Origin of the sequence: Allobosea sp. UNC402CLCol (assembly GCF_000745475.1) — a bacterium.
GTDB lineage: Bacteria > Pseudomonadota > Alphaproteobacteria > Rhizobiales > Beijerinckiaceae > Allobosea > Allobosea spartocytisi.
Window position 1 is genome coordinate 1 of sequence record NZ_JQJJ01000017.1, and the last position, 56,907, is coordinate 56,907.

Annotated in this window: 51 protein-coding genes, 1 tRNA gene and 1 pseudogene (1 of these 53 only partly in view); 23 read left to right on the forward strand and 30 right to left on the reverse strand. The window is 63.9% G+C overall.

Annotation, left to right across the window (positions count from 1 at the left end; translation table 11 throughout):
- The first annotated feature begins 149 nt into the window (after positions 1–149).
- Positions 150–226, forward strand: a tRNA-Met gene (locus tag GY40_RS21860).
- Positions 227–521: 295 nt separating this feature from the next.
- On the opposite strand, the gene GY40_RS21865 is transcribed toward GY40_RS21860, so the two are convergent.
- Complete coding sequence (locus tag GY40_RS21865) at positions 522–1,163, reverse strand: TetR/AcrR family transcriptional regulator (RefSeq protein ID WP_038367004.1); 642 nt, start codon at positions 1,161–1,163, stop codon at positions 522–524.
- A 110-nt stretch (positions 1,164–1,273) separates the two neighbouring features.
- Here GY40_RS21865 and GY40_RS21870 point away from each other — a divergent pair, with 110 nt between their 5' ends.
- A complete protein-coding gene (locus tag GY40_RS21870) occupies positions 1,274–2,464 on the forward strand; it encodes an HlyD family secretion protein (protein WP_051988407.1) in 1,191 nt (396 codons plus the stop codon).
- A gap of 31 nt (positions 2,465–2,495) precedes the next feature.
- The gene (locus GY40_RS21875; RefSeq protein WP_038367007.1) at positions 2,496–4,085 is read left to right on the forward strand and encodes an MDR family MFS transporter; all 1,590 of its coding nucleotides are present in this window, start codon (positions 2,496–2,498) and stop codon (positions 4,083–4,085) included.
- A 281-nt stretch (positions 4,086–4,366) separates the two neighbouring features.
- On the opposite strand, the gene GY40_RS21880 is transcribed toward GY40_RS21875, so the two are convergent.
- A complete protein-coding gene (locus tag GY40_RS21880; RefSeq protein ID WP_038367010.1) occupies positions 4,367–4,777 on the reverse strand; it encodes a winged helix-turn-helix transcriptional regulator in 411 nt (136 codons plus the stop codon).
- 102 nt (positions 4,778–4,879) lie between these two features.
- Here GY40_RS21880 and GY40_RS21885 point away from each other — a divergent pair, with 102 nt between their 5' ends.
- Positions 4,880–6,001, forward strand: coding sequence for an NADH:flavin oxidoreductase (locus GY40_RS21885; RefSeq protein ID WP_038367013.1), 1,122 nt, complete (start codon positions 4,880–4,882; stop codon positions 5,999–6,001).
- A 203-nt stretch (positions 6,002–6,204) separates the two neighbouring features.
- Here the strand turns inward: GY40_RS21885 and GY40_RS21890 are convergent, their stop codons facing one another.
- The 10 genes from GY40_RS21890 to GY40_RS21930 all read right to left on the reverse strand — a co-directional run bounded on the left by GY40_RS21890 (position 6,205) and on the right by GY40_RS21930 (position 15,423).
- On the reverse strand, positions 6,205–7,257 hold the full coding sequence (locus GY40_RS21890) for a Gfo/Idh/MocA family protein (RefSeq protein ID WP_038367016.1): 1,053 nt from the start codon (positions 7,255–7,257) through the stop codon (positions 6,205–6,207).
- A 1-nt stretch (position 7,258) separates the two neighbouring features.
- On the reverse strand, positions 7,259–7,633 hold the full coding sequence (locus GY40_RS21895; protein ID WP_051988408.1) for an SDR family oxidoreductase: 375 nt from the start codon (positions 7,631–7,633) through the stop codon (positions 7,259–7,261).
- An 84-nt stretch (positions 7,634–7,717) separates the two neighbouring features.
- Positions 7,718–9,031: an extracellular solute-binding protein gene (locus tag GY40_RS21900; RefSeq protein WP_038367019.1), complete on the reverse strand. Its 1,314-nt coding sequence runs from the start codon at positions 9,029–9,031 to the stop codon at positions 7,718–7,720.
- 54 nt (positions 9,032–9,085) lie between these two features.
- Positions 9,086–9,253: a hypothetical protein gene (locus GY40_RS27755; RefSeq protein WP_156116041.1), complete on the reverse strand. Its 168-nt coding sequence runs from the start codon at positions 9,251–9,253 to the stop codon at positions 9,086–9,088.
- Between the two features lie 72 nt (positions 9,254–9,325).
- Complete coding sequence (locus GY40_RS21905; RefSeq protein WP_038367022.1) at positions 9,326–10,147, reverse strand: sugar phosphate isomerase/epimerase family protein; 822 nt, start codon at positions 10,145–10,147, stop codon at positions 9,326–9,328.
- A 124-nt stretch (positions 10,148–10,271) separates the two neighbouring features.
- Complete coding sequence (locus GY40_RS21910; RefSeq protein WP_038367025.1) at positions 10,272–11,072, reverse strand: SDR family NAD(P)-dependent oxidoreductase; 801 nt, start codon at positions 11,070–11,072, stop codon at positions 10,272–10,274.
- A gap of 129 nt (positions 11,073–11,201) precedes the next feature.
- On the reverse strand, positions 11,202–12,719 hold the full coding sequence (locus GY40_RS21915) for a UxaA family hydrolase (protein ID WP_038367027.1): 1,518 nt from the start codon (positions 12,717–12,719) through the stop codon (positions 11,202–11,204).
- 117 nt (positions 12,720–12,836) lie between these two features.
- Positions 12,837–13,514 carry a DUF4286 family protein gene (locus GY40_RS21920; protein ID WP_038367029.1) on the reverse strand — a complete coding sequence of 226 codons (678 nt, stop codon included), beginning with the start codon at positions 13,512–13,514 and terminating at the stop codon, positions 12,837–12,839.
- A gap of 105 nt (positions 13,515–13,619) precedes the next feature.
- Complete coding sequence (locus tag GY40_RS21925) at positions 13,620–14,627, reverse strand: Gfo/Idh/MocA family protein (protein ID WP_038367259.1); 1,008 nt, start codon at positions 14,625–14,627, stop codon at positions 13,620–13,622.
- 34 nt (positions 14,628–14,661) lie between these two features.
- Entirely contained in the window at positions 14,662–15,423 is a 762-nt protein-coding gene (locus GY40_RS21930) for an SDR family NAD(P)-dependent oxidoreductase (protein ID WP_038367031.1), read from the reverse strand.
- Between the two features lie 108 nt (positions 15,424–15,531).
- Here GY40_RS21930 and GY40_RS21935 point away from each other — a divergent pair, with 108 nt between their 5' ends.
- The 8 genes and pseudogenes from GY40_RS21935 to GY40_RS27280 form a co-directional block, all read left to right on the forward strand.
- A complete protein-coding gene (locus GY40_RS21935) occupies positions 15,532–16,332 on the forward strand; it encodes an IclR family transcriptional regulator (protein ID WP_038367033.1) in 801 nt (266 codons plus the stop codon).
- Between the two features lie 169 nt (positions 16,333–16,501).
- Positions 16,502–17,554 (forward strand): ABC transporter ATP-binding protein, encoded by a 1,053-nt coding sequence (gene ugpC, locus GY40_RS21940; RefSeq protein ID WP_038367036.1) that lies wholly within the window; start codon positions 16,502–16,504, stop codon positions 17,552–17,554.
- 71 nt (positions 17,555–17,625) lie between these two features.
- Positions 17,626–18,564, forward strand: a complete 939-nt coding sequence (locus GY40_RS21945; RefSeq protein ID WP_038367038.1) for a carbohydrate ABC transporter permease — start codon at positions 17,626–17,628, stop codon at positions 18,562–18,564.
- A 10-nt stretch (positions 18,565–18,574) separates the two neighbouring features.
- Positions 18,575–19,423, forward strand: a complete 849-nt coding sequence (locus tag GY40_RS21950; protein WP_038367040.1) for a carbohydrate ABC transporter permease — start codon at positions 18,575–18,577, stop codon at positions 19,421–19,423.
- 58 nt (positions 19,424–19,481) lie between these two features.
- A complete protein-coding gene (locus GY40_RS21955; protein WP_081925599.1) occupies positions 19,482–20,780 on the forward strand; it encodes an ABC transporter substrate-binding protein in 1,299 nt (432 codons plus the stop codon).
- A gap of 67 nt (positions 20,781–20,847) precedes the next feature.
- On the forward strand, positions 20,848–21,696 hold the full coding sequence (locus GY40_RS21960) for a fumarylacetoacetate hydrolase family protein (RefSeq protein ID WP_038367046.1): 849 nt from the start codon (positions 20,848–20,850) through the stop codon (positions 21,694–21,696).
- 131 nt (positions 21,697–21,827) lie between these two features.
- Positions 21,828–22,592, forward strand: a complete 765-nt coding sequence (locus GY40_RS21965; protein WP_156116042.1) for a fumarylacetoacetate hydrolase family protein — start codon at positions 21,828–21,830, stop codon at positions 22,590–22,592.
- Positions 22,593–22,768: 176 nt separating this feature from the next.
- Positions 22,769–22,897, forward strand: a pseudogene (locus tag GY40_RS27280) (aldehyde dehydrogenase family protein); the annotation flags it as partial.
- 336 nt (positions 22,898–23,233) lie between these two features.
- Here GY40_RS27280 and GY40_RS26740 read toward each other — a convergent pair.
- Positions 23,234–24,043 carry a GntR family transcriptional regulator gene (locus GY40_RS26740; RefSeq protein ID WP_156116043.1) on the reverse strand — a complete coding sequence of 270 codons (810 nt, stop codon included), beginning with the start codon at positions 24,041–24,043 and terminating at the stop codon, positions 23,234–23,236.
- A gap of 646 nt (positions 24,044–24,689) precedes the next feature.
- Here GY40_RS26740 and GY40_RS21980 point away from each other — a divergent pair.
- Positions 24,690–26,114, forward strand: coding sequence for a porin (locus GY40_RS21980; protein WP_248311255.1), 1,425 nt, complete (start codon positions 24,690–24,692; stop codon positions 26,112–26,114).
- A 1,120-nt stretch (positions 26,115–27,234) separates the two neighbouring features.
- On the opposite strand, the gene GY40_RS21985 is transcribed toward GY40_RS21980, so the two are convergent.
- From GY40_RS21985 to GY40_RS22040, 12 genes are all read right to left on the reverse strand, one after another.
- Positions 27,235–27,708, reverse strand: a complete 474-nt coding sequence (locus GY40_RS21985) for a DUF4189 domain-containing protein (RefSeq protein ID WP_038367053.1) — start codon at positions 27,706–27,708, stop codon at positions 27,235–27,237.
- Positions 27,709–27,717: 9 nt separating this feature from the next.
- Positions 27,718–28,389, reverse strand: a complete 672-nt coding sequence (locus tag GY40_RS21990) for a hypothetical protein (protein ID WP_038367056.1) — start codon at positions 28,387–28,389, stop codon at positions 27,718–27,720.
- 13 nt (positions 28,390–28,402) lie between these two features.
- On the reverse strand, positions 28,403–28,981 hold the full coding sequence (locus tag GY40_RS21995; protein WP_038367058.1) for an invasion associated locus B family protein: 579 nt from the start codon (positions 28,979–28,981) through the stop codon (positions 28,403–28,405).
- A gap of 8 nt (positions 28,982–28,989) precedes the next feature.
- The gene (locus tag GY40_RS22000; protein WP_038367060.1) at positions 28,990–32,886 is read right to left on the reverse strand and encodes a YadA-like family protein; all 3,897 of its coding nucleotides are present in this window, start codon (positions 32,884–32,886) and stop codon (positions 28,990–28,992) included.
- Positions 32,886–33,305 carry a hypothetical protein gene (locus GY40_RS27285; RefSeq protein ID WP_081925601.1) on the reverse strand — a complete coding sequence of 140 codons (420 nt, stop codon included), beginning with the start codon at positions 33,303–33,305 and terminating at the stop codon, positions 32,886–32,888. Before GY40_RS27285 ends, GY40_RS22000 begins: the two co-directional genes overlap by 1 nt.
- Before the next feature lie 313 nt (positions 33,306–33,618).
- Positions 33,619–34,671 carry a LysR family transcriptional regulator gene (locus GY40_RS22010; protein WP_081925602.1) on the reverse strand — a complete coding sequence of 351 codons (1,053 nt, stop codon included), beginning with the start codon at positions 34,669–34,671 and terminating at the stop codon, positions 33,619–33,621.
- A gap of 236 nt (positions 34,672–34,907) precedes the next feature.
- Positions 34,908–35,636: an amino acid ABC transporter ATP-binding protein gene (locus GY40_RS22015; RefSeq protein WP_051988412.1), complete on the reverse strand. Its 729-nt coding sequence runs from the start codon at positions 35,634–35,636 to the stop codon at positions 34,908–34,910.
- 7 nt (positions 35,637–35,643) lie between these two features.
- Positions 35,644–36,354, reverse strand: coding sequence for an amino acid ABC transporter permease (locus GY40_RS22020; protein ID WP_038367065.1), 711 nt, complete (start codon positions 36,352–36,354; stop codon positions 35,644–35,646).
- Positions 36,354–37,052, reverse strand: coding sequence for an amino acid ABC transporter permease (locus GY40_RS22025; RefSeq protein WP_038367067.1), 699 nt, complete (start codon positions 37,050–37,052; stop codon positions 36,354–36,356). The genes GY40_RS22020 and GY40_RS22025 overlap by 1 nt, the downstream gene beginning before the upstream one ends.
- A gap of 33 nt (positions 37,053–37,085) precedes the next feature.
- Positions 37,086–37,898 carry an ABC transporter substrate-binding protein gene (locus tag GY40_RS22030; protein WP_038367270.1) on the reverse strand — a complete coding sequence of 271 codons (813 nt, stop codon included), beginning with the start codon at positions 37,896–37,898 and terminating at the stop codon, positions 37,086–37,088.
- 15 nt (positions 37,899–37,913) lie between these two features.
- Positions 37,914–39,134, reverse strand: coding sequence for an aspartate transaminase (locus tag GY40_RS22035; RefSeq protein ID WP_038367070.1), 1,221 nt, complete (start codon positions 39,132–39,134; stop codon positions 37,914–37,916).
- Positions 39,131–39,790, reverse strand: a complete 660-nt coding sequence (locus tag GY40_RS22040) for an RraA family protein (RefSeq protein ID WP_038367073.1) — start codon at positions 39,788–39,790, stop codon at positions 39,131–39,133. Before GY40_RS22040 ends, GY40_RS22035 begins: the two co-directional genes overlap by 4 nt.
- A 133-nt stretch (positions 39,791–39,923) precedes the next feature.
- Here GY40_RS22040 and GY40_RS22045 point away from each other — a divergent pair, with 133 nt between their 5' ends.
- Positions 39,924–40,832, forward strand: coding sequence for a LysR family transcriptional regulator (locus GY40_RS22045; RefSeq protein ID WP_038367076.1), 909 nt, complete (start codon positions 39,924–39,926; stop codon positions 40,830–40,832).
- 415 nt (positions 40,833–41,247) lie between these two features.
- Here GY40_RS22045 and GY40_RS22050 read toward each other — a convergent pair whose 3' ends face one another.
- On the reverse strand, positions 41,248–41,853 hold the full coding sequence (locus GY40_RS22050; protein WP_038367079.1) for an amino acid synthesis family protein: 606 nt from the start codon (positions 41,851–41,853) through the stop codon (positions 41,248–41,250).
- A 132-nt stretch (positions 41,854–41,985) separates the two neighbouring features.
- On the opposite strand from GY40_RS22050, the gene GY40_RS22055 reads away from it, so the two are divergent.
- The 9 genes from GY40_RS22055 to proX all read left to right on the forward strand — a co-directional run bounded on the left by GY40_RS22055 (position 41,986) and on the right by proX (position 51,987).
- The gene (locus GY40_RS22055; RefSeq protein WP_349236414.1) at positions 41,986–43,788 is read left to right on the forward strand and encodes a helix-turn-helix domain-containing protein; all 1,803 of its coding nucleotides are present in this window, start codon (positions 41,986–41,988) and stop codon (positions 43,786–43,788) included.
- Positions 43,789–43,894: 106 nt separating this feature from the next.
- A complete protein-coding gene (locus GY40_RS22060) occupies positions 43,895–44,896 on the forward strand; it encodes a flavin reductase (RefSeq protein ID WP_038367085.1) in 1,002 nt (333 codons plus the stop codon).
- Positions 44,893–46,404, forward strand: a complete 1,512-nt coding sequence (locus GY40_RS22065; protein WP_038367087.1) for an aldehyde dehydrogenase — start codon at positions 44,893–44,895, stop codon at positions 46,402–46,404. The genes GY40_RS22060 and GY40_RS22065 overlap by 4 nt, the downstream gene beginning before the upstream one ends.
- A 34-nt stretch (positions 46,405–46,438) precedes the next feature.
- Positions 46,439–47,524, forward strand: a complete 1,086-nt coding sequence (locus tag GY40_RS22070; protein WP_038367089.1) for an LLM class flavin-dependent oxidoreductase — start codon at positions 46,439–46,441, stop codon at positions 47,522–47,524.
- Between the two features lie 41 nt (positions 47,525–47,565).
- Positions 47,566–48,375, forward strand: a complete 810-nt coding sequence (locus GY40_RS22075; RefSeq protein ID WP_248311256.1) for an alpha/beta fold hydrolase — start codon at positions 47,566–47,568, stop codon at positions 48,373–48,375.
- Positions 48,372–48,686, forward strand: a complete 315-nt coding sequence (locus tag GY40_RS22080; RefSeq protein ID WP_038367094.1) for an NIPSNAP family protein — start codon at positions 48,372–48,374, stop codon at positions 48,684–48,686. The genes GY40_RS22075 and GY40_RS22080 overlap by 4 nt, the downstream gene beginning before the upstream one ends.
- A gap of 67 nt (positions 48,687–48,753) precedes the next feature.
- Positions 48,754–49,923: a quaternary amine ABC transporter ATP-binding protein gene (locus GY40_RS22085; RefSeq protein ID WP_038367095.1), complete on the forward strand. Its 1,170-nt coding sequence runs from the start codon at positions 48,754–48,756 to the stop codon at positions 49,921–49,923.
- The gene (locus GY40_RS22090) at positions 49,920–50,867 is read left to right on the forward strand and encodes an ABC transporter permease (RefSeq protein WP_038367098.1); all 948 of its coding nucleotides are present in this window, start codon (positions 49,920–49,922) and stop codon (positions 50,865–50,867) included. Before GY40_RS22085 ends, GY40_RS22090 begins: the two co-directional genes overlap by 4 nt.
- A gap of 79 nt (positions 50,868–50,946) precedes the next feature.
- The gene (proX, locus tag GY40_RS22095) at positions 50,947–51,987 is read left to right on the forward strand and encodes a glycine betaine/L-proline ABC transporter substrate-binding protein ProX (protein WP_038367101.1); all 1,041 of its coding nucleotides are present in this window, start codon (positions 50,947–50,949) and stop codon (positions 51,985–51,987) included.
- 193 nt (positions 51,988–52,180) lie between these two features.
- On the opposite strand, the gene GY40_RS22100 is transcribed toward proX, so the two are convergent.
- The 4 genes from GY40_RS22100 to GY40_RS22115 form a co-directional block, all read right to left on the reverse strand.
- A complete protein-coding gene (locus GY40_RS22100; protein WP_038367104.1) occupies positions 52,181–53,770 on the reverse strand; it encodes an ABC transporter substrate-binding protein in 1,590 nt (529 codons plus the stop codon).
- A 152-nt stretch (positions 53,771–53,922) separates the two neighbouring features.
- A complete protein-coding gene (locus GY40_RS22105; protein ID WP_038367107.1) occupies positions 53,923–54,744 on the reverse strand; it encodes an IclR family transcriptional regulator in 822 nt (273 codons plus the stop codon).
- A gap of 68 nt (positions 54,745–54,812) precedes the next feature.
- The gene (locus GY40_RS22110; RefSeq protein ID WP_051988413.1) at positions 54,813–56,339 is read right to left on the reverse strand and encodes an AMP-binding protein; all 1,527 of its coding nucleotides are present in this window, start codon (positions 56,337–56,339) and stop codon (positions 54,813–54,815) included.
- Between the two features lie 26 nt (positions 56,340–56,365).
- A protein-coding gene (locus GY40_RS22115; protein ID WP_038367273.1) for an enoyl-CoA hydratase/isomerase family protein crosses the window boundary here: on the reverse strand, positions 56,366–56,907 show its 3' portion. Its footprint extends 235 nt past the window's final position; 542 of the gene's 777 nt are visible here — the last part of the coding sequence; its start codon lies off the right edge, out of view; it ends in the stop codon at positions 56,366–56,368.

The window sequence follows — 56,907 nt, forward strand, 5'->3', positions numbered from 1 at the left end:
CGGGCCTGTCAAGGATATCCCTCATCACAATCGATAAATCGCATAACGCGGCGGTCGACACTTGTCGCCGCCGCGTTACCGTTTAAAGCCCAAACCGTCCCAGGACAGGCCGCATCGCCCATCCAGGACGCCAAAGGCCAAATCATTGACGCGGGGTGGAGCAGCCCGGTAGCTCGTCAGGCTCATAACCTGAAGGTCGTCAGTTCAAATCTGGCCCCCGCAACCAACGATACTGACAAACCCGTCGCTCCAGCGGCGGGTTTTGTCGTTCTAGCAGCCTGCCAACCGCTTGCTGCCAGGTCCAAGCGAGGATCGTGCCGAGCTCCCCGTGCAGCGTCGCAAACATCTCGCCCCGCTCCCGCCCCCGGCGTCAGCACGATCGCCGCGATCAGCACCCACACCGCTCCCGCCCGCCTCAGGCCGCGCGGCGGGCATGGTTCATCAACGCCGGGCGCAACAGGTTGCGGGACAGCGTTCATCAGCTTGGCCAGGAGATGACACGCTTAGCGTCGCGGCCGGCATTACGCCTTGCAGCCATTGTAGAAGACATCCGCACATTGTCTCGCCCGTAGTGCAATCTCATCGCGATGCGGAGCGCTTCGCTGCCCCATCATCGCAGTGCGCTGCGGCTCCATGATCATCATGCCGCGCAGCAGGCCCGAGGTGATATGGACATCGTCAAAGCGCAGGAGACCTTTGTCCTTCTGCCTCGTCAGCCAGGCTTCGATGATGCCGTTCACGGGCATGATGGCTGACTGGTAGAAAGCCCGTGCGACCTCGGGAAACCGCTCGCACTCGCTGATGACGAGCCGCGTGATCGCGATGGTCTCCGGGCTCAGCGTCAGGACGCCGAATGCAAACAGGATGTGCTCAAGCGCGGCCCGCGGATCGTCACTGACGTCGTCGACCACGTCGAGCAGGAAGCGGCCAATGCGGTCTTGGATCGTGCGCTCGAACAATTCCGCCTTTGTGGCGACGAGCTTGTAGAGCGTCTTGGTCGAGACGCCGGCGCGCTGCGCCACCGTCATGATGCTCGTGCCGGCATAGCCCTTCGACTGAAATTCGCGATCGGCCGCTTCGACGATGAGATGGAGCGTGTCAGCATCGCACCGCTTCTGGGGGCGTCCGCGGGACCGCTTCACCGTCTCGTGATTTTGGCGCATGACTATTTTCCAAAATTTCGTTGACACACGCAGTGTAAGGATTATTTGGAAAATAGCAATTTTCTAAATGACGAAGCGCCCGATCGCGACGCCCAATAGGAGCTGGATCGATGAGCACACATGAAGATCGCGTCAAGGCCGAGCGGGCCGTGCCTGGCGAGCGGGTTGTCCCGGCGACCACGGTTGAAAAGCCGGCCGATTCTGCTTTGTCGCCGCCGCCAGGGGAAAAAACTCACAGCAAGCACGGCCTGCGCCGCCTGGCGCTGGGAGGTGTCGCACTGATCGCGCTCGTGGGCATCGGCTATTGGGGGCACGGGTATTGGACCGTCGGTCGCTTCCAGATCTCGACGGACGATGCCTATGTGAAGGCCGACAGCACCACGATTGCTCCAAAGGTCTCCGGCTATATCGCCGAGGTGCTGGTTCGCGACAACGAGCCGGTCAAGGCCGGCCAGGCCCTTGCCCGGATCGACGATCGAGACTTCCGCGTCGCGCTTGATCAGGCAAAGGCCGACGTCGAAGCGGCCCGAGCCGCCGTTGTCAGCAAACTGGCCCAGCTCGAGGCCCAGCAGTCAGCGATCGATACAGCCAAGGCGACGGTCGAAGTCGACAAGGCCAACGCGAACTTTGCCGAACAGGACAACGAGCGCTACGCGAACCTCGCCAAAACGGGCTATGGCTCCGTGCAGAACGCCCAGGCGGCGGTCGCCAAGATTTCGGCGGCACGCGCCGCGATCGACCGCGATGTCGCTTCGCTCGCCCAGGCCCAAAAGCAGGTTGATCTGATCAAGGCCGACCTGGCCCAGGCGAGGGCCACGGTCTCCCATGACGAAGCCGTTCAGCGCCAAGCCGAACTCAACTTGTCCTATACCGCCGTTCTGGCCCCTGTGGACGGCATTGTCGGAAACCGGACGCTTCGGGTCGGCCAGTATGTCCAGGCAGGCACGCAGTTGATGGCCGTTGTCCCGGTCGCGAACGCCTATGTCGTTGCGAATTTCAAGGAAACACAGCTGACCAATGTGAAGCCCGGTCAGAAAGTCGAGATCGAGGTCGACATGTTCCCGGGCGTCACGGTGGAGGGGCATGTCGACAGCATCGCTCCGGCCAGCGGCCAGGAATTCGCCCTGCTTCCGCCCGACAATGCGACCGGCAACTTCACCAAGGTCGTCCAGCGCGTTCCGGTCAAGATCGTCCTCGATCCCGACCACAGCCTTGCCGGCAGCCTGCGACCTGGCATGTCGGTCGTTCCGACGATCGACACCAAGGTTTCCAAGAACAATTCAGTGGCGGACGCGCGGTAATCCGCGCGCCCGGCTTGCGAGGAGCTGGGCCATGTCTACGCAAACGCCGGCCGTTGCCCCATCGACCCCGTCAACCGGGGACAAGGCGAGCTTGTCGACCTGGATCGCGATCACGGCCGGCGCCATCGGCGCCTTCATGGCGATCCTGAACATTCAGATCACCAATGCCTCGCTGCTCGATATCGAGGGCGGCATCGGCACCGGCATCGACAACGGCGCCTGGATTTCGACCTCCTACCTGATCGGCGAGATCATCGTCATTCCGCTGACGAGTTTTCTCAGCCGCGTCTTCTCGTTCAAGCTCTACATGATCTGGAGCACGATCGCGTTCGCCCTGTTCTCGATGGCCTGCGCCTTCGCCAGCAATCTCGGCGAGATGATCGCCATGCGCGGCCTTCAGGGCTTTGCCGGCGGCGTGCTCATCCCGATGGCCTTCACCATGGTCGCGACCCGCCTGCCGAAATCGCAGCAGCCGATGGGCCTGGCCATGTTCGCGCTGGCGGTGACATTCGCTCCGGCGATCGGGCCGACGATTGGTGGTTACCTCACCGAGAACTATGGCTGGCAGACGATCTTCTTCATCAACACGCTGCCCAGCGTCGCGATGGTGGTTGCGCTCTCGCTGACGCTCGAAAAGCAGCCGTTACAGCTGGGCCTTCTCAAGGAGGGCGACTGGGCTGGCATCGCGACGATGGCGATCGGCCTCTCGGCGCTGCAGACACTGCTCGAGGAAGGCAACAAGGAGGACTGGTTCCAGTCGACCTTCATCGTCCGTCTCGCCGCGATCGCCGCCGCGTTTTTGGCGGCCTTCGTCTGGATCGAGTTGACGGTCAAGAAGCCGCTTGTCGATCTCTCGCTGCTGAAGAACCGCAACTTTACGGTCGGCACGCTGTCGAACGTCCTGGTCGGGTTCGGCCTGTTCGGCTCGGTCTATGTCCTGCCGCAATATCTCGGCCAGGTGCAGGGTTATAACGCCGAGCAGATCGGCATGGTCCTGGCGTGGACCGGGCTTCCGCAGCTTCTCCTCATTCCGCTCGTCCCGATGCTGATGAAGCGCTTCGACATCCGCTACATCACCTTCGTCGGCATAGCCCTGTTCGCCGGCTCATGTTTCATGAACACGCATATGTCGCTGAATTATTCCGGTGACCAGCTGTTCTGGCCCAATGTCGTCCGTGCCGTCGGCCAGTCGATGGTGATCACGCCGTTGACGGCGATCGCGATGATGAGCATCCAGCCCAGGGACGCGGCAAATGCATCGGGCCTGTTCAACATGCTCCGCAATCTTGGCGGCGCGGTCGGCACGGCCGTGCTTGGGACGATCATCACCAAGCGGGAGCAGTTCCATTCAAACATCATCGGACAGGCCGTTACGCCCTTCCGCGACGAGGTCCGGGGCCGCCTCGACCAGATGACGGGCTACTTCATGTCGCACGGCGTTTCCGATCATGCGGCGGCCCAGCGTCAGGCGGTCATCGCGCTGGGCAAAACGGTGAAGCGGCAGGCGTTGGTCATGGGCTTCAGCGACACCTTCGCGATCATCGGCGTCATCCTGGTCATCGCGGCGGTTGCGATCCTGTTCGCCCGAAAAGGGCAGGGCAGCTCGGCTGCGGCGCACTGATCACCACAACCAACGCCAGCCACCGCGCACCGGCAAGCTGTCTCCACAGTTGGCGCGAGTGTCGCGCAGGCCAAAAGCACCCGCGCGATGTGGCGCTCGATATACGAGCGCGACATTGGCGTCGGTGCTTGCCGAGACGACGGCGACGTTTCGAGACCTGACGGGCAAGGCGCCACGATCGGTCGGCGCGTGGCTGCGCGAGAACATCGCGGCTTTTCGAAAGCCCTGATTGCCATGCCGCCGGTCCAGCGGCCGGGGGTATAAATGCCGAGGTTGGAAGATCAGACAGATCGGGAAGCCGACGATGCTTCGTGCGGCGCCGGTCGGCCGTTCATGGCATCGAACGCCTGTCGCGCGGCATCGACCTCCGGCAGCTTTTCGAGCGTCCATTCGTGCAGCGCCCGGAACGGCTGCTGCAATGTGCGACCAAGCGGCGTGATCTGATACTGCACCGCCACTGGGGACAGCGAGATGACCTCCCGCGAGATCAAGCCGTTGCGCTCCATCCGGCGAAGGCACTGGGTAAGCGCCTTCTGGGTGACGCCTTGCAGCCGGCGACGGATGGCGTTGAACCGCTGCGGTCCATCGTCGAGCACAACCAACACCATCATCGACCACTTGTCCGCGATCTGATCGAACAAGGCCCGGCTAGGACATGCCGACGAGAAGCAGAGGGGTTCCAATTCGAGCATCCAGGTTTCCTTCGATATACCAGGGCGACTTCAAGTGCCTAATTGACGCTAGGTATACGAGTTATACTTAGGCGCTTCATAGTTGGAAATGGAGTCCCTGACATGCCTCATCGTGATACCAGCAGCTTGTTCCGTCCTTTCAGCGTCCGGTCGCTCGAACTGAAGAACCGCATCGTCATGGCGCCGATGACACGGCTTTTTTCCCCTGAAGGCATTCCGGGGCCGGCGAGCGCTGCCTATTATCGCCGGCGCGCGGAAGGCAATGTCGGGTTGATCTTGTCCGAAGGAACGGTGGTCGACCGCCCGGCATCGCGTAACGATGCCGGAATTCCTTTCTTTCACGGCGACAAGGCGCTGGCGGGGTGGAAGAATGTGATCGATGCTGTCCACGATGCGGGTGGTCGCATGGGCCCGCAAATTTGGCACACCGGCGCAACCCGCTACATCAACGGCTGGGAGCCCGATGCGCCGGTGGAGAGCCCTTCCGGTCTTGATTCCCCGGGCGACCCGCGCGGCGTCTCTATGAGCGAGGAGGATATCGCCGACACGGTCGCAGCCTTTGCCAAGGCGGCGGCGGACGCGAAACGGATGGGGTTTGACACGGTCGAGATCCACGGCGCCCATGGATATCTCATCGATCAGTTCTTTTGGGCGGGCACCAATCTGCGCACCGACCGCTATGGCGGGCTCACGATAAAGGACCGCTCGCGCTTCGCGGTGGATATCGTCGGCGCGGTGCGCGAAGCGGTGGGGCCCGATTTCCCGATTATCCTGCGTGTCAGCCAATGGAAGCAGCAGGATCTCAGCGTGCGCCTCGCCGCCTCCCCAACGGAGATGGAAAACTGGCTGCGGCCGCTGGTCGAGGCGGGGGTCGATGTCCTGCACGTTTCGCAGCGCCGCTTCTGGGAGCCGGAATTCCCGGAGATTGACGGCGAGAACGGGCTCAACGGCGCAGGCTGGGCCAAGAAGGTGACCGGCGCTGCGACGATCGGTGTCGGATCGGTCGGCCTCGACAACGATGTTGTGAACAGCGCCTTCGCCGGCAAGGGATCAACTTCGGCCAGCCTGGATCGCCTTGTCGAGCGACTGGAGCGGGACGAGTTCGACTTGATCGCTGTAGGCCGGGCACTGCTGAGCGATCCCCAGTGGGTGGCGAAGGTCGAACGAGGCGATCACGGGGCCTTGAAGGGGTTCGATGCCGCGTCCCTGGCCGAACTGGTATAATGGTTGCCGCGGGCGGAGGCGGGATTCGTCTCCGCCCGTGTGGCTCACCAAACATCGAAGCCGGCGCGGCCACATTCGCCGCGATGCCGTCATTGCGATGACCTATACCTGGAACGATCGCGCCCGCTGCCTCGAGTTCTCGGACCAGGGGGCTGATCCTTACCTGGGGCGTGGTCTCGGAACAGGAGGCTTCCGTAAGTGGCTCAGCCCTGCTCAGGAACGATCGTGCGATTCTCGGACGCGGACAGGAGGATCGCAGAGGCCGCCGCGAGCGTGCGGAGACCGTCTTCGCCCGAGCAGACGGGTGCGGCACCGTCGCGGATCACAGCGCAGAAATGCGTCAATTGGGAATGATAGGCATCCGCCGGCGTGACGAGGCGTTCCTCGGAGATCGATGTGGCATTCCAACTCGGTTCCTCGCCCGTGGCATGGCGCCAGATCCTCAGGTCGGGGAACTCAAGCGCCGCTTGGGTGCCGAGAAACCGCGTCGAGTTGGCTCGGCTCATTCGGATCGCCGGGTTTTCACCGGAGTTTGCGTCCCAAGACCAGGGCGAAGGCGCTGCGTCGCTGGCCGTGACCGTCGCCAGCGCTCCGGTCTCGAAACGGATCAGGACAGCGGTCGTGTCCTCGATCGCCAAGCCGCGACCCATATTCCCAACATGGGCAGTAACAGCCGAAATCTCGCCGCAGAGATGGCGCAGCAGATCGATGTCGTGGATGAGATTGGTCAGCACCGGGCCGGCGCCGGGTTGTGTGCGCCAAGGCACCGTGAAATAGGCGTCCGGCTTCCGCACGGCCCAGAGCATGTTCACGGCGAGCAGACGCCCCAGCTCGCCGCCGCCGATGATTTCGCGGGCCGCCGCCACAATCGGATTGTGCCTTCGGTGGTGGCCGACGAGGAGTGAGACTCCGTTCGCCTCTGCGACGTCGATAATCCTGCGTGCCGACGGGACATCCGCAGAGATTGGCTTTTCGACCAGGAGATGCAGCCCTGCCTCCGCTGCGGCCACGCAGATCGACTCGTGCAGCGGAGTCGGCGTCGCGACGATCACGGCCTCGGGCCGGATTGCGGCAATCATGCTCTCGATGTCGGCAAAGACGGGCACGTCAAGTTCGCCGGCCAGAGCAATCGCTGCAGGCGCAGGATCAACGATCGCACGGAGCGTGGATTCGGGATGGCTGGCGCATAACCGGGCATGGCGCTGGCCGATCGCTCCCGCGCCGATGACCGCGATCTGGACTGGAGGCCGTTCCATCTCAGTGGGTCGCCCGGCCGCCGGCCGCGTCGAAGGTGAAGCCCGAAGTGGTGAGATCGATGCGGATCACATTGTCCCAATGCTCCGGCGGATAGTCCTCGACCCGGTGGATGGGGCCGTTGATCCCGACATTGTTGATCAGAATGTCGACGCGACCGAGCGCAACCAGCGTCTCGCTGAAGGCGGCCGCGGCCGCTGCCGTATCGGCCACGTCGACGACGCGTCGGTCTACCGCCGCTATGTCGAAGCCTTCGAAGGAGCGATCCCAGATCGAGACACGGCAGCCGCGATTCAGCAATTCCTTGACGATGGCGAGACCGATGCCGCGCGCGCCGCCCGTGACGATCGCGGTCTGGCCAGCGAATTCGGTTGTCATGACCTTGAAGCTCCCATTGACCTGGCCTGGGTGGGCTGGCTGCGGGAACCGGAGCGCGAGCACACCGGATCCCGCCTGTGATCGCTACCGCGCCTTCTTCAGAGCCTCGTCGTATTTGGCGACGATTTCGGTGTAGGCGTCCTCGGCTGTGCCATTGCGCAGAATCATTCGCACCGTGGCGTCGCCGATGATCTGGTTGAAGGTCGAGCTGATCACGGAATAGTTGACCATCTTGCCGCGCGCCTTGATCAATTCGGCCCAAGCGAGTTGGTTGGCCGCCTCCGGCTGCTTGAAATAGGGCGCCTGATAGGCAGAGGCGCGCGATACCACCTCGCCACCTTCGGCTGCGATTGCCTGCGCTTCGGGACTGGTCATGAACTTCGTGAAGGCCCACGCCGCCTCACGCCGAGGAGAATTGGCGTTGACGACGATCTGGAAGCCATAGGTCACCATCTTTCCGGCGGGCGCGAAGGCGGGCGGCGGCGCCCAGGCGAGGTCGTTGCCGGCTCCGCCGGACTGGATGGCGCGGAAGCGGAACAGGCCGAAGGTTCCCTGCGCGATCGTGCCGGCTCGCAGGCCGTCATGGGTTTCGCTGTACCCGAACTGCGCGTTTGTCGGCGGCGTCGCCTTGCACTTGCCGTACATGTCTCGAATGGTCTGGAGAGTCCGGATCACGGCCTCGCGCGGCGCCTGGAAGGCGCGGCCGTCATCCGCGAAATAGTCACCGCCTGATTCCGTCACCATCGAGCTGAAAAGGTTCTCGGCCAACGCCTGGGCGCCCCCGACACCGCCGCTCGATCCGAGCGGAATGGCATAGCCTGTGACGCCGTCCTTGTTCAGCTTGCCGCCGGCTACGCACGCCTCGTCCCAAGTCTTCGGCGGCGTGACACCGGCTTTATCGAGCAGGCTCTTGCGATAGAGCAGCACAGGGATACGGTAATCCTGCTGTATTCCATAGATCTTGCCGCCGACTTTGGTCTGGGCGAGCGGAATCAGCCAATCGGTCTCGCTGACGTTGTCGCGCTTCAGCAGGTCGTCAAGCTGCAGCACCGAGCCCGTGGCCACGATTTCCGAAATCGACCAGTTGGCGAAGCGGGCAATATCTGGCGAATCCGACTTGCTGCGAAGCGCCCGCGCCGACGCGCTTTGGGTGGGGTCGATGACAACCTTGACCTTGATGTTCGGATTGGCCTTCTCGAAGGCCTCGATCATCCGCGTCTGTGCCGCGGCGCGCGGATCGGCCCTGTTGTTGGGGTCGAGGAAGGTTGCGTAAGCAATCTCGACCTGTTGGGCATGGGCAGGGGCAAGGGCGCCCAGCGTGAGCACGATCGATGAGGCAAGCAGCGCGAATTGGCGGCGGCTGGCACGCGAATTTTTTGTCTGGATCGATGTCGTCATGGTTCCCCCTCTTTCGGTCTGGTTTCTCGTTGGCGGTGGTCGGCATGGGCATCGCTATCCCTTCACGGGACCGGCGGCAGCCCGCCAGAGAACCCGTGCCGGGCGAAACTGAAGAAGGTGATCACCGGCAGCGAGCACCTCGTTGACCAGTGCGACCTGCAGCTTCCCGCTGGCGTTTCCGGACGCGAATACCGCGACCGCGATGTCGTCGGCGCTGCTCAAGGCAACATGCTGTCAATTCGCAGCGCATGAGGGAGCTTTCGCCGACACGAACGCCGCGATCAGGACTGACTGCTACCGGCCGAGGGATTGCAGATTCCAACCCCGCTTCTTCAGCTCCGCGATGCCCGTGTTGATCGATCCCAAAGGCTCATCCTCGCGAATGATTTCGAGGACCACGTTTTCGACCTTGCAGGTAGCGTCGACGGCTTTTGCCAGCTCCACAAAATCGACCACACCCGTGCCGATCGGATCATGGCCCCATTCCTCGAGGCCCGTGTCGGAGATATGGACGAGCCCGATTGCCGAATGCCCGGACAGCAGGGTCGAGACGGGATCTTCCTTGATGTACGCCGCGTTCGCGACGTCATAGACAATCTTCAGATTTTCACTGTTAACGTCTTTTACGAGCCCGAGCATTTCATCGAATGTCGGCCTGAAGCAATAGGGCGTGTTTTCGAACAAGAGGCGGACGCCAGCCTGCTCGGCCCGCGGCAACAGAACGTCCAAGCTTTCGTACAGCCAGCCAAAAGTCTTCGGAAGCGATGGAGAAATCATCGGGCGCCTTGTGCCCGGCGAGATGACCACTTCGGCTGCGCCCCAATCGTAGGCCAGCTCGATCACAGCCTTGATATGATCCGTGCTCTTGCGTCTCATATTGGCTGCGGGGCTAGCGAGGTTGATATCGAAGCCACCGGCGTTGAGACACCGCACGCTCGCGCCGCAATCCTGCAAACGCTTCTTTCCGTCCGAACGCACCGCCCGCGTCATCTCGTCCGGCCAACAATGCGGCGAACTGATCGGCACCTCGAACACATGGTAGCCGTGCCGGGTAAGCTCGCACATCGCATCCACCGCCGTCGCGGACCAGATGTATGAAAACGTATTGATGATCATTTTATAAGAACTCCCTAGACGCTCGTTGTTTTTTTGAGGACGGACTGGACCGATCCGATCTCAAGAGGCTGACAACAACAGTTGATCTCAGCCTCTTGAGGCGATTGAGCCAATAAATCCTCGGTCAAGCGCCTTGAGGCGTTGAGCTCGGGCGGCCAGGAATGTGGCTGAGAATCGACTTGGTAAAACCACCGTCGACGCAGAGATCCTGACCCGTGATGTAACTCGATAGCGGGCTGATCATGAATTCGATCGCATTGGCGATATCTTTCGGGTCACCGATCCGGGAAAGCGGGATCAGCGCCTCTCTTGCCTTCTTGATCTCGGGGTCGGCGTACATCTTCGCTGACATGGGGGTGTGCGTCATGCCGGGGGAAACGACGTTGACGCGAATTCCGTCTGGCGCCCATTCCAGGGCGAGCGTTTGCGCAAGCATCCTGAGCGCAGCCTTGGTCGGGCTGTAGGCGCCCGATCCCTCGTGCGGTACCTGCCCTGACATCGAAGACGTGAAGCAGGCTGCGCCGCGGCTTGCTTTCAGATGAGGGTAGGAACTCTTGGCGAGCAGCCAGGCGCCGCGAAGGTTGATGTCGAACATCCTGTCCCATTCGGCAACCGACAGGTCACAGATTTTCCCGGGGCTCGCGACGCCGGCATTGCAGACGAGAGCGTCGAGCCCGCCGAAAGCTGCCACCGTCGCTTCCACAAGCTTGGCGGCAGCGTCGACACCGCTGAGATCTCCGGACAAAGCGACGGCCTCGCCCCCCATCTCCCGCACCGCACGGGCAACCTCCTCCTGCGGTTCAGAATCCTCTCGACCACAGACTGCGATCTTCGGACGCTCGCCTCTCGCAAGGGCGGCTTCAGCGATGCGCAGGCAAACCGCCGCTCCGATCCCGCGGCTTCCGCCGCTCACCAAGGCTCTCATCGATCGTTCCTCCTGTTAAAATCGGGTCTCGTCGCCGCGAAGCCCATCCAATCCCGGGGCTTGTGGCGTTTGGTGCAGGGTCCAGATCGCGTCGTGGCGATCTCTCTCGACATCCGTCATGCCCGCTATTCAGACGGTGACGCCGAGCGGCCACGGAGCGAACTCGGCCGATCCGAAATCGAACAGCTCGCTCTTGGTGCGCTCGCCGGAGGCGACCCGCAGAATGAGGTCGAAGATCCGCTGCCCGGATTCCGGTACGGTCTCCTCGCCCTCGAGGATCGTGCCGCAATTGACGTCCATGTCCTCCTCCATGCGCCGGTAGAGAGGAGTGTTGGTGGCGATCTTGATCGACGGCGCCGGCTTGCAGCCAAATACGCTGCCGCGCCCGGTGGTGAAGCACACCACGTTTGCGCCGCCGGCCACCTGACCGGTCGCCGCGACCGGATCGAAGCCCGGCGTGTCCATGAACACGAACCCCTTCGCGGTCACGGCTTCCGCGTATTGGATCACGTCCACGAGGTTGGTGCTGCCGGCTTTGGCCATCGCACCGAGCGATTTTTCGAGAATCGTCGTCAGCCCCCCGGCCTTGTTGCCAGGAGACGGGTTCGCATTGATCTCCGCCCCGTGCTTGCGGGTGTAGTCCTCCCACCAGGACATGAGGCTCACCAGCTTCTCGCCGACCTCCCGGCTGACGGCGCGACGGGTGAAGAGATGCTCGGCGCCGTATGTTTCCGTCGTTTCCGACAGGATCACCGTGCCGCCATTGCGCACGACGAGATCGCTTGCGACGCCAAGGGCAGGATTGGCCGAGACGCCAGAATAACCGTCCGAGCCGCCGCATTGCAGTGCGATCTTGAGCTCGCTTGCGGGAACGGTCTCCCGATGCACATGGTTCGCATCGGCGAGAACCTCCCGCACGAAATCCATGCCAGCCTCCACCGTCTTGCGGGTGCCGCCCATGGCCTGAATGTCCATGTTGCGGATGCGGTCGGTCAGATTGTGCTCCTTCAGCATCCCGCTGATCTGGTTCACCTCGCAGCCGAGCCCGAGCACGACGATGTGAGAGAAATTGGGGTGGCGCGCATAGCCGGCGAGCGTGCGCCGCAGAAGCTGCAGGGGCTCTCCTTCGGCCATGCCACAGCCGGTCTTGTGCGTGAGCGCAACGACGCCATCGACATGCGGATAGTCGGCGAGCGGCTCGATCCCGAGAAGGGGATGCCGCTTGAATGCATCGGCCACGAGCCCTGCGACATGGGCGCTGCAATTCACCGAGGTGAGGATGCCGATGTAGTTGCGGGTCGCGACGCGGCCGTCCGGGCGGCGAATGCCCTCGAAGGTGGCGGGGACTTCGACATAATCCGTGGGCTTTGCGTCTCGGCCGTAGGCATAGTCCTTCGCGAAATCGCCCATTCCCATGTTGTGAACATGGACATGGTCTCCAGGGGCGATAGCGGTGGTCGCAAAGCCGATCACCTGATTGTAGCGGCGAACGGGCTCGCCTTGAGCGATCGGGCGCGCAGCGGTCTTGTGTCCTGCAGGAATGCGAACGGAGGTTCCGACCCCGTCCGCAATGGGCGTATCAGCCAGCAACGCCGTGCGCGCAATGACGACGTTATCGTCGGTGTGAAGGCGTATCACTGGGTGCATCGTCCCGGCTTCCTGTGTGTGAAACCGCGCGTCGACCGTGGCAGGGCGCGCCGTTCTTGCTGGTTGGGCCGTATCGTTGGGAGCCGGCCCTGGCGCCCTAAGGGCGGCGATTTGGCCTCATCGGTTGCCGACGAGGTCGAATTGCAGGCGGTAGACTCCCTGCAGGGCTTCCTGAGCGCCCAGATCAGCCAGCACCGCGGGGCTCAGATGAGTGGACAGGACATGCTCGACCGCCTCCTGCGTGGCTCCTTCCACGATTAGGACCCAACGAGGAACCATGTTTGCGGCGCGCCCGCGCTGCTCGGCTGTCTTGACGTTGCTCGCGCTCTCATCGGCCCGGCAGATATGCGCTGCGGAGATCGCGGCTGTTTTCGCCACCTCGGGCAGGATCGCTTCGGAGACCGTCTTGAGAATTTTCGGATCCTGGCCTGGTTCGCAATCGAAGCGGATCGTCCCGATGAAACCACCCGACCCCGCGCCGAGCGAGACCTCGACATCGCACAGCGAGCGAGCGGTGTTCCTGAAGTGCTGGACCGAACGTGTGGTCCACTCGGTCGGGCTGTTCAATCGCGCCAGATAGTCCGCTCCGGTGAGCACGGACTTGTCTTCAACCTCGTAGAGCGTGAAGTACTCCGGCGTTCCCGACAAGGCGATATAGCGGCGCCCGCGCAGAAAGCCGGGTATGCCGACCCGCTCCGGAATATGCTCGCGGTCGTGCCATTCGTAGAAATTGGCGCGCCCCTCGTCAGTGATATCGTTCCAAATCGCGATGACGCCGGATCCTGACAACGACATGGGTGTTTCCTCTTTCGTCTGTTTCCCGTTCGGCTCGATCGATCTCAGGGGTCGACGAACGCGCTCAGCATCGCAGCGGGTCAAAGCCGCTCGGGGGGAGGGGCCCTATGGGGCATGCTCGACTGTTTGGGGGGCGCCGCCATTGGCTGCGGAACGGTATGCTGCCTCAAGGACAGCCATCGCGTGTTCGGCTTCGCGCAGACCTGCGAAAGGCGGCCGCCCCTCGGCCAGATCTGCCCAGCTGCGCCTCAGGAACACCGGGTAATAAGCGTCGGTGTTGTACTCGACCGTCGTGGACTGTCCCGCCGCCTGATCGTGTGCCTTCAGATAAAGTTGGTCGGCATAACCCCGTATGTAGGAGGTGCTGTGCGAGATGGAGAACGCGAAGTCGCGCTGATCCTCTGCCGTCGACGGATACAGGTAGCCCGTCTCGATCACTCCGATCTGGCCTGCCGCAGTTTGACAGGTGAGCACAGCCTGCTCGTCGACCGTGACGTCGGGTCGATATGTGCGTGCCTGGGCTGAAACGTGAGTGATCGGGGCGCCCGTCAGAGTCGCGATCAGGTCGATGAAATGGATGCCGACATTCAGCAGTGACCCACCGCCAGCCTGCTGCTTATCCAGCATCCAGCCGCACCCATTTCGCTCATAGCGCTCGACCGGCCCAACGACGAACCGGAACGAGAGGTGCTGAAAGCCCTCCGGCGTAAAGCCTTCGGCGGGCGACAGCCGCGCGGCCCAGTCGCTCACACGATTGATGAAGGGAACGCTGACATAGACGCCGCGCTGCTCCGCCAATTGCCGGATTCGACGAACTTCCTGCAGATCGAGCCCGCAGGGCTTCTCGATCAGAAACGGAATACCACGCTCGATGAGCCGCTCGGCCAGTCCCGCCATCCTGGAATGACGGCTGAACACCAGGGCAAAGTCGAATTCCTCTTCGAGAAGCTCTTCATTGGAGTCGAAGAGCTTGCAGTTCAGTTGTTGCGCGAAACGAGTGCCGGCAAACGCTTCACTGTCCGAGATCCCCACGACCTCGATGCCAGGGTCTCCCAGCGGCGAGAGATACAGTGGGAAATGCCAGTGGCTGACGTCAAATATGGCGATCTTCATCGGAAGCTCCGTGACAACCCGGGTGTCGAGGCACTCAATCCATGTAGGAGCCGCCATTGACGCTTAAGGTCTCTCCGAAGACGTAGCTCGCGTCGTCAGACACGAGGAAAGCCGTGGCCCGCGCGATCTCCTCTGGGCGACCAAGGCGGCCGGCGGGAATGCGCGAGATGGTCGTCGCCTTCATCTCGCTGCTCATCTCATCGCTGAGCTCCGTGGCAACCAATCCCGGCGCGATGGCATTGACGTTGATGCCAAACGGGGCGGCGTAGAGCGCGAGGGACTTCGTCAGGCCGATAATCCCAGCCTTGGCAGCGGTGTAATGCGCATTGCCGATAAAATCGCCGCGCTTTCCGGCCACGGAACTGATGTTGACGATCTTCCCGTACTTCTGCTCCTTCATGCCGGCGAGCACGGCCTGGCAGCAATTGAACGAGCCTTTCAGATGGATGTTGAGCATCCGGTCCCATTTTTCGGGGGTGATTTCTGGAAAGCTCACAAAATCGCCGATGCCGGCGTTATTGATCAGGATGTCGACCCGGCCGTGATCCCCCCGGATCCTTCGGAAGGCAATCTCGACCTGGTTCGGGTCGGCTACGTCAAAAGCGATCGCACTGGCGCTCTCGCCTCGAGCCCGCGCGGAGGCGGCTGCCTCTTCGGCCAGTTCGAGCGTGAGATCGTTGACGACCACATGAGCGCCACGGCCGGCGAGCACGTCGGCGATGGCTTTTCCCAATCCGCGGCCGGCGCCGGTGACCACGGCGATCTTTCCCGACAGGTCCTGCTGAATTGACCTCATGGTGGCTCCCAGGCTTCCTTGGCGGGTTATCGGGCCGCGAAGTTTGCGAAAACCAGCGGATCGTGCTAATGGAATGTCGTTCCAACAACCTCTTGCTACAGTGGTGCCATGCGGCTTGTCAAATCCCTCGTCGAACGCTGCTTCGACCTCATCACCCTGCTGAGCGAGAATGCCGGCGCGATGCCGCTCGGAGAGATCAGCCGCCGCCTGGATGTGCCGAAAAGTGCGGCGCATCGGCTTGTCACCACCCTGTGCGACCTCGGATGGGCCGAGCAGGACGCCGATAGCGGCTTCTACCGCCTGTCGTTGCGCTTGGCCGTGGTTGGCCAGCGCCTTCTGGTCGGGACGCGTATTCCGGACATTTGCCAGCCCATTCTCGATCGATTGGCAAGCACAACGGAAGGTCTTGGCAGGATCGCTATCGTCGATCCTGACGGACTAACCTGGATTGCTCATTCGCAAGGCGCCAGAACAGGATTGATATACCAGCCGGAGCTTGTCGCAAAAGTTCCCCTTCATATGACGGCCAATGGTAAAGCTTGGCTGGCGACGCTCGATCGCGACGAGGCCCTCGCCCGAGCCGTCGCCAGCGGGCTGGGGACATCGGACAAGGGAGGTCCTCGGGTCATCACGACGAAGCAGACTTTCTCGGCTGCCCTGGACGAGACGCAGGAGCGAGGCTGGGCCACTGCGATCGAAGAGGCCGAGCCGGGCGTTGCCGCCGTGGCGGCTGCAATCCGCGTCGGCGAGCAGGTCGTGGGCACCGTAAGTGTTGCCGGCCCGATCCATCGCTTTTCCCCCCTTGTCGTTCCACGAGTGGGGGAGCAGGTAAAGGCCGCTGCACAGGAGCTTTCTGCCCTCTGGCCGTACCGAATTGCCTCCTCCGTCAGGCAGGCGACCACGGCGTAATCGCCATAAAATATTGATAATGTTATATATTTTATGATTCGTGCCGCAGGGGTGCGCGGCGCGAGAGGTTCGAATTGACATTCAGCATGCTAACGGAATATCGTTCCATTAACAGCCAGGTCCTGGCCAACCAAAAAAATGGCCGCTCAGAGGCCGAGGGAGGAAACGAGTGGCTAATGTTGAGCTCAACGCGGTCCGAAAGGCCTATGGCACCGCCGCTGTCATCCACGGCGTAACGGTCGACATTCGCGACGGTGAGTTCGTGACGTTGGTCGGGCCGTCCGGATGCGGAAAGTCGACCTTGCTGCGGATGATCGCCGGCCTCGAGGATATCTCAGGCGGGGAGATCCGGATCGGCGGCAGGACGGTGAACAGCGTTCCACCGAAGGAGCGCGACATCGCGATGGTGTTCCAGAACTACGCGCTGTACCCCCACATGACCGTCGCGGAGAATATGGGCTTCTCGCTGAAGCTCAAAAAGGCTCCGAAGGACGTGCGTGAAGCGGGCGTCAAGCGCGCGGCGGAAATCCTCAGCCTGACCAAGCTGCTTGATCGCTATCCGCGCGAACTTTCGGGCGGCCAGCGGCAGCGCGTCGCCATGGGGCGCGCCATCGTTAGAGATCCCCAGGTCTTCCTCTTCGACGAACCGCTGTCGAACCTCGATGCCAAGCTCCGCGTGCAGATGCGCACCGAGATCAAGGAGCTGCATCAGCGCCTCAAGACCACGACCGTTTACGTAACCCACGATCAGGTCGAGGCCATGACCATGGCCGACAAGATCGTCGTCATGCATGATGGAATTGTCGAGCAGGTCGGCGCTCCGCTAGAGCTCTACAACAACCCCGCCAACATGTTTGTGGCTGGCTTCATCGGATCGCCCGCGATGAACTTCCTGAAGGGCCGCTGCGAGCGAGGTCGGTTCCTTCTGGAAGATGGGTCGGTTCTGACCCTGCCGGCCGGCTTGGAGCATCTGTCGTCCGGCGCCGTCTACGGCGTCCGGCCCGAGCATCTCGTCAGGAGCGACGGCGGGCTGGCTCTCACTGTGGCCGTCGTCGAACCGACGGGGGCTGAGACGCAGGTCATTGCGCGTCACGGGTCCCAGAGCATCGTTTGCATTTTTCGGGATTCAGATCTGCCGCAGCCGGGCGACATCATTCGGGTCAGGCCGGATGTTTCGCGGGTTCACGTGTTCAGCGAACAGGATGGCCGCCGCCTTTCCTAAGTACCGAAGACTTTGCTCCCTGGCGGCATCGCGAATGCAGCCGTGGTCGAGAGAACTCATACGGAACTGAAATGTCAGCAAGCCACACACAGGCCGCGACCGCCACTCCCGGGGCTGGTCTTCTTGGCGACACGTCGGACACGCAGAGCCGAGCTCGCTTTTCGTGGATCCCCTATCTCTGGTTCGCGCCAGCGATCGTCGTCCTGTTTCTGGTTACGCTCTATCCGACGTTCTTCGTTGGTTGGTTGAGCTTCCAGAAAACGCGGTACTACGAGCTCACAGGGTTCGTAGGCCTGGCGAATTTTTACGAGGTCTTCGGCTCGTCGGCGTTCTGGAACACGGTGTTTGTCTCGCTGGCCTACGTCGTCGGATCGCTCGCTGGCGCGGTGGTTCTCGGGATGGCCGCAGCCCTCGTGCTGAACAACGCCGGCGCGACCGGTTCGGTCCTGCGGGTGTTCATTCTGTTCCCCTGGACGCTGTCGATGTCGGTCGTGGGCAGCATATGGCTTTGGCTGCTGAACCCGTCATTCGGGCCTATTCCCTACCTGATGCAGGCCGTGGGGATCGAGCCTGGTCTCATGTTGGGTGATCCGGGCCTCGCATTGCCCCTGATCATCATCGTCACCGCATGGTGGTCCTTTCCCTATGTGATGGTCATGGCCACCGCTGCCATGCAGTCAATTCCCAAGGAGCTTTACGAAGCCGTGGAAATTGACGGCGGCGGGGCGCTCGTCAAGTTTCGCTATGTCACCCTGACGCACATCCTTCCGACATTGGGCAGCACTGCACTGACCCTGTCGATCATGTACCTGACCCTCATGACGCTGATTATCGTCATGACTGGCGGCGGTCCATTGGGTTCAACGACGACATTGAGCTTCGAGGCGTTCCGCGGAACCGTTCAGGCCGTCAATATTGGGCCCACGGCTGTCGTCTCCATCGTTGTTCTGTTGATCAACGTTGCGCTCGGTGTGGTCTACACCCGGCTTACTGGCCGCGTCACTGGATAGGATCTGTCATATGAGCGCCGCCATATCCTCCGGTCGCCCGAATGGGCGAATCCCCGCAATCCTCCTGTCCTTCATCTTTGCGGTCATTGTGCTCGGGCCTGTGGCGTGGGCCCTGGCGACTTCGTTCAAGACCGAAGTCGAAGCCGTGGCCGTGCCGCCGACGCTCTGGCCCAGCACTGCGACATTGGAAAACTACCTCAAAGTGTTTCGCGACCAGTCGTTCCTTCGGGATTTCTGGAATTCCGTCGCCTATTCCGTTGGCGCCGTGGCTCTCGCCCTGCTGGTCGGGATCCCCGCGGGCTACGCAGCCGCGCGCTTCTCGTTCAAAGGCAAGCGCACTCTGATGCTGACGATTCTGGCAACCTCGATGGTGCCGGGCGTCGCGCTCCTGGTCCCGACGTTCTACCTGCTCGACTCGATCGGGCTGCTCAACAGCGGGATCGTCGTGACGATCATCCTGTCGGCGAGGATCATTCCCCAGACGGTGTGGTTCATTGCGAACTTCGTCGAAGCCGTTCCTGTGGAGATTGAAGACTCCGCCTTCATGGATGGCGCAAACCGCTTTCAGATCATCTGGCACCTCATCCTTCCGCTGATCCGGCCGGGCATCGCCGCAGTCGCAACCATCGGCATCGTCACGACCTGGAACGACTACATCACGGTTGCCGTCTTTGCGCCCGAGGTCGCCAAGCGGACTCTTCAGGTTGCGCTGGTCAACCAGGTCTTCGACGCGGTCGGCATCTCGTGGTCTTACATGATGGCCTTCGTCGTCATCGCATCCATGCCGGTCATTCTCATGTTCGGTCTGGTTCAGAAGTGGTTCATCTCCGGCCTTACGGCAGGGGCTGTGAAAGGCTGATCGGCAGGAATTCTTACCCGCGCGCCAGAATTACCAACGAGAGAGAGGGGAAACACTCATGAGCGCTACGTCACGACGCACATTGATCAAGGCAGCAGTCGCATTGACCGTCTGCGCCGGCGTATCCGCTTCCTTCACGGAGCGCGCCGCCGCCCAAGCGACGGAAATCGTCTACTCGACGTTCCTCGACCCCAATAATGCCAATGATCCTCGGTCTGCAGCCCAGACGAAGATGATTCAGGCTTTCGAGAGCAAGCACCCGGACATCAAAATTCGTCTTCTGGTCGATCCCACGGGCCAGACGGTAACAAGGGCGGTCAAATCCCGCAGCGAAACGCCCGACGTCATCCGGGTCGTCAGCTTCGGTCTTCCCGAATACGCGGCCACGGGCAATCTCCTGGCGTTGAACGACCTCGTCAAAAAGGATGGGATTCCGGATGACGACTGGTTGCTGCCGCTCTCGACGGCGCAGATCGACGGCAAGCTCTACGGCCTCCCCCAGGACTTCCGCATCCCGATCCTGGTCTACCGCAAGGGCGCCCTTCAGGAAGCGGGCGTGACGCCGCCGACGACGTGGGAGGAGGTCTGCGCGGCTGGACCAAAGTTCAAGCAGCCGAACATCAACGGTTTCGCCGTCCCGCTCGGCGCGACCGGCGGCATTGGTGGTGCCCAAAGCCTCGCGGAGTTCTTCCTCAGCACAATGCTCGTGGGCTCGGACGGGCGTTACTTCGCGCCGGACGGCAAGATCGCGTTCTCGAAAGAGAACTTCATCCGCGCCGGAGCGACCATCAAGGACCTGTTCACCAAATGTAAGGTGACGTCGCTGCGCAGCGCGCAGATGGGGATCAACGAGGTCCATGACGGCCTTCGGTCCGGCACGATCGCGATGACGAATTTCGGCTTGTACCGCTTCAAGACGGTCCAGACGCAAGGAGCAGGAGACGATCTGGCCTGGGCCCCGGCCCCGTCCTACATGCCGTCGGACAAGCAGACCGTCTACAGCTATTCGATCGCCCTGAACAAGAATTCCAAGAAGCAGGATGCCGCCTGGACCTTCATGAAGTTCGTCATCTCCCCGGAGGCGCAGGTGATCGCGGCCGAGGGCGGCGAGGTGGTTTCCAGGAAGTCGACCTATACCGCGCCCTATCTGCAGAGCGAAGCCGCTGCGAACCAGAAGCGCTGGGCCGAACTGGTCAGTCAGCGCGGCCAGGCGGTCTCTTATTCGCCCATTCTGTCGACCTTCCACACCATCCTTGGCGAAGCTTTCCAGAGGATGGTGCTGAAGGATGAGACGCCCGAAAACGCCTATGCGGAAGTCGTCAAGCGCTACGACGAGGCGCTGACCAAGGCGCAGTGATCGCACCACAAGGCCAGGCGGGTGGGACGGGCATTCCTGCCCACCCGCAGTTCATGGAGAGTCACATATGAAGTTGTTTCGCTACGGACCGGCGGGCGGGGAGCGGCCTGCTCTTCTCGAAAGCGACGGCACGATCCGGGATCTCAGCGGGGTCGTTCAGGACGTCAACGGCGCGACCGTGACCCCCGATGGACTTCGACGGATTGCAGCGCGCGACCCCAAAACGCTGCCTGTCATTGAGCAGGTCGATCGGATCGGCCCCTGCCTCAGCGGCGTGGGCAAGTTCATCTGCATCGGGCTCAATTACATCGATCACGCGCGAGAGACGGGCAACCAGGCGCCCGCCGAGCCCGTCGTGTTCATGAAGGCGACGAGCGCGATCGTCGGCCCCAACGACAACATCGTCCAGCCCCGCGGGTCCACCAAGCTCGACTGGGAGGTCGAGTTGGGGGTCGTGATCGGAACCAAGGCAAAATATGTGTCGGAGGCGCGTGCCCTCGACCATGTCGCGGGCTACTTCCTCGCCAATGACGTGTCTGAACGGGCGCTGCAGAGCGAGGGCACCGGTCAGTGGACCAAGGGCAAGAGCTGCGACACCTTCGGGCCGATCGGGCCTTGGTTCGTCACCGCTGACGAGGTCCCGAACCCTCAGGCGCTGCGGCTTTGGCTCGATGTCGATGGCGTCCGGCGCCAGGACGGCACGACCGCGAACATGATCTTCAGCGTCGCTCAAATCGTGAGCTATCTCAGCGGGCTCATGACGCTTCACCCCGGCGACGTGATCATCACGGGAACGCCGGCTGGCGTCGCCCAGGGAATGAAGCCTCCCGCCTATCTGCGCCCCGGGCAAGTCATCACGCTCGGCATCGAGGGACTGGGCGAACAGAGGCAGACCGTCATCGCTGACGCAGCCTGATCACATCTCCGCGGTGAGCGATCCCTCCTGCTGCAGTGTCAGTGCGATCGCTCATCGATCGGAGCACAGCGCGAGCAGTCAACTCTCCGTGTCGTCATCGGCCTGGATAGGCCATAGGCAAAGAGGTCAGAATGGCTCTTGAGCATTCGCGCCCTTCCGAAAACCAATCTTTCGCAGATGAGCTGGTCCGCGCCCATCTGACTGGAAAGAGGGTTGCTTCCCCCTCGATGCCGGTGCCGCACAGTCCAGTGAGTGCCATGCAGGTACAGGCCTCGGTGCAGGAGCGGCTTGCTCGACCCGTGGGTGGCTGGAAAGTGGCGATAGGGCCGCAGCAATTGCCGGTCGCCGCCCCGCTCTTGTATCTATATCCCGACGCGGCGGAGATTTCCCTGTTCCCCGACTGCACCATAGAGGTCGAGCTCGCGGTTCACCTCCGTCAAGATCTTCCAAGGCGTGAGACCGGGGCTTATCAGCGCTGCGATATTCTTGATGCGATCGAGAACGTCGTGCTTGGAATCGAGGTCATCGGCGGACGGTTCGACAGCGCGGCCAGCGTGCCATTCCTGTCCTTTCTCGCGGATAATCTCGGAAATAGGGGGTATGTCGTTGGCGAAAGCGTCCCGCTCTCCGCCCTCAGCGAGATCAATGGCCTCGCATGCGACGTGATGCTGAACGGACAGCCTCTCTATGAGGCCCCTGCATCCCATCCCGCGGGAGATCCGTTATTGCCATTGCTGGCTTATGCAAACGCGCAAAGCGACAATCTCGGAGGATTGAAGGCGGGACAGCTCGTGACCACGGGGAGCCTTTGCGGCGTCCTGCCGATCCGCGCCGCTGGGCTGTTGGAAACTCGTATTTCGCAGCTAGGCCGGATTTCCGTGCGCTTTTCTGAATAGTGCCGGATTTCGCTCGCCGCGCGCATTGAGGGCAGACCCTCGTTGCGTGTCCACTCCGCTGACGGGGGTGCCGGTCGACCCCACGCATCAATCAAGCCGGCGTAAGCCTTTTTTGAGCCCGGGGTCGCCCGACGGCTAGGTCGAGTAGCAAGATGTGCCGCTTGTCTGAACTTCATAAGAACCCGCTCGTCGTGCTCGACGACGCCGATCTGAAGGTCGCCGTCGAGATCGCGGTCAACGGCGCCTTCTTCTCCACCGGCCAGCGCTGCACCGCGTCCTCGCGCCTGATCGTCCAGGCCGGCATCCGCAGCTTTGGAAAACGGCACTCCCGCGCGCGCGAAGAATGGCCGGGGCGACGCGTTTTTCGCCGCGGTCACAACAGCATTACGTAATTGAATTGTCTTCGACCGAGACGCTCGGGCGCGAAACGGCATGAGAAAGCCCATCCGCCGCAATTCTTGATCTGGACCGCAAAATTCTTTCGAACGAATCGGTTTGAGCGTCCGCTTTCCGACCGTGGCTCAATGACCGCTTCTGGCGCAAAGCCGACCATGTATTGGATGGAAAACAGGACACTCCAGAGAGGCAGGCCATCTGCAGGGGCGGCCCTTCAAGCAGAAATTTTCGTGCAAAATCCCAGCCTAATTGATGCAAATGGAGCGAGCGCCGCCGCCATTGGCGGATAGCAGCGATCTCAGGTCGACGTCCTCGCTTTCACGATCCGTAATCAAGGACTTGCGTAGCAGGCCAAGAAATTCTCCGATCATGGAAAGGGCTTTTTCCGATTCCTTTTCCGCGATTCGTTTGATGAGCAAGGATTGAAACCGAGCATCGGCCGATAGGAGGCCGCTTCTGTCAAAAAACGATTGTGCGAGAACATATCTGACGGCAAGGCGGGCTAACAGGTGCGTCAACAGCACATTGCCGTAGACTCCAGCCAGCAGAATCCAAAACTCTGCTCTTAGCTGAAGAGCTCGATCGTGATTGCCTGACGAATCGAACTCAGACTGCACCTTGATGTGCTCATCCAGCAAAGCACGATGCTCATCGGAAATGACAACGTCTGAATGCACCAATTGGGTCACCAGATGCGTAACCGTCATCGCGAACACTTCCTGCGTCGAGCGTGCGTCCGACAGGTCCAGGACGGCAATGAATGCGCCGCGGTTTTGTGGAAGGTGAACCACCCCCTCCTGTTCTAGGATGTTAAGAACCTTGCGAACAACCGTGCGGCTGACGCCGAAAACATCTCCTATAATGCTCTCGTTCAGTTTTGTGCCCGGACGAAGCTTTCGTTCGGCAACGCAACGCCAGAGCCGCGCATAAATTTGAGCCTCGACACCGCTCAGTGGCACAACACGAAGTGCTTCCGCGGGCATCCGAGAGAGCGCTGGTGAGAGAAAGCTCTCGTTCTGTCGATTCATCAGATCCTGATTGCCGTAATAGACCACATCAGCTCGCCTGGTTGCCCAGGAAGCCGCGTGCAGTCTGCCCCTTTCACGATCACGTTATCATGATTGGCAGGCCAGAAAAGCCCCTTGTTCACAGGGGACAAGGTTATTCTGGGCTGCATCCGGATTGCTTTAAAAGGATTGCGGGCTCGGTTCCCGTCCAAAAGCCCCGTCCTCTGGACGCAATGCTATCAGGACTTGCCCGCGTCGCGGTAACGATCCACCGCAAACGTCTTCTCTGAGGCCTGACTCGCGCGATCTTACTCGCTCGATCTATTTCTTATTTCGCAGGAATCTCAATGATGGGAACGACGATCGGGATTATTGTTCCCTGAAGCAGATCATATTTCATGCTGGCGCGGTTTCGATCGCATGAGCGCACTCATGCGATTGGCGCAGCATCGCGCCCTCGGCTCGGCGGACAAGTCATCCGCACAGTCGCCGCGTATGTCGAGGCTTTTCCAATCGATTCAATGGCGCGATGAGATACAGGATTGCGGATTCGCCCGGCGCAGCGCCAGTGCCAAAAATGCAACATCTGTCGCGTAAGAGAGTCTGGATCTGATATTCAGATTGATCGGATTTATGTCAACATTGTATCCAGAAAGTGCGCCTACGTCAGCGACAGGCGGTTCAATGCGGCAACATGGTGTCGCTCCGACTTAACTTTTTGGAGGTTTATCAAATGAAGCTCGTCAAGAGCCTCCTCCTCGGTTCCGCCGCCGGCATCGCCGCGGTCGCCGGGGCTCAGGCCGCCGATCTTCCTTCGCGGAAGGCCGCTCCGGTCGAATACGTTCGCGTCTGCACCGCCTACGGTGCCGGCTTCTTCTATATCCCGGGCACCGACTCCTGCCTGCGCATCTCGGGCCGCGTTCGCGCCGAGTACGCTGTCGGCAGCCGCTACAGCGACTACCAGGATGCCTACGGCACCCGCGCCCGTGGCCGTCTGAACATCGACGTCCGCACCGCGACCGCCTACGGCACGCTGCGCACCTTCATCCGCTACGAGCTGACCAACAACACCGGCATCTACGGCGCCGGCGGCATCACCCCGTTCAACGTCGGCGCGACTGTCCCGGGCTTCGTCCGCGGCGCTTCGTCGACCTCCACCGGCTCGCTGCTCGACCTGGCCTTCGTCCAGTTCGGCCCGATCACCGCTGGTCGCGCTCAGTCGTTCTTCGACTTCTATGCCAACGACCTCGGCTTCAACTCGGTTCGCACGTCGGATACGCGCGTCAACCTGCTGGCCTACACCGCCACCTTCGGTTCGGGCTTCTCGGCCACGATCTCGGCGGAAGACCGCACCTCGGGCACGTCCGGCCGCGAGCTGCCGGGCGCGGCCTTCAACCCGCTGGTCGGCGGCGCCGCTGCTGCGGCCGTCGTCCAGGGTCAGGACTACCCGGATCTGATCGCGTCGCTGCGCGTCGATCAGGGCTGGGGTTCGGCTCAGCTGTCCGGCGCTGTCGGCCAGCGTAAGTACGCCACGGCTGCGGCTCTCGGCGCTGTCGACGGCGACGAGATGGTCTGGGCCATCCAGGGTGGCGTGAAGATCAACCTGCCGATGCTCGCCGCTGGCGACGCCTTCTGGCTGCAGGCTGCTTATGCTGACGGCGCTCTCGGCTATCTCGGCTGGAGCCCGGGCAGCCTGGGTCTCGGCCGCATCGGCGGTCTGGTGCTGGCTGATGCCGCGCTGAACCCGGTCACCGGCAATGTCGACAACTCGACCGGCTGGTCGGTCGTCGCGGCGTTCCGCCACTTCTGGACCCCCACCCTGCGCACCGAGATCTTCGGTTCGTACTCCGAGGTGAAGTTCAAGTACCTCGACGCGGCGGCGGTTGCTTTCGGTGGTCTCACCGCTCGCTCGGCTGATCCGAAGGAGCTCATCCTCGCTGGTAACCTGATCTGGTCGCCGGTCTCCGGCCTGGATATCGGCGTCGAAGTGCTCTACTCGCACCTCGATATCCGTTCGCCGGTCGGCAGCGTGAGCAACGCCGCTGCTCGCAGCGCGGTCCTCGGCATCAAGTCGGAAGACTCGGTCGCCGGCCGCCTGCGCATCCAGCGCGACTTCTGATCGCCTCTCGCGATCCTAGTCGGAAGCCCCGGGGAAACCCGGGGCTTTTTTTCTGGCGGCATTCCTCTCCGGCACCGGCTTGATCAGCATTGTTATCGCCACTCGATCTTCATCGACCCGCAGCTTGCTGTGCCGCAACCTCCCGGATCCGTATCCCGTTTGCGGGGAGCGGCTTGGGGGTAGCTATCATCCAGATCGAGTTGGGGCGGAGACGGGCCAAAGCCAGTTGTTCAGATAATGGAATTTGTCCACCAATCCGATTGAGAATGATTCATGAGTCAATTCGATTCTGTATTGACTAAGTGCGGGGCACATGGCACGTCTGATGGTAGACAATGATCCGATCGAGTTTCGAGACCCGACCCTCTATTGTCTAAAAGCGGCCTGCGTTGCCCAATCAGCGGAGGCTAAGTGAGTACTCGATAGTATTCGCTGACAGCTGAAGATGTGGAGCGCGCCGACCCCGGCGCCTCCACATTTGTTGCGTTAAAGCATGCTCGGTTCGGTTATCACGGCGGGTGCAATTGGCGCCGTGCCGAGGCCCCAGCCAATGCGAGTTCCTCCGCCTGACATCTCGGCTTTTCCTGCGTCTGGAGAGTCTCTCCATGAACGACGAAAAGCACGTTCGAATCGAACATCCGCTCCCAGGCACGCCTCCAGCATCCGCTTCTGGCGCGATCCGGCCCCGTTGGGAAATAGTTGCAGAGCGGCGCTATGGAGCGCTCCCTTCCCGCGCATCCTTCCTTGGGCGGCCGAGTGTTCGCAGTTCTGTATCGGTATGACCGAAATGGCGCGCCAAAAGGTTCGAACTCAATCCTGCGGAAGGGGCTATTGGCGTCAGATCGCCGCTGCTAACGAATGCTGGAATCGGTAGTTGCGTGCCCTCGCAACCACCGATGCAGACACTCCCGCGAGCCCGCTTCGGGAGTGTTCGTTTTTGTAACCCCGCCAAGGGCTTGCCGCCCGGTCTAAGCGAAGATCGTGCCGAGCTCGCCGCGCAGCGTCGCAAGTCGCGCGTCGTCGCGTAGCCCCGTCCGCCCATGCGACCGACTGCGTCGAGCGTGGCAGGGTCGAAATGGTTTTATCGCAGGCGACCCAACCCGTTTCTTCGAGCATCGCGTCAGGTGCACACCCATTCGCGCACGACACACCGCGTGCCTATCCGCTCGCAAGCCTGCACAGCTCGATCCTCGGCCTGCTGGCGCGTCGACGCGGCCTTTGCGCTCCACGGCGTGATGCGCTCGCCCTTGCCCTCGGCCACGGCGAGCGCGCCGCAGTGATGGTAGGGGAAGCCGGTGCGATCATCATCGTCCCAATGGCGATGATTGCGAAAGACGCTCACGACGACGCATTCGTCGCCTCCAGCCCGCCGGCAATGCGCGAGAGCCAGATCCGCCGCCTCCTGCCGCTTGTCGGCGCCCCAGAAGAAGCCGTGCTTCTGGTCGGCGCTCGAATAGGCGATCGCCGCCCAGATGCCGCTTTCCTTTGATGCGGGCGGCCCCTTGACCGGTCTGGTCTGAAAATCGGCTGCGCCGAGCTGACCCGAGCAGGCGAGAAGCACGCCGATTGCTGCAATGGCAGAGCCGAGTTTCATCTTGGCACCTTATTTTCGGGCGGCCGAGGCTACGGAAACGACGACGCAGCCACTCGCTGTCGGGAGGAGCATCGCGTTTCCGCCATTATTGGCGAGAGCGTAGACGGCGACTTGCCCAAGGTTGCTGGCGAGCCGGCTGCCTTGCGGGAGAACGGAGGGAAGCTCGGCGCATGAGGCGGAGAAGGGCGCCACCCGAACCATGGTGCCTTCGCAAGCCGACTGCGTCGGCGCGGCGAAGACGATGCCGGCGGCCGGTCCGTTATAGTTTTGGGTGGTGTAGCTCATGCCGACCAGGGCTTGCACGGCGTGACGATCCGCAGCTTCGTTGCTCCAGGTCGACTGGACGTCGTATTTCGCGCCGCTCGTCAGCAGCTCTCCGAGAACCGGAAACACCGTGGAGCAACTCTTCAAGCCCGCCTGCCTTGCATGTTGCAGGAAGGGCGTTTCGGGGCGAGCCTGATCGGCCTTGTTCGTTTCCGCGATCGCCGATTGCGAGACGAGGTTTCGGATTGCGCTGTAATTCATCGAGCCGTAGGCGAGCCCACCCAGGATGACGACGCCGATCGCCGAATAGATCGCGATCCGGGTCCATTTGCGTTTGGGCGCGAGGCGGTCGTCGACCTGACCTGACCGGTCCTGCTGGCGCGACATGATCCGGTCGTGGATGGATTGCTGGTTCATCGGGACTGCCTGTTCATCTGATCGCCTCGACTGCCTTCGAGAGTCCTCTGAGCGTAGCCGCCGAGATCGTGGTTGTTCCGCGGGGCGTCTCGTAGGAGATCTGCGGCAGCGCACCCTTCGAGATTTGCTCTCGCACGACCGGCCCGACCGGCAGCATCCCGACGCAGACCGTCGCATTGCAGCCATCGAGCTGCACCTTGAGCGGATTGGCCTGGCCCTGGAATTTCAGCGATATCGGGCCGGGATTCGTCGCATCCGGCGCAGTGCGCAGAATCATGTAGGGCTTGCCGTCCTGCGTGGCCGCAAGCGACCAGCTAAAGGCCAGATGGCCGGCCGAATCCTCGATGGTCTGCGTGACGTTGCAAACCTTCCGACGGGTCTGCAGGTTTTCGTCACAGATCAGCGTCCAGTTCTCGAAGGGTTGGATGATGCGACGGTAGGCTCCCAGCTTCACATCCGGCGGCACCGCCACGTCGGAAGGCTTGACCCTGTAGTTGGCGCCGGCCGGCACCTGTCCAGCCGAGTATTGGCCGGACAGGAACAGGCAAGCCATGGCCATGAGCCAGAGGGAGAGGGCTCGCTTGCCGACCATGCCGCCGCTCAGTTCAGAGTGAGGCTGACGCCGGCGCCCACGCCCCATTCACCCCCGCTGGTCGCGCCGGTCAGGTTGGCGCGGACGCGGCCGTTCTCGCTGGTGTAGCCGGCGCCGAAGGCGAGTGCGCCCTCACCGCGCCAGGCGCCGCCGCCCGCTGCCACGCTGAGCTTGCCGGGACGATCGTCGAAGCGCAGCGACGCCGCGGCAAGCCCGACCGCCGCGGCCTGCCTCGCCTCCTGGCGAGCCGCACGAATGCCCTGGTTGAGCTGCCCGAACTTCTGATCGGTGTAGGCTTTGCCGGCCTCGGTCACATTGGCGAGCTGGCTGTCCGTATAGGATTTGGCCTCGGCAACGCCCTTGTTCAACTGGTTGACATTGACCGCGTCGGTCCCTGCCACGCCCTCGGCAACTTTGGAGATGACGACCGGTGCGTTGGGATCGCCGCCCTGCAGCGTGATGCTGTTTTTCTTACTGCCGTCGATATTGGTGTCATAAAAGACGGCGCTGTTGGTGATGTTGCCGATGCCGCTCTGGAGGCTCTCGATCGCCAGGTTGCTGGCGTAGAGCTGCGAGCCGTTGATCGCGTCGGTGCTGGTCGCCGAGATCCGGCCGGCCGCGACGTTGGTCAGCGTTCTCTCCGCGCCCACGGAACCGATGCTCACGGTGCCGACCGGTGCGGCGCCCGCGAAATTATAGGTCGTGCCCCGGATGGTGGTGCTGGCGGTGCCGACGGCCGCATCCGTCGCGGAGCCCGCGCCCAGTGCGACGCTGTTGGCGTTGTTGCTGGTCGCGCCGGCGCCGAGAGCGAGGGATTGGATGCCGTTCGCCGTCGAGTTCGTGCCGAGGGCCACGCCGTCGGCGAGATTGACCGTCGCGTTCTGGCCGATGGCGATGCCGCCCGGTGCCGTCATCTGCACGATGGCGCCATTGCCCATGCCGATGCCGTTGTCGCCGTTGACGGTGGTACGCGGACCGACCGCGACCGAATCGAGGCCGACGGCCGCCGAGTCGGTCGCGGTCGAATTGGCGTGGAAATACATCGTTCCCGTCACCGCGAAGGAGGCCAGCGAGTTCTTCAGCTGACGTAGCGTGACAGCGTCCTGATCCTCAGTGCCGTCGGCGACATTGATGATCTGGCGATAGGAGGTGGCGGTGCCCACCGAAAGCGCGCCGAGCAGCGTCTTGTCCGTGGTGTTGTAGAGAACGATGCCGGTGCCGGCGATCACGGATCCCGACGTCGGCGCGATGGCGCGATCCGAGAGGGAATCGGCGCCGAGCGCGATGCCGCCGAGGATGGTGGCCTGGCTGTTGCGGCCGAGTGCGAGCGACCCGTCGGCGAAGGCGGTCGCCTGGTAGCCGACTGCGGTGGAGCCTATCCCCTGAGCGGAGGAGTCGGCGACCGCAAGCGTCCTGTCGTTGGTGCGAACGTACCGGATGCCCTCACCGTTGGCGTCCGTGTAGACGGTCGAGACATTGCCGGCGATGTTGTTGATCGTCGAGCCGAGCGTGGCGATGTTGGTCGTGTTCGTCGTCACCTGCTGATTGGTCGCGAAGAGCTGCGAGCCGTTGACCGCGTCGGTCGAGGCAGAGGTGAGCTGCCCGGCCGCGACGTTCTGGATCTGGCGCTCGGCGCCGGCCGAGCCGACCGAAAAGGCGCCGCCCGCCGGGTTCGCACCTGCGAAGCTGTAGGCGGTGCCGCCGATCGTCGCGCCCGCCACCGCCGTCGTCGTGCCCGACACCGAGTTGAGGCCGATGGCGACGTCGCCGGTGTTGACGGACCTCGCATTCGGGCCGATGGCGACGGAATCCGTCCCGGCAGCCACCGAATCCGGCAGGGCCGAATTGGCGTGGAAATACTTGATGCCGCCGCCGGTGGTGATGTTGTTGACGGTGCCGGCGAGACCATCGACCGCCTGGTTGGTGGCGAAGAGCTGCGAGCCGTTGATCGCATCGGTCGAGCCGCCATTGATCCGGCCCGCCGCGACGTTCGTGATGGTACGCTCGGCCCCCACCGCGCCCACGCTCACGGTCGACAGCGGAGTGGTGCCGGCGAAGCCATAGGTCGTGCCGTTGATCACGACGTTGGCCGTCGGGACCGCAACGGCCGTGACTGCGCCGGAACCCAAGGCGACATCACCGGAGTTGGCTGCCGCCGTCGCGCCGTTGCCCAGCGCGATGTTGCCGATGAAACCGGCCGCACCGGCGGTGGAGCCATTGCCCAGCGCCACTGAGCCTTGCCCGATCGCCTTGTTGTTGTTGCCGATCGCGACCGCTCCGGCGGCTTGGTTGGCCGCCGTGGCGCTCGCCGTGCCGTCACTGTTGGCGATGTTGTTCGCGCCGCCGGTGAAGGCGCCGGTACCGCTGGCGTAGCTGGGATCGCCGATGGCCACCGCGCCGTCGCCATATGCGACGTTTTCGGCGCCGATCGCGACGGCCTTGCCTCCGCTCGCATTCGCTCTGGTACCGATGGCGACGGCATCGGCAGAGCTCGCACTGGACTGGAGACCGACTGCAACGGCGTTGGCCGCGGATGCCGACACATCGGTGCCGATGCCGATGGCGCTCTGTGCGCTGGCGCCTGCTCCGAAGGTGCGCGAGCCGAGATAGATGGAGTTCAACCCTGACGCGCTCGCCGAGACGCCGACGGCGATCGCATTCGTGGCGCTGGACGCGGCGCCGATGCCGAGCGCGGTGCTGGCGATTCCGCTGGCATTGGCGCTGACGCCGGCAGCGAAAGAATTGTCTCCCGACGCATTCGCGCCGGACCCGAAGGAGGAGGCGTTCTGGCCGCTGGCAATAGCTGTGTTGCCAACCGCCGTGCTTGCAGCGGCAGTCGCATTCGCGGCAGTGCCCATAGCGGTGCTGGCAGCGCCGGAGGAGACCGCGTTGGTGCCGACCGCGATGCTGTTGGGCAGAGCCGTGTTGGCCTGCACACCTGCGACCGCGCCGAGACCGAGGGCGATGGACTGGTTGCCCCAGGCCCTGGCGTTCCGGCCCATCGCCGTGGCGCTCGTGCCCGTCGCCTGGCTTTGCCGGCCGATTGCGGTGGCATCGACCTCAGACGCTCTCACATCCGTGCCAATGGCGATGGCGCTCTCTTGAAGGGCGCCCATTCCCGCAACGGTCCGGTTGCCGAGATTGACCGAGTTGATCGCGGTTGCTGTCGCCTGGAAGCCGATTGCGATGGCGTTCTGGTTGCTTGCGATGGCGTTATTGCCTTGGGCGATCGAATCCAGCCCGGATGCGGTCGCTCCGTGCCCGAGCGCGGTGGCGCGCAGCCCGGTCGCCCGGGTGACATAGCCGATCGCCGTCGATTCCAATCCGTCGGCGCGCGCGTTCAGGCCAAAGGCGGCCGCGTTTGCGGCTGCAACCGAGTTGACGCCAATAGAGCTTGCTCCGTCCGCGGTGGCCTGGGCATTGCCGCCTATGGCGAGGGCATTGACGCCGTTCGCGCGCGCGAAGACACCCATGCCTATGGCGTTGAGGCCACTGACGGCCATCGAATAGCCGATGGCGATCGTAGCGTCGCCTGTTGCGTTGTTGGAGGTGCCCAATGCCACGCTGTTATTGCCATTCGCCGTGGCAGCGTTGCCGATGGCGACGGCGTTGCCGCCTGTCGCCGAACCGCCCCATTGTGCATTTTGCGCCTGCGCCGGCGCCGAGAAGGTCAGCACGGCGAGCGCGGCCAGGCCGCTGATCGCACCGGCCGAACGTAACCCTCCGCCAATCCCCAATGTCCCAAGCCCCAGCCCCTTGCGGCTGAGGCCGAGCACGCGATGGGCCATGCGCAGCACCGCCATCAGCCGGCGCCGCAGAGCGCGGCCGTCGCCGCCTGAAACCCAGTTGCCGGCGAAGCCACCGCGCAATCCACCTGGCGTGCGTCTATTCGTGCAGTCGGTCATCAGCCCACGTGCTCCTTGGCCCCGCTCGAAAGCTCTCGATGTGCCGCATCGGCTTTGGCGTTGATCTGATCGGTTTGGTCGCGCTGTTCCTTCAGCGTCGCAGCAATTTTTGTTCCGTGCTCTTCCGCCAGATCGAAGGCTCTTTCGATCCATGGCTCGCCGGCTTTCGGCACGGTGCACAAGGCCGCGTGAGCGCGCTCGGGCGGCAGCTTCCGCCCGACGAGGGCATTGCAGGCCGTGAAATGGAGGGCCGGCTCCCGCTCGGCGTAGAATGGGGCAGTCAGGCCAAGGACAAGCCGCGCGAAGAGGAAATCAATCTCCGGGGCTGTCAGCCGATCAGCGTATTGCCGCTGTAAAGCGGTCCATGCCATATCGGATTTCGAGCAAATTAATTCAAATTCCGAAGTTATTTCGCTCATATGCCAAGTCGACCGCCATGCAGATGACCATTTGGACATCTGTTGCTACTCATGACTGTGCGTCTGCGTAAAGCGCCAATTTTGCCTCTTTGAAGACACGAAATTAGCGCATTGCGCCGCAGCATAGGTTACGGCTCATGAAAAGCGGCAAACGTTAGCCGCGAGGCGCTTTGCATGCGCCTTGCGCCTGATTGCCATGCTTTATGCGCATGAATTGCTTCTCATCGACGGCGGGGTGCGCGCCTGCGCATGCCTCGCCATTTAGGCCTCGGCGGCTCGCCTTTTCCTGATGCGCCGCGGAATCACCCGACGGTCAGGGTCTTTCGCCTTCCCCGTCTTGGCCCGAGCGGGATTCGCGTTGCTCGAACGCTCTCAAGGCATCGCATACGGCTGCAGCGAACGCCGCCGCGGCCGGCGACAGGTCGCGGTCGGGTAATTTGCAGCAGGCGAGCACATTCCGCGAAAGAAGAGCGTCGTCGATTTCGACATGGCTCAGTCGCCCCCGATCCTCCTTTTGCTCTCGCCCGGTCACGACGCTGACCCCGACCCCGCATTCCACAAGCGAATGGATCAGCTCGAAGGAGTTCGTCTGCACGATCTGGTTGACCCGTGCCTTGGAGCCGCCGAACGCGATATTGAATATCTGCCGTATAAACCCCGAGCCATCGGGCAAGATGAGATTGTGTCCGCCGAGGTCTGAAAGCGTGACGGACGGACGCGCCGCGAGAGGATGATCAGGCGAGGCGATCATATACATCTTGAGAGGGATGCTCTCTATGTATGAAAGCTCTGCTTCCGGGGAGAAATTATAAGCAACTGCGAAATCTATATCGCCATCCTTCAGCCGCGAAACGAGCTCCCGCGTGCTGTCGACCTTGACGTCGAAGGTTATATTCGGATGGGCCTGATGAAAACCTTTGATTGCCTCCGGCAATATGGTGTTTACGATCACATCGTTGAATCCGACCGTCACGTGCCCGCGCCCGAGACCCTGCAGCGCAATAATTTCATCGTTTGCCATGCGCAGTTCGTTGATCGCCGAACGCAGGCGGGACTGCAGGATGCGTCCCGCTTCCGTCAGTTGCAGCCCGGCTCGACCGCGCGCCCTTTCGAACAATTTGACGCCGAGGTCGGTCTCGAGATTGCTGACCTGCCGGTTGATCGCCGACGCCGCGATGCGCAGGGATTCCGCCGCAGCGCGAAAGGAGCCACGCTCGGCCACCTCGGAGAAGTAGCGCAGCGTGGTCGAACCCACCAATTTAGGAATCACCGGATGCTCCGATAGCCATGCAACCGCCTGGTTTCCCGTCAAAAAGTCATAGGGATTGCGATCCTGATGGCGAACAGCTCTCGCCATTCCGTCCATAAGGCGCGATTACGTTAGGCGACTGTCAATCGGTTGGCTTGTCCCGGCACGCATCGGCGGGGCAGGTTGCAGTTTGAGGTGCGTCATCGCAATCACCGCTCGCTCCCTCGTCGGTGTCCGCTTCCGGGCAGTGACCCAATGTCTGGTTGTGGCGCTCGGTTCCCGAGAAATCGTTCTGTTGCCGTGGGTTACGCTTCCCGATGGCTGCCGTCGCAGTCCCTATCTTCGCCAGACACTCAGGTCGCGCCGACTTTCTGGAGGAATGCTCCCAGTCGTGACTGCGCTGCGCGACCCGCGAGTTCCGCCGGTTTACCACGCTCGATCACCCTGCCGGTTTCCATGAACCAAATCTCGTCCGCGACCTCGCGGGCGAAGCCGATCTCGTGGGTGACGCAGATCATGGTCATACCCGCGGCTGCGAGCCGCTTCATTGCGGCCAGTACCTCGCCGACCATTTCGGGATCGAGCGCGGAGGTCGGCTCGTCGAACAGCATGACTTCCGGGTCCATCGCCAGCGAGCGGGCGATGGCGACGCGCTGCCTTTGCCCGCCCGAGAGAAGGCCGGGCATCTCGTTTGCCTTCTCGGTCAGCCCGACTCGGGCAAGTTCCTCCATGGCGCGCTCGCGTGCCGCCGCCTTCGACATGCCGTGCAATTTGGTCAGGCCGAGCGTGATGTTGCCGAGCGCGCTGAGATGCGGGAACAGGTTGTAGGCCTGGAAGACGAAGCCGATGCGCTGGCGCAGGCGGTTGATGTCAAGGCCGCGTGCGGCGACATCGGCACCATCGACCAAGACGCGCCCACCCTGGACCTTCTCCAAGCGCGTGACGGTCCGGATCAGGGTCGACTTGCCGGAGCCGGACGGGCCGACCAGCACCTTGACCTCGCCGCGGCTGACCTCGCCGGAGATTCCGGCGAGCACCTGGAGCGTCCCGAACCATTTGTCGACGTTTTCAAAGCGGATCATGGCTTCCTCACGCCGCGACGACGATGCCGGGCGCGCCGCCACGGCCGGCCGAGATGCGCCGCTCGATCAGGCGCGCCAGCGAGGTCAGCGCGAAGCAGAGCGCGAAATAGGTCAGCGCCAGGATGCCGTAGACCTCGAAAGGCTGGGTCAGCAGGACGTTGTTGACCTGCGCCGCCGCGAAGGTGAGCTCATGGGCGCTGATGACATAGCCTAGCGAGGTTTCCTTGATGGTCGAGACGAACTGGCTGACCATGCTCGGCAGCATGTTGTGCAGCGCCTGCGGCAGCACGACCTTGATCGTCGTCGGCCAGTAGCGCAGGCCGAGCGAGGTCGCCGCCTCGGTCTGGCCCTTGGGCAGCCCCTCGATGCCGGCGCGGATGATCTCGGAGAGATAGGCGGCTTCGTAGACGACGAGCGCGATCACCAGCGTCTCGACCCCGCCGACCGCCCGACCGATGATCAGGGGCGAGAAGAAATAGGTCCAGAAGATGAACATGATCAGCGGCAGGCCGCGCACCGTGTGCACGATCGCGGTCGCCGGCAGGCGCAGCCAGCGATAGGGGCTGAGACGCGCCAGCGCCAGGCCGATCGCGAAGGGAAAGCACAGCGCCAGCGAGAGTGCGGCCATGAACAGCGTCATGACGAGGCCGCCGATCGGCCCGTGCGGATACTGCCCGACAAGGAAGAGCAGCCAGTTGTTCTGCAGGATCTCGAGCATCAGCGCGTCTCGAGCCTGAGGCGATGGCCGGACCAGCTGCCCAGCGCCATGATGCCGAAGGAGATGGCGAGATAGATCGCGGTCGCGACCGCGAAGGCCTCGAAGGTCTTGAAGGTGTAGCTCTCGACCTCGCGCGTCCGGTAGGTCAGCTCGCCGACGCCGATCGCCATGGCGAGGCTGGTGTTCTTGAACAGCAGCAGGGTCTGGTTGATCAGCGGCGGCACGGCGATGCGCAGCGCCTGCGGCAGCACGACATAGCCCATGGCGCCGAGATAGCCGAAGCCGATCGAGCGGGCCGACTCGTACTGGGCCTTCGGGATCGAGCGAATACCGCTGCGGATATCCTCGGCGACATAGGCCGCCGCAGCGAGGCCGAGCGCGATCGCCGCCAGCAGGAATTCGCCGTGATGGGCGTTGATCCACTGCCGGGCAGGGCGCGGCAGCAGCGAGGGCACGCCGAAATACCAGACGAAGATCTGGACCAGCAGCGGCACGTTGCGGTGGTACTCGACATACAGAGCCACGAACCAGCCGAGCGGCGGGAACGGAATCATCCGGACAAGCGTCAGGACGATCCCCATCGCCATGGCGAGGCACCAGGCGACCGCCGTCAGCGCCAGCGTGGTGGCGATGCCGATCAGGAACCAGTCGAGATATTTCCCGGTCAGCACGCTGCCGATATCGAAGACATAGCCCATCGATCGGCTCCCCTCCGATGCCCTGCCGTCAGATCAGCCCCTGATCTCTTCGATCTTGTAGTCGCGCTTGATGTCGAAGGCCGTGCCCGGGCCGAACCACTTCGAGAAGATCTTGTCGATCTCGCCGGAGTCTGCGGCCTTGGCGAGGGTTTCGTTGACCAGCGTCTTGAAAGCCGTCTCGCCCTTGCGCAGGCCGAGCCCCCAGGGTTCGACGAAGAGCGACTTCTCAATTACCAGCATCGGCACCTTCGACTGCTTGGCGAGCTTCACCAGGATGAGCTCCGAGCCGCAGAAGGCATCGACCTTGTCCTGCGCCAGCGCCAGGAAGGCGGAGGAGGTGTCCTGGAAGGTCACGGTCTCGGCAGTCGGGATCAGTCGGCGCACGCCCTGTTCGGAAGACGAGCCCTTGATCGCCGTGATCTTCTTGCCGGCCAGCCCCTCCAGCGAGGTGATGCCGGTTTCCTTGGTGGTCAGCAGCTTCTGCTGGCTGACGAAATAGGAATGGGAGAAGTCGATCTGCTGGGCGCGCTCGGGCGTATAGCCGAGATTGGCGGCGAGGATGTCGACCCGGCCCTGCAGCAATTCGGGAATGCGCGCCTCGACGGCGATGCTCTTCAGCTCAAGCGGAACACCGACCGCGTCCGCGACCTTCTTGCAGATGTCGACATCGTAGCCGACGATCTCGCGGGTCTGCGGGTGCTGGAAGGAGAATGGTTCGGAGGTGCCGAGCGTGCCGCAGATCAGCTTGCCGCGCGCCTTGATGTCGGCGAGCTGGTCGGCCTGGGCGGCTCCGGAGAGGCCGGCGGCGAGGGCGGCCGCAAGGCCGAGAACCGAGAAGAGCTTCATCGTCATCCCCTGTTGTTATGATCGTTGCAATGCGTCGCAGGCCGTCTTGATGCGGGCGGAGGCCTCCTCGATCGCGCCGAGCGAGGTCGCGATCGACAGGCGCAGATAGGGCGAGAGGCCATAGGCCGAGCCGTCGAGGACGGCGACGCCGGCTTCTTCGAGCAAGTAAAGCGCGACATCGAGGTCGCTCTGCAGCACCCGCCCGTCCGGCCGGCGCCGGCCGATCAACCCAGTGCAGCTCGGATAGACGTAGAAGGCGCCGTCGGGCTTGCGGCAGCTCATCCCGTCGATCGCGTCGAGCAATTCGACCGCGCGGTCGCGCCGCTGTCGATAGGCCGAGCGGGCCTCGTCGACAAAGCTCTGGTCACCTTCGAGTGCCGCTGCGGCCGCCGCCATGCACATCGAGGCCGCGCCTGAGGTCGTCTGCGACTGGATGACGTTGATCGCCTTGACCAGTGCCTTCGGTCCGGCGCCGTAGCCGATGCGGAAGCCGGTCATGGCATAGGTCTTGGAGACGCCGTTGACGAGCAGAGTGCGCTCGCGCAGTTCGGGCGCAATCGCGACCGGGCAGACCGGCTCGCCGCCGTCGAAGCGGATATGCTCGTAGATGTCGTCCGTCATCAGCGCGACGTGAGGATGGCGCTTCAGCACCTCGGTCAGCGCCGTCATCTCGTCGGCGGAGTAGAAGGCGCCGGTCGGGTTCGACGGCGTGTTCAGGATCAGCCAGCGCGTGCGCGGCGTGATCGCGGCTTCGAGCGTCTCGGCGGTGAGCTTGAAGCCGGCATTCTCGCCGCAGGCGACGATGACGGGCGTGCCGTCGCAGGCGAGCACCATGTCGGGATAGGATACCCAATAGGGCGCGGGCACGATGACCTCGTCGCCCTCGCCGATGGTCGCCGCCAGGGCGTTGAAGATCACCTGCTTGGCGCCGCTGCCGACCACGATCTCGTCGGCGGCGTAGGTCACGCCGTTCTCCCGCGCGAACTTGGCGATGATCGCCTTGCGCAGGCGGAGCGTGCCGTTGACCGGCGCATAGCGGGTCTCGCCGGCCGCCATGGCGGTGGTCGTCGCCTCCCGGATATGGGCAGGCGTGTCGAAATCGGGCTCTCCGGTGGTGAGGTCGATGATGTCGCGCCCTTGCGCCTTCAGCTCCTGGGCTCGCAGCCGCGCCACCATGCTGGGCGAGGGCTTGATCCGGCCGACGCGCGCGGAAAGCGGAATGGCCGATACCGTCACGACGCAGCCTTTCCGGTCTTCATGTAGAAGCTGTCGACGCGCCCTTCCGCGATCGCGGCGAGCGCGTTCGCCTCGTGCTCTTCCTGCTGGCGCACCAGTTCGAGGAGCTCGGTCGCGTCGGTACGATCGAAGGCGACGATGCCGTCCGCATCGCCGACCACGACGTCACCCGGCATCACCACCATGCCGTCGATCGAGACCGGGACGTTGATCTCGCCCGGCCCGCTCTTATAGGGGCCGCGATGGGTCACGCCGCGGGCGTAACAGGGAAAATCTGCCTGCTGGAACGCATCGACGTCGCGGATCGCCCCGTCGATGACGAAGCCGGCGACACCCATCGCCCGCGCCCGGCTCATCATGATCTCGCCGACGAGCGCCTGGGTCAGGTCGCCACCACCATCGACGACGAGGATATCGCCCGGGCGCAGCAGCTCATAGGCGCGGTGCAGGGTCTGGTTGTCGCCCGGTCTCGTCTTCACCGTCACCGCCGTCCCGAGAAGTCGGCCGGAGCGATGATAGGGCCGCAGCGCCCTGGTCCCATGCAGGCGGTTCATCACGTCGGAGATGATCGAGACGGGGGCGGTCCGGAAGCCGTCGAGGATCGCCTCCGGCACCGCAGGGCTGTTCGGATTGGTACGGTGGCCGATCAACGACATGGAAGATTCCGTCCCCAAGAGCTTGGTTTCGGGAATCATGTGACATGGCGAGAATGACAGAAAGCGAATATATTTCTCACAAGCTATCGCTTTTCTTCATCATGAAGTGGCGCCGAGCGATGGGGGGAAAGCGATGCCGGCGAGTCTGAGGCAGATCGAGGCCTTCTACTGGACCGCCAGACTTGGCGGCTTCACCGAGGCGTCGCGGCATCTCAATCTGGCGCAATCGACGGTGTCGAAGCGGATCATCGAACTCGAGGCCGTGATCGGCGGGCCCCTCTTCGACCGCACGAGCCATGCCTTGCGCCTGACCCGGGCCGGCGAGGCGAGCCTGCCGATCGCCACAGAGATGCTCGCGCTGGAACCGCGCTTCCGTGAGGCGGCCGGCGGGGCCGCGACCTTCTCGGGGCCGTTCCGCTTCGGCACGACCGAGCTCGTCGCCCTGACCTGGTTGCCAAAGCTGATCGTCGCGATGAAGCACGACTACCCCAATGTCGTGCCCGTTCCCGAAGTCGCGGCCAGCGTCGACCTGTTCGGCAAGCTGGCGGCCACCGAGCTCGACCTCGTCATCGCGCTGGATCCCCCGCAAACGCCGGAATTCACGGCATTGCCGCTCGATACGGTTCAGCTCGAATGGGTGTCGGCGCCGGGCTTCGGCCCGGGGGAGAACCTGATCCCGCTCGGCGAGATGGCGCGTTATCCGATCCTGACGCAGACCCAGGGCTCCGGCCTGCAGAAGCTGGTGCTCGACTGGGCGGTGGCCAATGGACTCGCGATCAACCACATCGTTCAATGCAACAGCCTGAACGTGCTGGCAGCCCTTGCCGCCGCCGGATTGGGCGTCACCTTCCTGACGGCCAGCTATTTCGGCCCGGAGATCGCCAACGGCCGGCTGCGCGTCATCCGGACCGAGCCGCCGATTCCACCGCTCCGTTACCATGCGGTGCACCGCAAGGGCGACATCTCGCCGCTCGCCGCGCGCATTGCGGCAATCGCTCAGCAATCCTGTGACTTCAGCGCCCGCAGCCTGCCGCGGGATTGAGTGCTGAGGCGGACGCCTTCGTCGCTCGCCTGCGAGTGAGAAATATCCGTCTAAATCCGGCACCGACACCAGGGTGTGCCTGAACGAATGTCTGCTTCCGGGCATCGTGCCGATGTTTACATACGGCGCAAGATGGGAGCGCGCAGCGTGATGTGCTGGCGAGGGATGCCGCCTCCCATCGGAAACATGCAAGTTTATGTAGCCCCAAGATAGCTCGACGCCGGTCGCCTCATATAGATGCCGATCAAACCAGGCGCCCACGAGCGCACCGATGCATCAGGTCGGGGCCATTGCGAAGGCGCCAGGCCCCTGTGTGCCAGGATTGTCTCGATGGCCCACCGCGCTGTGCATCGGCGCCGGCATGGACCGCATTCGCACAGATGAGGCCGACGGCGTCTGCCACCGTCGGATTCGATCAGATGCTGACGAGCTCAGGTGCTGTTAGCTCCGCCTCCATCTCCTTCATATCCTCGAAGCGGTCGGCGATGCGCGGATGGGCGCGGCCGCCATCGGAGGCGCCGATCGCGACGACGATCTCGTCGGGGCCGGGCGCATCGGCGATCTGGAAGGTTGCCGTGATGAAATGCGAACGCTTGCCGGTCTCGCTCTTGTGGATCATCGGCAGCGAAATCAGCGCGCCCGGCGCGGTGCGCGTGTTGGTGAAGCTCAGGAAGGCGGTTCCCGAGACCGCCTCGCGGAAGGTGTTGCCGAAGCGCAGCGTATGGATGAGCGCCGAAGCGTGCTCGATCTCGCCATTTACGCCGACGATCGCGGCCTTGCCATAGGCTTCGACCCGCTCCCCCGGCAGCACGGCGATCAGCCGGCGCGTCATCTCCAGGCCGAGCGGGCGCGCGATGCGCATGATCTCGGGACGAAGGTTCTCAACGAAGCTCTGGCCGGCCCAGGGGTTCTTCACCACTGCCGCGACAACCGTCATGGTGATCGGACGCGGCGCCGCCTTGCCCCCCTCGATTATCGTCTCCTCGACGAAGGTCGCGATCTTGCGCACCCCGATATCCATGGCCCTCTCCCGACAGCTCAGTGGCGATGACGGCCGAGGCTAGTGTTCGTCAGCCGGATGTCTTCCTATGATTGCGAGGAAGCTTGGCCGTTGGAATGCTGCGAGGCTGCGCAAGATAGGAAGGGGGACGAAGTGCTTACGCCTGTTTCGCAAATGCATTCGCTCAGGGAGGTGGCGAGCCGGATCAACTCCGGCGTCGATCTCCCCGGCATCCTGTTCGACCTGGTCAAGGCGGCCTGTGACCATGGCGGCTGGAGCATGGGCTCGATCATGTCGATCGACGTAGGGCATGGCTACGCCCATGTCTCCGTGCGTCATGACCCGACGCTGCTGCGACGCCAGCTCGAGGATCGCTGGGAACTGGCGACGAGCCCGGCGCTCTTGGCGTTGCGGACGGGAGAGCCGGTCTACATCCCCGACGCACGGGCCTCGGAGGAATTCCCGGGCTACCGGCGCGAGGCCTTCGAGCGCGACTACCGTTCGGTTCTGGTGATGCCGCTGACCAGCGTCGATGCCGAAGGGCGCCCGATGGTGCTGAGCCTCATCTCGCGCGACATCAAGCCGCTGCCCTCCGACGACCTCGCCTTCATGGGCATGATCGCCCATCTCGGCGCGATCGCAGTCGAGCGCGAGCATCGTTTATGGGCAGAGCGGCGCGCAGCAGAGGAGCAGCGTCGCGCGCTGCATGCCCAGGGAGCCTTGCTGCAGGAAGTCCTGTCGGGCGGATCGGCGGATGCCCTGGCGGCTCGGCTCGACGAGTTGCTGCGATGCGCGGTGCTTGTGGTGGATTTCGCCGAAAACGGACTCGTCGCCGCAGGTTCGCCAGCCCCCGTCTCCTATGACGAAGCTGCGTGGCGCACCTTGTTGGCGACGGGGCAGGCCGATCCCGTCATCGCCACGGTCAAGGCCGCGGTGGCCGACGGCGAGGCAAAAATTGGCAGCATCTCCATCGAAGCCGGCGGCGGAAAGCTGGTCTTGCCTGCCTTGATCGAGCCCTTGAGCGTCGATGCGGATATCGTCGGTGCCCTCGTCCTGTTCGACGCCGAGCCGGGTGACGATCTGCGGCGGCTCATGCTGGACAGCGCCAAATTCGCGCTGAGCGTCCAGATGATGCGCAGCGTGATCCAGTTCCGCTTCGAGACACGCACGCTGACCGAGTTGTTCTTCGAGATCGTCGAACGGCGCTGGCGCGATCCGGAGGACATCGCGCGCCGCGCGCGCCATCTCGGCCTGCCGCTATCGCGCGCGCTGCGCATGCTGGTCGTGGATCTTCCCGGTGCCGCAGGCGGCGAGCGCGAGCCGCTGGAGGCCCATCAAAGCGTCCAGCGGCTCGCGCGGCAACATGGCCTGAGCTGCCATGTCATCACGATCGGAACCGGCTTGGTCTGCCTGCTCCCAGCGCAGGCGGGCGAGGAGCGAGAGCGGCTCGACCGTTTCGCGCAGCGCCTGGTCGAAACGCTGCGCCATGGCCCGCGTGGCGAGCCCATCGCCGTCATCGGCGGCGTCTGTGACGGGCTCGACGCCTATTCCGGAGAATGGGAGCGGGCCTGGCGAATGCTGCGGATCGCGCGCAGCTTCCGGCGCAGCGGCGTGCTTTCGGCGCTCGATTTCGGCCCTTTGCCGATGCTGATTGGCGCCGCCGATTCGGCCGAGGTGCGGGCCTTCGTCGAGGGCAGCATCGGCCGGGTAGCATCGCATGATCGCGAGCATGGCACGCCCTATCTGGAAACGCTGACAGCCTATCTGCGCGCCGGCTGCCGCAGCCAACCCTGCGCCGATGCGATGGCGCTGCACGTCACGACGCTGCGCTATCGGCTCGCCCGGATCGAGGAGTTGTTCCAGATCAATCCGGACACGCCGGAAAGGCGCTTTACCCTGGAACTGGCGTTGAAGATGCACGACGTCATAGAAGGCCGAACCGCCGCTTACCCCTGAAGCGGCGAATCTTTTTGCGTGCGTGCCCTCCGTTTCGGAGGAAGAAAGGCTGCGGGCGGCTGCCTAGCCTCATCCTCATTGGTGACGAGCACCGAAGAGGATCGCCATGCTGGCGACGGCGCCCCAACATTCCACCACGATCGACCCCGTCGCCTTGCGGCGGGCTTTTGGGACCTTCCTGACTGGCGTCACGATCGTCACGACGCACGACACCGAGGGTCGTCCGCGCGGCATGACCGCGAATTCCTTCACCTCCGTCTCGCTGGATCCGCCCTTGTTGCTGGTGTGCGTCGGCAAGGGGGCGTCGAGCTTTCCCGCCTTCGAAACGGCGGATTGCTTCGCGGTCAACCTGCTGCAGGAGGAGCAGAAGGACCTCTCGAACCTCTTCGCCTCCAAATCTCCGGATAAATTCGCCAACGTCGCTTATGACAGCGTCCATACCGGCGCGCCCGTACTCGGCGATTGCCTGACCTGGTTCGACTGCAGCCTGCACCAGCGCGTCGATGCCGGCGACCACATCGTGCTGATCGGACAGGTGCAGGCATTCGGCACCAGCCCCTCCGCGCCGCTGGCCTTCTGCCGCGGCCGCTATGCGGCGGTGAAGGACCCGCTGCCGCCGGGCTGGCTCGCGTCGAGCAGCATGATCGTCAACTACCTCGTCGAGTCCGATGGCAAGCTGCTGCTCTGCCGCGAGGGCGATGGCGGCTGGGCCCTGCCGCGAGCGACCCGCCGCATTCTCGACGGAAGGCTGCCGCTCGCCAATGGCGAGAGCCTGCCGCTGCTGCCGGAGGACACCTTCCTCTATTCGGTGTTCGACGTCGCCGATGGCGATCCAGGCCATCTTGTCTACCGGGCGCGACTCGCAGGTGATGCCGGCGACATTTGCCTGCCCGAGGGCGTGCGCTTCTTCGGCTTCGACGAGTTGCCCTACGAACAGATCCTGACGCGGGAAACCCGCAGCGTTCTTCGCCGCTATGTCAGCGAGAGCAACGGCCGCCGCTTTGGCATCTACATCGATTCCCATGATGGCGGACGCTTCGCGATGGTCGAGGACACCCGGCCCTGGGCCGGCATTCCGCAACTCTGGGAGCGCGGCGGCGCATCATGAAGACGACGGTCGAAACCCTTCAGGGCTCGCGCATCGGGCATTTCATCGACGGCTCCTTCGTCGCGCCGCAAGCTGGCGTCTACGTGCCGAGCTATGATCCGACCACGGCCGAGCCATGGTACGAGTTCGCCCTGGGCGATGCCGGCGATGTCGACGCCGCCGTCCGCTCGGCCCGCGCCGCGCTGATCAACCCGGCCTGGCGGCGCATGACGCAGACCGATCGCGGCAAGCTGGTGCGCCGGCTCGGTGAGCTCGTTCTGGTCCATGCCGAGGAATTGGCCCAGCTCGAATGCCGCGACAACGGCAAGCTGATCAAGGAGATGCGCGCCCAGATGCGGGCGATCCCGGACTCCTACGGCTACTTCGCGGGGATGGCCGACAAGCTCCAGGGGGACACGATCCCGGTCAACAAGCTCGACACGCTGAACTTCAACCTGCGCGAGCCGATCGGCGTCGTCGCGATGATCATCCCCTGGAATTCGCCGCTGATGATGCTGACGGGCACGCTGGCGCCCTGCCTCGCCATCGGCAACACGATCGTGGTCAAGCCCTCCGAGCATGCCACGGCCTCGGCGCTGGCGCTGGCGGAACTGGTGATCGAGGCCGGCATTCCGCCTGGCGTCGTCAATGTCGTCACCGGCGACGGCATGACCACCGGTGATGCGCTGACCCGCCATCCCGGCATCGCGAAATACGTCTTCACCGGCTCGACCGACACCGGCCGCAAGATCGCCGGAAACGCAGCGGGCAATCTCGTGCCCTGCCAAATGGAACTCGGCGGCAAGTCGCCCCATGTCGTGTTCTCGGATGTCGACATCGAGCGCGCGGTCAACGGCGTCGTCTCCGGCATCTTCGCTGCGGCCGGCCAGACCTGCGTCGCCGGTTCCCGCTGCTTCGTCGAGGCGCCGGTCTATGACCGCTTCGTCGAGGCGCTGGTCGAACGCACCAGGCGCGTCAAGGTCGGCCATCCCATGGCCGAGGACACCGATATCGGGCCGCTCGCGCTCGCGGCGCAACTCGACAAGGTCGAGCATTTCGTCGGCTCCGGCGTGCGCGAGGGCGCCAGGATCGCCGTCGGCGGCCGCAAGCCGCAGAACGAGGCGCTGGCGCGCGGCTGGTACTACGAGCCGACGGTGCTGACCGAAGCGCGCAACGACATGAGTTTCATGCGCAACGAGATCTTCGGCCCCGTCGTCGGTGTCGTGCCCTTTTCGAGCGAGGAGGAAATGATCTCGCTCGCCAACGACAGCGAATACGGGCTCGCTTCCGGTATCTGGACCCGCGATATCGACCGGGCCATGCGCTTCGCCCGCAATGTCGAGGCTGGCACCGTCTGGATCAACACCTACCGCTCGGCCGCCTTCATGTCTGCGAACGGAGGCACGAAGAAGAGCGGCTATGGCCGCCGCGGCGGCTTCGAGGTCATGCGCGAGTTCTCGCGCCTGAAGAACGTCGTCATCGACTACTCGGGTGCCATGCAGGACCCGTTCGTCATCCGCCTGCGCTGATGCGCTGTCCCGCACGTTTGCACGGAGGCAAGCCATGAAATTCGCTCTCTCGATCAATATGGAGCGCTTTTCACCCGATGAATCGATGCAGGACGCCATGTCCAACATGCTGGCGCTTGCCCGCATGGCCGACGAGGGCGGCTTCGAGACGTTGTGGACCGCCGAGCATCACACCATCGAATGCACGATCTCGCCGAATCCGTTCCAGACGCTGGGCTGGCTCGCCCAGCATACCAGCCGGATCAGGCTGGGCACGGCGACGCTGGTCGCGCCCTACTGGTCGCCGATCCGGCTGGCCGGCGAGGCGGCGCTCTGCGACCACCTGACCGGCGGCCGCCTCGAAATCGGCATCGCGCGCGGCGCTTATCAATACGAGTTTGACCGCATGGCCGGCGGCATGCCCCAGCAGGAGGGCGTCGCCTATATGAAGGAACTCGTCCCTGCGGTTCAAAAGCTCTGGGCCGGCGACTACGCCCATGACGGGCATTACTGGCGGTTCCCGCTCGCGACCTCGGTACCCAAGCCGCTGCAGAAGCCGCATCCGCGCATCTGGGTCGCGGCGCGCGATCCCGGCACCTTCGACTGGGCCGTCGGCATTGGCGCCAGTATCCTCTCGACCCCGCTTTCGGCGCCGGTCGCGGAGATCGGCGTACTCGCCGAGAAGTTCCGCAAGGCCTGCGCCGATCATCCCGAGCGCCCGCGCCCGAAATTCATGATGCAGCGCCGCACCTGCGTCTATGACAGCAGGCAGGATTGGCAGGAGATCGTCCGATACAGCGTCGATTACGGGCGCTATTTCGAGAATCTGATGCAGAATATCGGCACGGTGAAGAACGGCTTCCCCGAGGCCGTGCCATTCGAGACGGTCGCCAATCGCGGCAGCTACGACCCAAAGGCGATCCGCGATAACCTGGTCTTCGGCACGCCGGAAGAGGTCATCTCCAAGCTCGAGGTCTACGAGGCCGCCGGCGTCGACCAGTTCTGTCTTGGCCTCTCCTACAATCTGCCCTTCGAGTTGCAGGTCCGGACGCTCAGGCTCTTCATCGACGAGGTGATGCCGCATTTCGCAGCCCGCGAACGCGAGGCCGCCCGTCCGCGCCTCGCTGCGGTCGGGGCCTGACGGCGATGGTGGATGCGGCTGCCCTGACACAGGCGCCTGACGTGAACGGCACGCTCCTTCGCGACGGCGTCGAGCTGAACTACCGGCTGAGCGGCTCGGGCGGTCTGCCGCTCGTGCTGGTCCATGGCGTCGGCTCCTATTGCGAGTCCTGGGACGGGGTGATCACGCGGCTGTCCGACCGCTTCCGCATCTTGAGCTTCGACCTGCGCGGCCATGGCCGCTCGGCGCGGGTCAAGGGCCGCTATGAGATCGACGATTTCACTGGCGACGTGCTCGCGCTTGCCGATCACACCGGCTTCGGCCGCTTCGATCTCGCCGGTTTTTCGCTCGGCGGCCTGATCGCGCAGCGCCTCGCTCTGACCCACCCCGAGCGGCTGCGGCGGCTGGTGCTGCTGTCGACGGTCTCTGGCCGGACCGACGAGGAGCGGGAGCGCGTGCTGGCGCGCCTCGCCGCGCTCAAGGCCGGCGATCGCGGTTCGCACTACGACGCCTCGCTGTCGCGCTGGCTGACCGAGGATTTTCAGGCGCGCAATCCCGAGCTGATCGTCGAACTCCGCCGCCGCAACGCTGAGAACGATCCCGATTGCTACGCATCGGCCTACCGCGTGCTGGCCGAGACTGATTTCGGCGGGTTGATCGACCAGATCCGGCTGCCGACACTGATCATGACCGGCGAGCACGATCAGGGCTCGAACCCACGCATGTCGCGCTACATGCATGAGCGCATTCCGGACTCCCGGCTGCACATCCTGCCGGGGCTGCGTCACTCCCTGCTGAACGAGGCACCCGGCCAGGTTGCTGCGCTGATGCGGGGCTTTCTCACCGAAGCCGCCGAGGAGGGCCGCGCGTGATCGTCGAGGAGCGCATCTACCGCATCCGAACGGGCAGGATGGGGACCTATCTCAAGCTTGTTCGCGAGGAAGGGCTCGCGATCCAGCAGCCCATCCTCGGCCGCCTTATCGGCTACTTCACCACCGAGATCGGTGCACTCAGCCAGGTCACGCATCTCTGGGCCTATGAGGATCTGGAGGACCGGCGGCGCAGGCGCCAGCAGCTTGCCGACGAGCCGCGCTGGCAGGCCTTCCTGCCCAGGCTTTCCGAGAACATCGAGCAGGCCGAGAACAAGATCCTGCTGCCGACCGACTTTTCGCCGCTGCGCTGACCGCGCAGCGCTCCTGGGAGAACGGGCGGAAGGTCGACCCCACCGGACAATGAGAAGGGGAACAGCGGTGAGCGAAAGGCTGCGTATCGAAAACCTCTACAAGGTTTTCGCCAAGGACCCGACCGAGGCGCTGCAGATCCTGCGCGGCGGCGGCACGAAGGACAGCGTCTTCGGGAAGCTCGGCCAGGTTGTTGGGCTCGATGGCGTCTCGCTCAGCGTCCCGTCCGGCGCGATGTACATGATCATGGGTCTGTCCGGCTCCGGCAAATCGACGCTCGCACGCTGCGTCAACCGGCTGAACGAGCCCAGCGCCGGGCGCATCCTGCTGGACGGTCAGGACATCGTGCCGCTCTCCGAGAAGGCGCTGCGCGAGGTCCGGCGCACGCGGATGTCGATGGTGTTCCAGCACTTCGCGCTGCTGCCCAACAAGCGCGTCATCGAGAATGTCGAGTTCGGGCTGAAGCTGCGCGGCGTCGCGCCGGCCCAGCGCCGCAAGCGCGCCGAGGAGATTCTCTCCGTCGTCGGGCTTGCGCGCTGGGGCTATCACCTGCCGCACGAGCTGTCGGGCGGCATGCGCCAGCGTGTGGGGCTCGCGCGGGCCCTCGCGACCGATGCCGACATCCTGATCATGGACGAGGCCTTCAGCGCGCTTGATCCGCTGATCCGCACCGAGATGCAGGACGAGTTGCTGCGCCTCCAGCGCACGCTGAACAAGACCATCCTGTTCATCACCCATGATTTCCAGGAAGCGCTGAAGCTGGGCACCCGCATCGCGATCATGTCGGAAGGCAAGCTCGTGCGCGAGGGCACGCCGCAATCGATCGTGCTCGAGCCGGGCAGCGACTATGTCGCCGCCTTCACGCGCGAAGTCGACAGGGCACGGCTGTTCGACGCACACTCGGTGATGAAGGCGCCGACCGTGCTCTGGCGCGGGCCGAACGGCATCGTCGTCGGAGGCGCCGGGGGCGGCCTCCTGCTCGACCAGCAGGAGCATGTGGTCGCCGGACTCGGCGAAGCCCAGATCGCCACGCTGAAGCAGACCGGCGAATTGCCGGCCGGGCGTGGCCCTTATCTCTGCGTTCCCGAGGGCGCCAGGCTCGTCGATGTCGCGCGCAGCTACCGCTCCGATCACGCCATGGGCGTCGTCGACGACAGTGGCAAGCTCGTCGGTCTGCTCGGCGCCGAGCAGATACTCGCCCGTATCGCCAACCTGCCGAGCCCGGGAGAAGCCGCATGATCAAGGCTGACGATCTCGCGATCTTCCCGGTCGACCAGTGGATCCAGGACGGAGTCCGCTGGCTGGCCCTGAACCTGCGGCCGCTGTTCCAGGCGATCAAATGGCCGGTCGAAAGTCTGCTCGGCTTCAACGACTGGGTGCTGCATGCGATTCCGTTCCCGGTGATGCTCCTGCTGATCGGCTTGATCGCCTGGCGCAGCGCCGGCCGGGGCGTCGCGGCCTTCAGCGTCGTCTCTCTGGTCGTCATCGCCATGCTCGGCGTTTGGACCGAGGCGATGACGACGCTCTCGCTAATCACGACCGCGATCGTTTTCTGCGCGGTGATCGGCATCCCGATCGGTATTCTCTGCGCCCGCAGCGACCGGGTCTGGAACGTCGTCCGCCCAATCCTCGACATCATGCAGACTACGCCGACCTTCGTTTACCTCGTGCCGGTGGTGATGCTGTTCGGCGTCGGCACTGTCCCGGGCGAGGTCGCGGTGGTCACTGCTGCGGTTCCCCCGCTGATCCGCTTCACCAATCTCGGCATCCGCATGGTCGAGCACGAGATCGTCGAGGCTGGTCTCGCCTTCGGCGCGGACAGCCGCCAGTTGCTCTGGGAGATCCAGCTTCCGCTTGCGATCCCGTCCATCCTCGGTGGGCTCAACCAGACCGTTCTGACCGCGATGGTGATGTCGGTCGTCGTCGCGATGATCGGCGCCGAAGGGCTCGGCCTCGTCGTGCTCCAGGGCCTCGGGAGGCTCGATGTCGGCCGCGCCGCCATCGGCGGCATCGCCATCGTCCTGCTGGCGATGATGCTCGACCGCATCACCCAGAAACTCGCCGAGACGAAACGTGATCAGCGCACCTCCCTGCTTCAGGCGCTGATGCGCTTCCTGCGGGGAAGCCGCCGCGAGGAGATCACCGCGCCTGCGCCGCCGGAGGCCAGCCGACAGGCGGCGTGACCGACCGATTTCAACGAAGAACCCGCCCACAAAGGGCGGGCCGGGGACAAGACCAGCCATAACCGAAGAGGAGAACGCGATGATCAGCCTGGCAGCCAGACCGTTTATCAAGACTGTTGCCGCGGCGGCGCTCGCCGCAGTCACCCTGCAGGGAGCGGCGTTCGCCCAGGCCTTGCCGGGCAAGGGCAAGACCGTGCGCTACGCCCAGAGCGACAGCCTCGGCGCCAATTACGTGACTGCCCAAATCATCAGCCGGGCGATGAAGGAGCTCGGCTACGAGGTGAAGCTCTCGACGCTCAACACGACGCTGTTCTTCCAGGCTGCAGGGCAGGGCGATCTCGACCTCGCCACCGACGTCAACATGCCCCAACGCGAACCCGCCTTCCGGGCCGTCGAGAAGCAGGCCGAGCTGCTCGGCAGCGGCATGATCGTCGGCGGCGGCATCAACGGCTACCTCATCGACAAGAAGACCGCGACCGCACACAACATCACCACGCTGGTGCAGATGAAGGATCCCAAGATCGCCGCGCTGTTCGGCAAGGATGGGCGCGCGGACCTGATCAACTGCGACCCGGGCTGGAGTTGCGGCGACGTGGTCGACTTCCAGCTCGACAAGTTCGGCCTTAAGGACACCGTCCGCTCGGTGCGCGGTAAATACGAGACCCTGATGGTCGAGGCGGTGGCGCGCGTGAAGCGCGGCGAGCCCGCCTTCTTCTATGCGTGGAGCCCGTCCTGGGTGAACAACGCGCTGATCCCGGGCGAGGACGTCGTCTGGCTGCCCACGCCGGAGGATGCGCTGCCGCCGAACGTGCCGAACCGCGGTTCAGCCCTGGTACCGGGCGTCAAAGGCTGCGCCGGCGGAGCCGATCCCTGCCGCATGGCGATGTCGTCCTGGAACTGGGCCTCTGTCGCGAACAAGCAGTTCGTCGCGGCCAACCCGGCGATCAAGACACTGATCGAGCAGATCAAGTTCCCGCTCGCGAGCTGGTCGGCCTGGGAGTTCAACATCAACAAGAACGGCGCCAGCAGCGCCAACATCAACCGCATGGCCGATGAGTGGATCACCCAAAACAAGGCCATGTTCGACGACTGGGTGGCGAAGGCCAGAGGCGGCGTCTAATCGCAGCTTGTAGGGAAAACGACAACAGTTCGGAATCGCATGCCCGGCTTGAGATGCCTCCAGGAAGGCTGCTGGAGGCGTCTCGGCGCAAGGCACCCCTATTCGCTCGCCCAACAGCGTCTGCTTCCTAGCGGGCGACAAGGTCAGCTATTGGCGCTTGCCGCTGATCGAGATCAAACTGTGCGTGCTCGTGCTATTTGTGTTTCACGTCGACTGCCAATGTGAGCTCGTCGATGCGTGGCTGGTAGAACACCTTGCCTCGCGTCGCCCAGATGTTCTTGAAGTGGTAGAGCGGGAGGATGGCGACGTCGGTGGAGACCAGCTTCACCGCGTCGAGCACGAGGGCCTCGCGCTTGGTGTCGTCGATCTCGGCGATGGCGCTGGCATTGAGCGCGTCGAGCTTCGAATTGGAATACTGCGCCCAATTGTAGAGGCCCCAGCCGGTCTCCTTGTTGCGCGTGCCGACGAGATCCCTGAGCAGGCCCGTGCCTTCCATGGAATTGTTGCTCCAGCTCCCGAGATAGGCGGTGAACTGGCTCTTGGCGCCTCGCGACGAGTAGACGCTGAAGGGGATGGCGTCGATCGCGGTGTCGACGCCGATGCGGCTCCACATCTGCGCGATCGCCTGCGCGACCTCGACGCTGTAGGGCACCCGGTCGTTTGAGGTCGAGAGCGTGATCTTGAAGCCGTTGGGGAATCCGGCCTCGGCCAGAAGGCGCTTGGCCTTTTCCGGATCATAGGCCGGGACCGGGGTCTTGGGATCGTATCCCATGATCCCGGGCGGCAGCCATTGGCCCGTGGGATTGGCGGTGCCCAGCATGATCCGCTCCGTGATGCCGGCACGGTTGATCGCGATCGAGAGCGCCTCGCGGACCTTCTGGCTGGTCAGCGGCGACGGATCGAGCTTGGCGCCCTTCTTGTCCGTTATCGGCGGCGCATCCTCGGCCGGCTTGATCATCGGGACGATGTAGTTGACGCGCATGCCAGCGACCGAGGCAACGTGGATGTTCTCGGACTTCTCGAGGCGCGGGAGATCGCTGGCGGAGGGCGTGTCGATCAGGTCGAGATCGCCGGACAGCAGGGCGGCCGTCCGTGCGGCGGTATTCGGGATCAGCCGGATCGTCAGCGTCGTCCAGGCGGGCTTCTCGCCCCACCAGTTGTCGTTGCGGGCGAATTCGACGCGCTCGCCGGGCGTATAGCTCACCAGCTTGAACGGGCCGGTGCCGATCGCCGCCTTGCCGCTGTTGTAGTCGGCCGTGGTCGCATCGGTGCCGGCGTGACGCGAGACGATGGCGAGGCGGGTGAGGTCGCTCGGCAGGTTCGGCACTGGCGACGTGGTGGTCAGGCGGATCACGGTGGGGCCGACGACCTCGGTGTCCTTGATCGGCCGGATGATGCCGGCGAAGCCGCCGAGATTGTTGGGAACGTCGATGGCGCGCTTCAGGGTGAAGGCGACGTCGTCGGCCGTGAAGGGCCTGCCGTCATGCCAGGTCACGCCTTCGCGCAGCTTGAACTCCCACACGGTCGGGGAGATCGCGCGCCATTCCGTAGCGAGACCGGGAGTGAGCTTGCCCTCCGGGCTGCGATGCACCAGCCGGTCGAACATGTGGAACGCGACCAGGTTGTTGGGCGTCGTGCTGTAGAAATGAGGGTCGAGCGAATTGACCGCTCCGCCGATTCCCATGGTCAGCTTCTCGGCGAAGGCAGGCGCGGCGCCCAGGCACAGAAGGAGGGTCGAGGCGAGCGCGAGGCGCTTTACCGGCGAGGTGAGGGTGGCAGCCATACGCGATCCCCTTATTATTGGTATATAATAATTGATATTTGAGGACGATTTTTGCTGACTGTCAAGCGAGCGCAAGCCCGATTGCGCGCGAGCGACGCCCGCAGGTTGAAACCAAGAGATTCCGATTGAGTGAGCGGGCGCCGAGGCCCGGCTCAGGAGGCGAGCGTTTCCGTCGCTTTCGTCGCGGCCTCGAGCACGAGCGGCGCGAGTTCCGCGATCGCGGTCTCGCGGCTGTAGCGCGTGGTCAGGGTCGAGAGGTTGATCGAGCCGATCGCGCGGCCGGCGCGATCATGAACCGGCGCGGACACCGAGATGCTGCCCTGCTCCATGTTCTTCTCGGTGACGGAGAAGCCGACCGCCTTGGCCGCTTCGAGGATGCGCATCATCTCGGCCGCGTCGCGCGCCTTGGTGCGCTGTGACACCGAGGGGGCGGACGCTTTCCAGACCTTCTCGACATGGCTCGGTGCGGAATGGGCGAGCAGCATCTGGCCGGACGAGGAGGAGAGTGCCGGAAACCGGGTGCCGATGGGGAGGTTGACCGACGAGATATGCGTGCTCGGTATCGTTGCGATGATGACGATGTCGGCGCCGTCGACCTCGACCCAGGAGATCGTCTCCCGGGTCTTCTCGCTCAGGATGCGCATCTGCGGATAGGCCGCTTCCAGCCCTTGGTTCGACGAGCTGGCATTTTGCGCGAAACGGAAGACCTTCCGCGACAGGCCGTAGCGCTTCGTCTGGGCGTCGCGATCGAGATAACCGAGGCGCTCGAGCGTATAGATGAAGCGCTGCGAAGCGCTGCGGCCGAGCCCCGTACGGATCGCGATGTCCGACAGGCTCAGCGTCGCGGCCGTCTTGTCGAAGGCCTCCAGGACCTTCATCGCCTTGGCGACGGAGGCGACGAAGAGGCGCTCGTCGATCTCCGGCGCCCCTTCGCCGCGGTCGGCCAGGGGTGCGGCTGGCGCAGATTTCGACATCGACGACACCATGGTGTGCGGAGACCTTTCGCGGGGCTGTCCAAGCTGTAGCAGCTTCGTCCGGCGCCTCAACCCGCGCCCGGGCCGAACGTTCCGGCGAAGCGCTGCTTGAGGAGGTTCTTCTGGATCTTGCCGAGCGTATTGCGCGGCATCTCGTCGACCAGCTCGATGCGCTTGGGCACCTTGTAGCCGGCCAGCGAAGATCGGAGCGCCGCGATCGCTTGCTGCGGATCGAAGGGTGTGCGGCGGTTCGCCAGCTGCACCACGGCGACGACGGCCTCTCCGAAATCAGGGTGCGAAACGCCGATCACAGCGCTTTCGGCGACCGCGTCCAAGGCGTTGAGCGCCGCCTCGACTTCCTTGGGGTAGACGTTGAGGCCGCCGGTGATGATGAGATCGGCGCCGCGACCGAGCACGCTGACATGGCCCTCCTCGTCGACGCGGCCGAAATCGCCGGTCACGAACCAGCCGTCGCGGAAGGCGGCTGCCGTCTTCGCGTCGTCGCGCCAATAGCCGAGGAACGGAAAAGGCTGCTGCAATTCGATCATCCCGACCGTTCCGGCCGGCACCTCCTGCCCGTCCTTGTCGACGATGCGAAGCCGCGAACCCGGCAGCGGCAGGCCCGACGTATCGGGGCGGCGATGATCCTCGAAGCGGTTCGAGGTGGCGATCAGGGCCTCGGTCAGCCCGTAGCGGTCGAGGAGACGATGGCCGGTGCGGGCCGCGAAGGCCTCGAAGGCATCGGCCCGCATCGGCGCCGAGCCGGTGACGAACAGGCGCATCTCGGTGCAGAGCTCCCGGCCGAAACGCGGGTCGGCCATGAGGCGGCTGTAATAGGTCGGGACCCCGGCGAAGATCGTCGCGCGGGGCAAGGCGGCCAGCACCGCCTCCGTCTCGAATTTCGACAGCAGGATCATCGCGGCGCCTCCGGCAAGCGCCGGCGTCGTCGTGCCGAAGAGCCCGTAGGCCATGGGGTTGGCGTGGAGCAGGGTATCGTCCGGGCCGATCCGCCAGCAGGCGGCGAGCGCGCGCGCGTTCCAGATCACGCTGCCGGCCGAAAGCAGCGCGCCTTTCGGCCGGCCCGTCGTGCCGGAGGTGTAGACCATGGCGTTCGCGTCGGACGGCGAGACCGCCGTGAGTTCGTCCAGCCCTTCGATTCCGCGGCTCCCCTCAGTCAGCGTGCCTGCGCCCTTTGCGTCCAGCGTCAGCACGCGGTGCGTTCCGGCCGAGCCGACGCAGTCGCGCCGCGAGGGGTCGCAGACCACCGCCACCGGCTCGGCATCCCGGAGGATATGACCGATTTCAGCGTCGGTCAGACCGATATGGACAGGAAGATAGACGGCTCCGAGCCTGCAAACCGCGAGATAGAGCAGGATGCCCTCGGGCGATTTCTCCAGAAGGCCGGCGACGAGCCGGCCTTTCGCGACGCCGAGTCCGGCCAGCAGGCCGGCGTAGCGGGCGGTGATGTCCGCCGCCTCGCCGAAGCGGAGCTGCCGCCCGGCCGCCGTTTCCATGAAGACGCGCGCCGGATCATGCTCCCGGCCGAACAGGGCGCCAAACACGTTCGCGTCGGTGGGCACGGTGATCTCGGTCATCGTCGTCGTCCTGTCGGCGTTCCGGTTCAGCGCCCGGTAAAGACCGGCTTGCGCTTCTCGGCGAAGGCGCGCGTGCCTTCGCGATAGTCCTCGCTGCGATCGGCGGCGTCCGACAGCGCCGCGACATTGGCTGCAACATCGGCGAGGCGGCCCAGCTGAATCGCGTCGCAGGCGAGCTTGGCGGCCCGGATCGAGAGTGGAGCATTGGCGAGCATGGGCGCGGCGAAGCGTAGCGCCGCCTCGACGACATCGTCCTCGACGACGTCCGACACGAGCCCGCAGGACAGCGCCGCCTCGGCCCCGATCAGAGCGCCGGTGTAGAGCATATGCCGCGCCATCGAGAGGCCGGCCGTCGCGGCGAGGAGCTGCGTGCTGTCGGCTGGATAGACCAGGCCTAGCTTTGCCGGGGGCACGCCGAAACGCGCGGTCGCGTCGGCGATCCGGAAATCCGCGCGCAGCGCCAGGGTGCAGCCGCCGCCGACGCAGGGTCCACTGACGGCCGCGATCACAGGTACGCGTGCCGCCGACACCGCCGCGTAGCAAGCCATGATGCCGTCCCAATAGACCT

What these genes read in the sequence shown, in the direction of transcription:
- GY40_RS21885 (WP_038367013.1), top strand. Translation starts at nt 4,880, where the DNA reads ATGCCTCATCGTGATACCAGCAGCTTGTTCCGTCCTTTCAGCGTCCGG.
- GY40_RS21865 (WP_038367004.1), bottom strand. Translation starts at nt 1,163, where the DNA reads ATGCGCCAAAATCACGAGACGGTGAAGCGGTCCCGCGGACGCCCCCAG.
- GY40_RS22020 (WP_038367065.1), bottom strand. Translation starts at nt 36,354, where the DNA reads ATGCTCGAGATCCTGCAGAACAACTGGCTGCTCTTCCTTGTCGGGCAG.
- GY40_RS22110 (WP_051988413.1), bottom strand. Translation starts at nt 56,339, where the DNA reads ATGACCGAGATCACCGTGCCCACCGACGCGAACGTGTTTGGCGCCCTG.
- GY40_RS21890 (WP_038367016.1), bottom strand. Translation starts at nt 7,257, where the DNA reads ATGGAACGGCCTCCAGTCCAGATCGCGGTCATCGGCGCGGGAGCGATC.
- GY40_RS22090 (WP_038367098.1), top strand. Translation starts at nt 49,920, where the DNA reads ATGATCAAGGCTGACGATCTCGCGATCTTCCCGGTCGACCAGTGGATC.
- GY40_RS22100 (WP_038367104.1), bottom strand. Translation starts at nt 53,770, where the DNA reads ATGGCTGCCACCCTCACCTCGCCGGTAAAGCGCCTCGCGCTCGCCTCG.
- GY40_RS22105 (WP_038367107.1), bottom strand. Translation starts at nt 54,744, where the DNA reads ATGTCGAAATCTGCGCCAGCCGCACCCCTGGCCGACCGCGGCGAAGGG.
- GY40_RS21910 (WP_038367025.1), bottom strand. Translation starts at nt 11,072, where the DNA reads ATGAGAGCCTTGGTGAGCGGCGGAAGCCGCGGGATCGGAGCGGCGGTT.
- GY40_RS22050 (WP_038367079.1), bottom strand. Translation starts at nt 41,853, where the DNA reads ATGGATATCGGGGTGCGCAAGATCGCGACCTTCGTCGAGGAGACGATA.
- GY40_RS22065 (WP_038367087.1), top strand. Translation starts at nt 44,893, where the DNA reads ATGAAGACGACGGTCGAAACCCTTCAGGGCTCGCGCATCGGGCATTTC.
- GY40_RS21960 (WP_038367046.1), top strand. Translation starts at nt 20,848, where the DNA reads ATGAAGTTGTTTCGCTACGGACCGGCGGGCGGGGAGCGGCCTGCTCTT.
- GY40_RS21905 (WP_038367022.1), bottom strand. Translation starts at nt 10,147, where the DNA reads ATGATCATCAATACGTTTTCATACATCTGGTCCGCGACGGCGGTGGAT.
- GY40_RS22010 (WP_081925602.1), bottom strand. Translation starts at nt 34,671, where the DNA reads ATGGACGGAATGGCGAGAGCTGTTCGCCATCAGGATCGCAATCCCTAT.
- GY40_RS22060 (WP_038367085.1), top strand. Translation starts at nt 43,895, where the DNA reads ATGCTGGCGACGGCGCCCCAACATTCCACCACGATCGACCCCGTCGCC.
- GY40_RS22025 (WP_038367067.1), bottom strand. Translation starts at nt 37,052, where the DNA reads ATGGGCTATGTCTTCGATATCGGCAGCGTGCTGACCGGGAAATATCTC.
- GY40_RS22045 (WP_038367076.1), top strand. Translation starts at nt 39,924, where the DNA reads ATGCCGGCGAGTCTGAGGCAGATCGAGGCCTTCTACTGGACCGCCAGA.
- GY40_RS22030 (WP_038367270.1), bottom strand. Translation starts at nt 37,898, where the DNA reads ATGAAGCTCTTCTCGGTTCTCGGCCTTGCGGCCGCCCTCGCCGCCGGC.
- GY40_RS21915 (WP_038367027.1), bottom strand. Translation starts at nt 12,719, where the DNA reads ATGCACCCAGTGATACGCCTTCACACCGACGATAACGTCGTCATTGCG.
- proX (WP_038367101.1), top strand. Translation starts at nt 50,947, where the DNA reads ATGATCAGCCTGGCAGCCAGACCGTTTATCAAGACTGTTGCCGCGGCG.
- GY40_RS21900 (WP_038367019.1), bottom strand. Translation starts at nt 9,031, where the DNA reads ATGACGACATCGATCCAGACAAAAAATTCGCGTGCCAGCCGCCGCCAA.
- GY40_RS21870 (WP_051988407.1), top strand. Translation starts at nt 1,274, where the DNA reads ATGAGCACACATGAAGATCGCGTCAAGGCCGAGCGGGCCGTGCCTGGC.
- GY40_RS21955 (WP_081925599.1), top strand. Translation starts at nt 19,482, where the DNA reads ATGAGCGCTACGTCACGACGCACATTGATCAAGGCAGCAGTCGCATTG.
- GY40_RS21945 (WP_038367038.1), top strand. Translation starts at nt 17,626, where the DNA reads ATGTCAGCAAGCCACACACAGGCCGCGACCGCCACTCCCGGGGCTGGT.
- GY40_RS21965 (WP_156116042.1), top strand. Translation starts at nt 21,828, where the DNA reads ATGGCTCTTGAGCATTCGCGCCCTTCCGAAAACCAATCTTTCGCAGAT.
- GY40_RS27285 (WP_081925601.1), bottom strand. Translation starts at nt 33,305, where the DNA reads ATGAGCGAAATAACTTCGGAATTTGAATTAATTTGCTCGAAATCCGAT.
- GY40_RS21935 (WP_038367033.1), top strand. Translation starts at nt 15,532, where the DNA reads ATGCGGCTTGTCAAATCCCTCGTCGAACGCTGCTTCGACCTCATCACC.
- GY40_RS22070 (WP_038367089.1), top strand. Translation starts at nt 46,439, where the DNA reads ATGAAATTCGCTCTCTCGATCAATATGGAGCGCTTTTCACCCGATGAA.
- GY40_RS21925 (WP_038367259.1), bottom strand. Translation starts at nt 14,627, where the DNA reads ATGAAGATCGCCATATTTGACGTCAGCCACTGGCATTTCCCACTGTAT.
- GY40_RS22015 (WP_051988412.1), bottom strand. Translation starts at nt 35,636, where the DNA reads ATGATCCGCTTTGAAAACGTCGACAAATGGTTCGGGACGCTCCAGGTG.
- GY40_RS21985 (WP_038367053.1), bottom strand. Translation starts at nt 27,708, where the DNA reads ATGAAACTCGGCTCTGCCATTGCAGCAATCGGCGTGCTTCTCGCCTGC.
- GY40_RS21990 (WP_038367056.1), bottom strand. Translation starts at nt 28,389, where the DNA reads ATGAACCAGCAATCCATCCACGACCGGATCATGTCGCGCCAGCAGGAC.
- GY40_RS21875 (WP_038367007.1), top strand. Translation starts at nt 2,496, where the DNA reads ATGTCTACGCAAACGCCGGCCGTTGCCCCATCGACCCCGTCAACCGGG.
- GY40_RS21895 (WP_051988408.1), bottom strand. Translation starts at nt 7,633, where the DNA reads ATGACAACCGAATTCGCTGGCCAGACCGCGATCGTCACGGGCGGCGCG.
- GY40_RS21920 (WP_038367029.1), bottom strand. Translation starts at nt 13,514, where the DNA reads ATGTCGTTGTCAGGATCCGGCGTCATCGCGATTTGGAACGATATCACT.
- GY40_RS22000 (WP_038367060.1), bottom strand. Translation starts at nt 32,886, where the DNA reads ATGACCGACTGCACGAATAGACGCACGCCAGGTGGATTGCGCGGTGGC.
- GY40_RS21880 (WP_038367010.1), bottom strand. Translation starts at nt 4,777, where the DNA reads ATGCTCGAATTGGAACCCCTCTGCTTCTCGTCGGCATGTCCTAGCCGG.
- GY40_RS22040 (WP_038367073.1), bottom strand. Translation starts at nt 39,790, where the DNA reads ATGTCGTTGATCGGCCACCGTACCAATCCGAACAGCCCTGCGGTGCCG.
- GY40_RS21995 (WP_038367058.1), bottom strand. Translation starts at nt 28,981, where the DNA reads ATGGTCGGCAAGCGAGCCCTCTCCCTCTGGCTCATGGCCATGGCTTGC.
- GY40_RS21980 (WP_248311255.1), top strand. Translation starts at nt 24,690, where the DNA reads ATGGTGTCGCTCCGACTTAACTTTTTGGAGGTTTATCAAATGAAGCTC.
- GY40_RS21950 (WP_038367040.1), top strand. Translation starts at nt 18,575, where the DNA reads ATGAGCGCCGCCATATCCTCCGGTCGCCCGAATGGGCGAATCCCCGCA.
- GY40_RS21930 (WP_038367031.1), bottom strand. Translation starts at nt 15,423, where the DNA reads ATGAGGTCAATTCAGCAGGACCTGTCGGGAAAGATCGCCGTGGTCACC.